This window comes from Streptosporangium sp. NPDC000095, assembly GCF_042899335.1.
Classification (GTDB): Bacteria; Actinomycetota; Actinomycetes; order Streptosporangiales; family Streptosporangiaceae; genus Streptosporangium.
This window is the reverse complement of the sequence record NZ_JBIAZS010000006.1, coordinates 404,277-454,921: the sequence shown is the minus strand read 5'-3', so window position 1 is coordinate 454,921 and position 50,645 is coordinate 404,277. Positions and strand designations below refer to the sequence as shown.

General features: G+C 71.0%; 37 protein-coding genes and 1 pseudogene (1 of these 38 only partly in view). 12 read left to right on the top strand and 26 right to left on the bottom strand.

Annotation, left to right across the window (positions count from 1 at the left end):
• Window positions 1-712 precede the first annotated feature (712 nt).
• Window positions 713-3,871 (top strand): OmpL47-type beta-barrel domain-containing protein, encoded by a 3,159-nt coding sequence (locus tag ACFY3V_RS17285; protein WP_389774231.1) that lies wholly within the window; start codon window positions 713-715, stop codon window positions 3,869-3,871.
• A 155-nt stretch (window positions 3,872-4,026) separates the two neighbouring features.
• The gene (locus tag ACFY3V_RS17280) at window positions 4,027-5,085 is read left to right on the top strand and encodes a WxL protein peptidoglycan domain-containing protein (RefSeq protein ID WP_350946483.1); all 1,059 of its coding nucleotides are present in this window, start codon (window positions 4,027-4,029) and stop codon (window positions 5,083-5,085) included.
• 69 nt (window positions 5,086-5,154) lie between these two features.
• On the opposite strand, the gene ACFY3V_RS17275 is transcribed toward ACFY3V_RS17280, so the two are convergent.
• Entirely contained in the window at window positions 5,155-6,405 is a 1,251-nt protein-coding gene (locus ACFY3V_RS17275; protein ID WP_389774227.1) for an adenosylhomocysteinase, read from the bottom strand.
• Window positions 6,406-6,491: 86 nt separating this feature from the next.
• Complete coding sequence (gene ahcY / locus ACFY3V_RS17270) at window positions 6,492-7,919, bottom strand: adenosylhomocysteinase (RefSeq protein WP_362896408.1); 1,428 nt, start codon at window positions 7,917-7,919, stop codon at window positions 6,492-6,494.
• Between the two features lie 219 nt (window positions 7,920-8,138).
• On the opposite strand from ahcY, the gene ACFY3V_RS17265 reads away from it, so the two are divergent.
• On the top strand, window positions 8,139-8,480 hold the full coding sequence (locus tag ACFY3V_RS17265; RefSeq protein ID WP_350946480.1) for a MerR family transcriptional regulator: 342 nt from the start codon (window positions 8,139-8,141) through the stop codon (window positions 8,478-8,480).
• Between the two features lie 67 nt (window positions 8,481-8,547).
• On the opposite strand, the gene ACFY3V_RS17260 is transcribed toward ACFY3V_RS17265, so the two are convergent.
• The 5 genes from ACFY3V_RS17260 to ACFY3V_RS17240 are packed head-to-tail and all read right to left on the bottom strand — an operon-like array spanning window position 8,548 to window position 12,578.
• Complete coding sequence (locus ACFY3V_RS17260; protein WP_362896429.1) at window positions 8,548-9,477, bottom strand: cation diffusion facilitator family transporter; 930 nt, start codon at window positions 9,475-9,477, stop codon at window positions 8,548-8,550.
• Window positions 9,478-9,525: 48 nt separating this feature from the next.
• Entirely contained in the window at window positions 9,526-10,632 is a 1,107-nt protein-coding gene (locus ACFY3V_RS17255; protein ID WP_389774222.1) for an SIS domain-containing protein, read from the bottom strand.
• Window positions 10,629-10,802 carry a Trm112 family protein gene (locus ACFY3V_RS17250; protein WP_350946478.1) on the bottom strand — a complete coding sequence of 58 codons (174 nt, stop codon included), beginning with the start codon at window positions 10,800-10,802 and terminating at the stop codon, window positions 10,629-10,631. The genes ACFY3V_RS17255 and ACFY3V_RS17250 overlap by 4 nt, the downstream gene beginning before the upstream one ends.
• A 4-nt stretch (window positions 10,803-10,806) precedes the next feature.
• A complete protein-coding gene (locus ACFY3V_RS17245; protein WP_389774218.1) occupies window positions 10,807-12,162 on the bottom strand; it encodes a phosphomannomutase/phosphoglucomutase in 1,356 nt (451 codons plus the stop codon).
• A gap of 47 nt (window positions 12,163-12,209) precedes the next feature.
• The gene (locus ACFY3V_RS17240; protein WP_350946476.1) at window positions 12,210-12,578 is read right to left on the bottom strand and encodes a DUF3499 domain-containing protein; all 369 of its coding nucleotides are present in this window, start codon (window positions 12,576-12,578) and stop codon (window positions 12,210-12,212) included.
• A 408-nt stretch (window positions 12,579-12,986) separates the two neighbouring features.
• Here ACFY3V_RS17240 and ACFY3V_RS17235 point away from each other — a divergent pair, with 408 nt between their 5' ends.
• Window positions 12,987-13,442: a metallopeptidase family protein gene (locus tag ACFY3V_RS17235; protein ID WP_350946475.1), complete on the top strand. Its 456-nt coding sequence runs from the start codon at window positions 12,987-12,989 to the stop codon at window positions 13,440-13,442.
• Window positions 13,443-13,598: 156 nt separating this feature from the next.
• Here the strand turns inward: ACFY3V_RS17235 and ACFY3V_RS17230 are convergent, their stop codons facing one another.
• The 4 genes from ACFY3V_RS17230 to ACFY3V_RS17215 form a co-directional block, all read right to left on the bottom strand.
• Entirely contained in the window at window positions 13,599-15,014 is a 1,416-nt protein-coding gene (locus ACFY3V_RS17230) for a DUF5719 family protein (protein ID WP_350946474.1), read from the bottom strand.
• Entirely contained in the window at window positions 15,011-17,893 is a 2,883-nt protein-coding gene (locus ACFY3V_RS17225) for a glycosyltransferase (protein ID WP_389774213.1), read from the bottom strand. The genes ACFY3V_RS17230 and ACFY3V_RS17225 overlap by 4 nt, the downstream gene beginning before the upstream one ends.
• A 338-nt stretch (window positions 17,894-18,231) precedes the next feature.
• Window positions 18,232-18,492, bottom strand: a complete 261-nt coding sequence (locus tag ACFY3V_RS17220) for a WhiB family transcriptional regulator (RefSeq protein WP_037969494.1) — start codon at window positions 18,490-18,492, stop codon at window positions 18,232-18,234.
• A gap of 228 nt (window positions 18,493-18,720) precedes the next feature.
• A complete protein-coding gene (locus tag ACFY3V_RS17215) occupies window positions 18,721-21,177 on the bottom strand; it encodes a hypothetical protein (protein WP_389774209.1) in 2,457 nt (818 codons plus the stop codon).
• Window positions 21,178-21,428: 251 nt separating this feature from the next.
• Between ACFY3V_RS17215 and cofD the strand changes: the two genes are divergently transcribed.
• Together cofD and ACFY3V_RS17205 are read left to right on the top strand one after the other, a co-directional pair.
• Complete coding sequence (cofD, locus tag ACFY3V_RS17210) at window positions 21,429-22,451, top strand: 2-phospho-L-lactate transferase (RefSeq protein ID WP_362896396.1); 1,023 nt, start codon at window positions 21,429-21,431, stop codon at window positions 22,449-22,451.
• The gene (locus tag ACFY3V_RS17205) at window positions 22,451-23,770 is read left to right on the top strand and encodes a coenzyme F420-0:L-glutamate ligase (protein WP_362896394.1); all 1,320 of its coding nucleotides are present in this window, start codon (window positions 22,451-22,453) and stop codon (window positions 23,768-23,770) included. The genes cofD and ACFY3V_RS17205 overlap by 1 nt, the downstream gene beginning before the upstream one ends.
• Before the next feature lie 228 nt (window positions 23,771-23,998).
• Here ACFY3V_RS17205 and ACFY3V_RS17200 read toward each other — a convergent pair whose 3' ends face one another.
• The 6 genes from ACFY3V_RS17200 to ACFY3V_RS17175 form a co-directional block, all read right to left on the bottom strand.
• Window positions 23,999-26,608, bottom strand: a complete 2,610-nt coding sequence (locus tag ACFY3V_RS17200; RefSeq protein ID WP_389774205.1) for a bifunctional FO biosynthesis protein CofGH — start codon at window positions 26,606-26,608, stop codon at window positions 23,999-24,001.
• A gap of 504 nt (window positions 26,609-27,112) precedes the next feature.
• Window positions 27,113-28,009 carry a DNA-3-methyladenine glycosylase 2 family protein gene (locus tag ACFY3V_RS17195; protein WP_350946468.1) on the bottom strand — a complete coding sequence of 299 codons (897 nt, stop codon included), beginning with the start codon at window positions 28,007-28,009 and terminating at the stop codon, window positions 27,113-27,115.
• A 23-nt stretch (window positions 28,010-28,032) separates the two neighbouring features.
• The gene (locus tag ACFY3V_RS17190; protein WP_362896388.1) at window positions 28,033-29,127 is read right to left on the bottom strand and encodes an NDP-sugar synthase; all 1,095 of its coding nucleotides are present in this window, start codon (window positions 29,125-29,127) and stop codon (window positions 28,033-28,035) included.
• Window positions 29,128-29,144: 17 nt separating this feature from the next.
• Complete coding sequence (locus tag ACFY3V_RS17185; protein ID WP_362896386.1) at window positions 29,145-30,266, bottom strand: glycosyltransferase family 1 protein; 1,122 nt, start codon at window positions 30,264-30,266, stop codon at window positions 29,145-29,147.
• Window positions 30,267-30,358: 92 nt separating this feature from the next.
• Window positions 30,359-31,276 (bottom strand): lysylphosphatidylglycerol synthase transmembrane domain-containing protein, encoded by a 918-nt coding sequence (locus ACFY3V_RS17180; protein WP_350946466.1) that lies wholly within the window; start codon window positions 31,274-31,276, stop codon window positions 30,359-30,361.
• A 109-nt stretch (window positions 31,277-31,385) separates the two neighbouring features.
• Window positions 31,386-32,225 carry a class I SAM-dependent methyltransferase gene (locus ACFY3V_RS17175; RefSeq protein WP_362896384.1) on the bottom strand — a complete coding sequence of 280 codons (840 nt, stop codon included), beginning with the start codon at window positions 32,223-32,225 and terminating at the stop codon, window positions 31,386-31,388.
• A gap of 123 nt (window positions 32,226-32,348) precedes the next feature.
• Between ACFY3V_RS17175 and ACFY3V_RS17170 the strand changes: the two are divergent.
• Window positions 32,349-33,173: pseudogene (locus ACFY3V_RS17170) on the top strand (lysylphosphatidylglycerol synthase domain-containing protein); the annotation flags it as partial.
• Window positions 33,174-33,256: 83 nt separating this feature from the next.
• Here ACFY3V_RS17170 and ACFY3V_RS17165 read toward each other — a convergent pair.
• The 4 genes from ACFY3V_RS17165 to ACFY3V_RS17150 form a co-directional block, all read right to left on the bottom strand.
• Complete coding sequence (locus ACFY3V_RS17165; protein WP_389774199.1) at window positions 33,257-34,486, bottom strand: glycosyltransferase family 4 protein; 1,230 nt, start codon at window positions 34,484-34,486, stop codon at window positions 33,257-33,259.
• Window positions 34,487-35,380, bottom strand: coding sequence for a glycosyltransferase family 2 protein (locus tag ACFY3V_RS17160; RefSeq protein WP_350946463.1), 894 nt, complete (start codon window positions 35,378-35,380; stop codon window positions 34,487-34,489).
• Between the two features lie 99 nt (window positions 35,381-35,479).
• A complete protein-coding gene (locus ACFY3V_RS17155) occupies window positions 35,480-36,391 on the bottom strand; it encodes a permease-like cell division protein FtsX (protein ID WP_362896380.1) in 912 nt (303 codons plus the stop codon).
• A 248-nt stretch (window positions 36,392-36,639) separates the two neighbouring features.
• Window positions 36,640-38,901, bottom strand: coding sequence for a hypothetical protein (locus tag ACFY3V_RS17150; protein ID WP_389774194.1), 2,262 nt, complete (start codon window positions 38,899-38,901; stop codon window positions 36,640-36,642).
• A gap of 201 nt (window positions 38,902-39,102) precedes the next feature.
• On the opposite strand from ACFY3V_RS17150, the gene ACFY3V_RS17145 reads away from it, so the two are divergent.
• The 5 genes from ACFY3V_RS17145 (at window position 39,103) to ACFY3V_RS17125 (ending at window position 46,639) form a co-directional block, all read left to right on the top strand.
• Window positions 39,103-40,560 (top strand): hypothetical protein, encoded by a 1,458-nt coding sequence (locus ACFY3V_RS17145; RefSeq protein ID WP_362896376.1) that lies wholly within the window; start codon window positions 39,103-39,105, stop codon window positions 40,558-40,560.
• A 156-nt stretch (window positions 40,561-40,716) separates the two neighbouring features.
• Window positions 40,717-42,333: an LCP family protein gene (locus tag ACFY3V_RS17140; protein WP_362896374.1), complete on the top strand. Its 1,617-nt coding sequence runs from the start codon at window positions 40,717-40,719 to the stop codon at window positions 42,331-42,333.
• Window positions 42,334-42,580: 247 nt separating this feature from the next.
• Window positions 42,581-44,704, top strand: coding sequence for an acyltransferase family protein (locus ACFY3V_RS17135; protein WP_389774189.1), 2,124 nt, complete (start codon window positions 42,581-42,583; stop codon window positions 44,702-44,704).
• A gap of 124 nt (window positions 44,705-44,828) precedes the next feature.
• Window positions 44,829-45,917: a glycosyltransferase gene (locus ACFY3V_RS17130; protein WP_389774186.1), complete on the top strand. Its 1,089-nt coding sequence runs from the start codon at window positions 44,829-44,831 to the stop codon at window positions 45,915-45,917.
• The gene (locus ACFY3V_RS17125) at window positions 45,902-46,639 is read left to right on the top strand and encodes an acetoacetate decarboxylase family protein (protein WP_389774183.1); all 738 of its coding nucleotides are present in this window, start codon (window positions 45,902-45,904) and stop codon (window positions 46,637-46,639) included. Before ACFY3V_RS17130 ends, ACFY3V_RS17125 begins: the two co-directional genes overlap by 16 nt.
• A 239-nt stretch (window positions 46,640-46,878) precedes the next feature.
• On the opposite strand, the gene ACFY3V_RS17120 is transcribed toward ACFY3V_RS17125, so the two are convergent.
• From ACFY3V_RS17120 to ACFY3V_RS17100, 5 genes are all read right to left on the bottom strand, one after another.
• The gene (locus tag ACFY3V_RS17120) at window positions 46,879-47,754 is read right to left on the bottom strand and encodes a sugar kinase (protein WP_362896368.1); all 876 of its coding nucleotides are present in this window, start codon (window positions 47,752-47,754) and stop codon (window positions 46,879-46,881) included.
• A gap of 13 nt (window positions 47,755-47,767) precedes the next feature.
• Entirely contained in the window at window positions 47,768-48,649 is an 882-nt protein-coding gene (locus ACFY3V_RS17115) for a glycosyltransferase family 2 protein (protein ID WP_389774262.1), read from the bottom strand.
• Between the two features lie 195 nt (window positions 48,650-48,844).
• A complete protein-coding gene (locus tag ACFY3V_RS17110) occupies window positions 48,845-49,612 on the bottom strand; it encodes a CDP-alcohol phosphatidyltransferase family protein (RefSeq protein WP_362896366.1) in 768 nt (255 codons plus the stop codon).
• Window positions 49,590-50,630, bottom strand: a complete 1,041-nt coding sequence (locus ACFY3V_RS17105; protein ID WP_350946452.1) for an iron-containing alcohol dehydrogenase family protein — start codon at window positions 50,628-50,630, stop codon at window positions 49,590-49,592. The genes ACFY3V_RS17110 and ACFY3V_RS17105 overlap by 23 nt, the downstream gene beginning before the upstream one ends.
• A 5-nt stretch (window positions 50,631-50,635) precedes the next feature.
• Window positions 50,636-50,645: the end of a phosphocholine cytidylyltransferase family protein gene (locus ACFY3V_RS17100; RefSeq protein ID WP_362896364.1), read on the bottom strand. It continues 725 nt past the right edge of the window; 10 of the gene's 735 nt are visible here — the last part of the coding sequence; its start codon lies off the right edge, out of view; it ends in the stop codon at window positions 50,636-50,638.

Genomic DNA, 50,645 nt, shown 5'->3' with positions numbered 1-50,645 from the left:
AGGTCAACGCCGACCTCGCCCTGCGCACCCCCGTCGACGTCACCGCCGGCGAGTACAACTCCACCCTCACGCTCTCGCTGTTCAACCAGTCCTGAGCCAACGGGTAGACGTTTCCGCCCGCCGCGGCAAGATCACGTCCACTGTCGTGACGAGTCATGAGAGGGGAATCCGGCACCTGCTCCCACACCCGCCGGCACACCATCACATGACGACCGACGACGACCGACGCGATACCCGCCGCCCTTCCTTCCGGCGGGTACGACACCGCTGGACGGGCGTGTCACGACTCGGCGCCGGTGGAACCCCCCGGTTCCACCGGCGCCACCGCCTTCCCTGACACCTGACCGTCCGCACCCCGGGTGCGCTCCACAGTCACCAGCCGGGGTCACCGGCCAGGGGCACCGTTCGATCCCCCATGTCCACGGAGGTTCGTGCGGCACCATCGACACGGCCTTAGGGCGCTATATACCGAAAAATCCTTAGAAACCATACCGTTATCTAAAAGTCCAAATTCGGGCTATATGACCGCTTGACGAAAAACGGAACGTTGCAAAAGACTGCCTTCGACTTGCGTGCGCCCCGCCAGGCCGACCCCCTACCTGGCAGCACGCCAGATGGAGGATCAGTGAGAGGCGCTGCCTACAGCAGACGAGTTCGACGTTCCCTCGTCTTACTCGCACTACCCATAGCGATCACTGTCAGCTCGCTCCCGGTGCTCGCCGATCCGGGCCCGCCGGTGAGCGACGTCGCTCCTGATCGGCTGCCCGCCACCGAGCAGAACGGCGTCGCCCTGATCAGGATCGTCGTGCCCGACCAGTCCGATGTGGACCGGCTGACCGACATGGGGGTGGACCTGGCCGAATACAAGAAGCCTCTGGACGACGGCATCGAGGTGCACGCCGTCCTCAGCCCCGAGGAGGCCGACAGCCTCAGGGACCAGGGCTTCGATCTTCGCGGCGTCATCTCCGACGAGAGCGACTTCGCCGCCAACAAGGTCGAGCGGTCCAAGGCTCTCGCCAAGAGCACCGCGGCCGAGGCCGCGGAGGACACTCTCACGGTCCTGCGCGCGGAGTGGTTCACCAGTGTGGACAACCAGCGCTTCCTGTCGGTCGAGGTGAAGTCGAGCGCGACCGACGCGCAGACCGTCCTCACCACCACCTGGGACAGCGGCAAGAACACCGCCCCCGACTCGGGCGGCACGGCGACGATGTCCCGCTTCACCGACGCCGGCCAGTACATGTACCACCGGTTCACCTCGCCGCTCGCGATCGACAAGGAGCCGTCCCAGGTCACGGTCACCAGCAACCGCGGCGGTTCGGTGACGGCGAAGGTGACCAAGTGGCTGGGGGCCGCGCGCAAGGCACCGAAGCCGCACTACGTCTCCGACTTCGTCGACCGCTACATGGACCCGACCGAGATCACCGATCGGATCGTCGGTCTCGCCGCCGAGTTCCCGAAGATCTCGGAGATCGTCGATCTGCCGTACAAGACGAACGGCTACCGCCGGTCCGCCCAGGCGCAGTTCGGCACGGCCACGGCCTCCATCGTCTACCTGAACTCCAAGAGCTACGGCAGCGAGGGCGGCAACGACATCACCGCGGCGCTCGTCAACCCGAACACCGCGAACTCCCCGCTCTCGGTCACGGTCAACGGCAAGGACATCGTGGTCAACCTGGCCACGGACGCCTCCGGCACGATCACCAGCACCGCCAAGCAGGTGGTGGACGCCGTCAACGCCAACTCGGCGGCATCCGCTCTGGTGACGGCGAACACCTACCGCGGCAACGCGGGCGCGGGCGTGGTCGCCGCCGCGGCGGCCGTACGGCTCACCGACTTCCTCACGGCGCCGACGAGCGTGTCACGCGACCCGTTCCAGATGAAGGTCCTTCGCATCGGCAAGCAGCGGGACCGTTCCAAGACCGGCGTGTTCCTCTACTGCCAGGAGCACGCTCGTGAGTGGGTCACCCCGATCACCTGTCTGGAGGCCGCCGAGCGACTGCTGCGCAACTACGCGCAGGACAGAGAGACCAAGAAGCTCGTGGACGACCTCGACATCTTCGTGCTGCCGACCACCAACCCCGACGGTTCGCACTACTCGATGTACGACTACAACATGCAGCGCAGGAACATGACCAACCACTGCGCCGACAACGCGTCCGACCCCGCGCGCCGCAACTCCTGGGGGGTGGACCTGAACCGCAACTTCTCGGTCGGCGCCTTCTCCGACGGATACAACGGCGCCTCGGCGACCTGCACCAGCGACACCTATGCCGGCCCCGCCAAGCTCTCGGAGCCGGAGGCCCGCAACGAGGTGTGGCTCACCAACGAGTACCCGAACATCAAGTTCGCGATGAACACGCACTCCTACGGCGGCTACTTCATGTGGCCTCCCGGTGCCTACAAGACCGCAGGACGCGAGGTGCTGCCGCGGGTCGACTTCGGTACCGAGAACTACTTCTGGTCCGCTTCCGACCACATCCTGTCCGCGGTGCAGACCCACCGCGGCACGGCGATCTGGCCGGGCCGCACCGGTCCCGTCACCGACGTCCTCTACTCGGCGGCCGGCAACAGCGCCGACGAGCACTGGTACAACCGGGGCATCATCGGCTGGGACTTCGAGGTCGGCGCGGACATCTACGACCCGGCCACCCAGCGCTTCACCGCGGTCGGTTTCCAGCCGCCCTTCAGCGAGGGGCACCAGGAGGCGATGGAGTTCGCCAACGGTCAGATCGCCATCCTGGAGGTCGCCCGTGCCTTCGCCGAGGACCAGAAGCGCCCCACCTCCAGCCTGAAGATCACCGATAGGACCGAAGGCTCCACCACGTTCACCTTCGAGGTGAACGAGCCAGCCAACGTGTACTACACGCTGGACGGCACGCGGCCGACGTTCGACTCGCTCAAACTGCGGGCGGCGGGCATGCGTGAGGCGGCCCAGAAGATCACGGTCGACAAGACCACCGAGGTGTCCTGGTTCTCCGTCGACATCGCCGGCAACGTCGAGAGGAACTACAAGCCGGAAGGCAACGGCGCGAACTACGGCAAGCAGACCGTGAAGGTCACCAACAAGGCGCCGGTGACGACCGCGACGGTCGCCCCGGCCCAGCCGGCCGGGGGCTGGTTCACCGGTCTGGTGTCGGTGACGCTGTCCGCGACCCCCGGGAAGGACGGGAAGCAGGTCGACCGTACCGAGTACCAGCTCGACGGCGGCGCCTGGACCACGTACACCGCGCCGGTCGCCATCACCGGCGACGGCTCGCACACGCTGGCCTACCGCTCCGTCGACAAGGGGGGCAACGTCGAGGCGACCATGACGCTCACCGTCAAGATCGACGCGACGGCGCCGACGACGACCTCGACGGTCGGCTCGCAGGACAACGGCGGCGTGCCGGTCACCCTCTCCGCGACGGACGAGACGTCCGGCGTGGAGAAGATCGAGTACTCCCTGGACGGCGGCGCCTGGACGACGTACACCGGGACGGTCATCGTCTCGGGGCAGGGGCAGCACGAGGTGCGGTACCGCGCCGTCGACAAGGCCGGGAACGTCGAGGAGATCAAGGCCGTCGAGGTGCCGGTCGCCCCGACGCTCCCGCTCACCGTGACGGCGGAGTCCCGTTGCGTGGGTACGACGGCGCACCTGGCGGTCACGGCCGTCAACAACGGAACCGCACCCGCCACCATCACCCTGTCGACCCCCTACGGCTCCAGGACCGTCGCCGACGTCGCCCCGGGCAAGCAGGCCTACCAGTCCTTCAACACCCGGACCGGGCAACTCGCCGCCGGTACCGTGACCGTCACGGGCGCCGCGACCATCAACGGCCAGCCGGCCACCTCCACCTACGACACCACCTACAACACGCTCAGCTGCGGCTGACCCGATCCCGACGCCGACCAGTGAACGCCATCTTGTTCAACCGGTCCTGAACCAATCGCGGGGCAGAACGCCACCCCCCGCTGTGCGTGTCCGGGACGTGTGCGAACCTAACCCACACGTCCCGGATGTTCACCATGAAACAGGAGATACCACCGTTGTTCACGAGCAGTTCGCGGAGGGCACTCGCCCTCTTCTCCGCCCTCTGCGCTGTCGGCGCGACCACCTTGACGGGATACGCCCTCCCGGCCGCCGCCGCGGGCCCGGGGGACATCACCTGGTCGGTCGCGCCGGCCGACGCCAAGGGCCCCGACGGCCGCAGCGCCATCGACATCGAGCTCGCCGGTGGGCAGGAGGTGACCGAGCACATCGCGGTCACCAATCGCTCCACCAAGGAGGTCGCCTTCGCGATCGACGCCAACGACGGCTACCTGACCGCCAAGGGACTGTTCGACATGCGGCCCTCGGACGCCACGCCGACCGACGGCGGGGCATGGATCAAGATTCCCGAGCGGGTGACGATTCCCGCCGGTGGCACCGCCGTCGTGCCGGTCAAGGTCTCGGTGCCGAAGAACGCGACGCCGGGTGATCACCCCGCGGGGGTCACGGCGTCCGTGGACACGATCTCCGGCCAGGTCAGGGTCCAGAACCGGGTGGGGGTCCGGATGAACCTCCGGGTGACCGGCGACTACGTGGCCAAGGTCGCCGTGACCGGCCTGCGGGCCGAGTACAAGGGATCGTGGAACCCGTTCTCCTCGGGGTCCATCGACATGACCTACACCGTCACCAACGAAGGCAATGTCCGGGTGGCCGCGGACACGAATGTCCAGACGTCCGGATTCGTCGGCGAAAGCGGATGGAAGGACACCTCCGACGCCAAGACCAGGGAGGTCATGCCGGGCGGCAGGCGCGAGTTCACCGTACAGGTGACCGGCGTCTGGCCGCTGGGACCGATCACCTCGCAGGTCGTGGCGACCCCCACGGTCGTGGGTGAGTCGATCCAGGGCGTCGCCGCCCAGCAGACCACGGTCGACACCTCGCTCTGGGCGTTGCCGTGGCCGCAGCTCGTCTTCCTCGTCCTCCTCGTTCTCGCCTTCCTCGTCGCCCGGACGCTGCTTTCCCGGCGCCGCAAGCGCCGCGAGCAGCAGGCCGCGATCCTGCGCGAGGCGAGCGAACTGATCGCCCAGTACGGCAACAAGCCGGAGAAGTCATCGTGACGAGGGGTTTTCTCCCCGGCCCGAGGCCGCGTGCGCGGCGTATCCCGTCTGTGACCGAGGGAAAGGAGGTCAGGAACCGAGCCGCCACGAGTGGAGGTATTCCTCCTGGTCAACGGTGAGATCGTCCATCTCGATCCCGGCCGCGGCCAGCTTGAGCCGCGCCACCTCCACGTCGACCTCTCCCGGCACGTCGTAGACCCCCGGCTCCAGCCGCGCCCGCTCGCGGACCAGCCACGCCACCGAGAGCACCTGCGCGGAGAAGGACATGTCCATGACGGCGGCGGGATGCCCTTCGGCGGCGGTGAGGTTCACCAGGCGGCCTTCGGCGAGCAACAGGAGCCTGCGGCCGTCGGCGAGCACGTACTCGTCGGTGTTGGGGCGGACCCCCCGGTGGACGGCGTGCGCCAGGTCGTCCAGGGCGCGGACGTCGATCTCGACGTCGAAGTGCCCGGCGTTGGCCAGGATCGCCCCGTCCTTCATCTCCGCCAGGTGCTCACCCCTGATCACGTCGCGGTTGCCGGTGACCGTGACGAACACGTCCCCGGCCCGGGCCGCGGCCGCCATCGACCGTACGTCGTAGCCCTGCAGTAAGGCGTCCAGCGCCTTGACCGGGTCGATCTCGGTCACCACGACCCGCGCCCCCAGGCCCCTCGCCCGCTCGGCGACGCCCCGGCCGCAGTAGCCGAATCCGGCGACCACCACGGTCTTGCCCGCGAGCAGGGTGTTCGTGGCGCGCATGATCCCGTCGATGGTCGACTGACCGGTGCCGTAGCGGTTGTCGAACATCCGCTTGGTCCGCGTGTCGTTGACCGCCACCACGGGAAACCTGAGCGCCTTCTCCGCGGCCATCCGCCGGAGCCTGATGATCCCGGTGGTGGTCTCCTCACACCCCCCGGAGACCGTCTCCAGCAGCTCGGTCCGCTCGGTGTGCAGGATGTTGACGAGGTCACAGCCGTCGTCCAGGACGATGTCCGGCACGATGTCGAGCGCCTGGTGGATGTGGCGGTAGTAGGCGTCCATGGTCACCCCGGCCCGCGCGTGCACGACGACGCCGTAGTCACGGAGCGCCTCGGCGACGTCGTCCTGGGTGGACAGGGGGTTCGACGCGGCCAGCGCGATCTCGGCCCCGCCCGCCTTGAGGGTGCCCATGAGCACGGCGGTCTCGGCGGTGACGTGCAGGCACGCGGCGATCCGCAGCCCCTCGAAGGGCCGCTCCGCGGCGAACCGCTCGCCAAGGGCGGTGAGCACGGGCATCGCCCGCGCCGCCCACCCGATCCTCAGCTCCCCCGCGGCCCCCAGGGCGCGCTCAGCGCTGTCCACATCTCTCCCCATATCTACCCGAACCCCGAAATCGCCGGAAGGCCCCCGCGAAGCAGCGGGGGCCCGGCGAAACTCGACCGTGGGTGTCAGTAACGGTAGTGGTCGGACTTGTAGGGGCCCTCGACGTCCACGCCGATGTATTCGGCCTGGGCCTTGGTGAGCGTGGTGAGCTTCACGCCCAGGGCGTCGAGGTGGAGGCGCGCGACCTTCTCGTCCAGGTGCTTGGGCAGCACGTAGACGCCGACCGGGTAGTCGTCCGTCTTGGTGAACAGCTCGATCTGCGCGATCACCTGGTTGGTGAAGGAGTTGGACATGACGAACGAGGGGTGGCCGGTGGCGCAGCCCAGGTTCATCAGACGGCCCTCGGCGAGCACGATGATCTGCTTGCCGTCGGGGAAACGCCAGGTGTGGACCTGCGGCTTGACCTCGGTCTTCTCGATGCCGGGGATCCGGGCCAGGCCGGTCATGTCGATCTCGTTGTCGAAGTGACCGATGTTGGACACGATCGCGTTGTGCTTCATCCGGGCCATGTGGTCGGCCGTGATGATGTCGAAGTTACCGGTCGTCGTGACGAAGATGTCGGCGATGCCGACGACCTCCTCCAGGGTGGTGACCTGGAAGCCGTCCATCGCGGCCTGCAGCGCGCAGATCGGGTCGATCTCGGTGATGATGACGCGGGCGCCCTGGCCCTTGAGCGCGTCGGCGCAGCCCTTGCCGACGTCGCCGTATCCGGCGACGACCGCCACCTTGCCGCCGATCAGCACGTCGGTGGCGCGGTTGAGGCCGTCGATCACCGAGTGGCGGCAGCCGTACTTGTTGTCGAACTTGGACTTGGTCACCGAGTCGTTGACGTTGATCGCCGGGAAGAGCAGCGTGCCGTTCCTGAACATCTCGTACAGGCGGTGCACACCGGTGGTGGTCTCCTCGGTGACGCCCTTGATGCGCGAGGCGACCTTGGTCCAGCGCTTCTCGTCGGTGACCGTGCGGCGGAGCAGGTCGAGGATGACGCTCCACTCCTCGGGGTCGTTCTCGTCGGCGCTGGGGACGGCACCGGCCTTCTCGTACTCGGCCCCCCTGTGGACGAGCAGGGTGGCGTCGCCACCGTCGTCGAGGATCATGTTGGGGCCGTCGTCACCGGGCCACGTCAGAGCCTGCTCGGTGCACCACCAGTACTCCTCCAGGGTCTCGCCCTTCCAGGCGAAGACCGGGACGCCCCGCGGGTTCTCCACGGTGCCCTCGGGGCCGACGACCACGGCGGCGGCGGCGTGGTCCTGGGTGGAGAAGATGTTGCAGCTCACCCAGCGGACCTCGGCGCCGAGCGCGACCAGGGTCTCGATGAGCACGGCGGTCTGGATGGTCATGTGCAGCGAGCCCATGATCTTCGCACCGGCCAGCGGCTGGGCCGCGGCGTATTCCTTGCGGATGGCCATCAGGCCCGGCATCTCGTGCTCGGCGAGCTGGATCTCCCGGCGGCCGAAGGCCGCGAGAGAAAGGTCGGCGACCTTGAAGTCCATGTGGTTACCCCTCTGGTTGATGGGCGGCGTTCGCCTCACACCCTCGCCCGTCGCGCTCGTCTCGCGATCGTGCTTCGCTCTGGGGCCGGGCCCGCCGTTCCATCGGAACAGTCGATGTCTGGGAGTTTAGGCGGCCGGAACGGCTCCGCGCACCCTCTGAGCGGGTAACCTGACACAAGAATGTAAGCTTTTCTGGGAAATCACCGGAAAGAGGGCACCATGCGGATCACCGAGGCCGCCAGAAAGCTGGGCATGTCCCCCCGGATGCTCCGCTACCGCGAGGCACTCGGACTGCTGCCCCCGATCAGGGACCGGGGCGCGCACCGGCGGTTCGGCCCGGAGGAGCTCTCGGCCGTCGCCCAGAGCGTCGAGCTGGAGAAGCGGTTCGACGTCTCCCCCGCCGAGCTCGCCTTCGCACTGCGCACACTGAGCGAACCCGCGGTCGCACAGGCCGTACGGGACCTGGGGCTGCGGATCGGCCGCCTGCAGGCACCTCGCAGAGCACTGGACTTCGAGAAGGAGAAGGCGCTGCGCCTGCTCCAGCGCCGCACCCAGCGGTGACACCGCGAATCCCGGACGACTCCCACGGGTCCGGAGCCTGTCACGGCCCCGGACCGTCCGGTGGGACTCAGACGCGGTCGGCGACGCCGGCCCTGTCGAGATCGGGCTCCAGATAGATGACGCGCGCCTCGGGAACGGCGGCGCGGATGCGCTGCTCGGCCTCGTCGATGCCGCGGGCCACCTCGGCGGCCGTGTCGTCGTGGTCCACCGCGATCTTGGCGGCGACCAGGATCTCCTCGGGCCCCAGGTGGAGCGTGCGCATGTGGATGACCCGGGTCACCTCGGGCGCGCTCTCCAGGGCGTCCGCGATGCGGGTCTCGACCTCGGGCCCCGCGCTCTCGCCGATCAGCAGCGACTTGGTCTCGATCGCCAGGATCACCGCGATCACCGCGAGCAGGGCGCCGATCATCATGGTGCCGATGCCGTCCCAGACGGGGTTGCCGGTCACCACGGCCATCGTCACGCCGAAGAGCGCGAAGATCAGGCCGAGCAGCGCGCCCAGGTCCTCCAGCACGATGACCGGCAGCTCGGGCGACTTGGAGCGGCGGATGAACTGCACCCACGACTGCTTTCCACGGACGTGGTTGGACTCGATGATCGCCGTCCTGAACGAGAACCCCTCGGCGATGATCGCGAAGATCAGCACGCCGAAGGCCCACTGGGGCGACGTGAGCTCCTCGGGGGCGTGGATCTTGTGCCAGCCCTCGTAGAGCGAGAACACCGCGCCGATGGTGAACAGCACCACCGCCACCACGAACGCGTAGAAGTAACGCTCCCTACCGTATCCGAAGGGATGCTGGGGCGTACGCGCCCGCTGCGCGCGCTTGCCGCCCAGGAGCAGCAGCGCCTGGTTGCCCGAGTCGGCCACCGAGTGAACCGACTCGGCGATCATCGATGACGAGCCCGTGAAGAGAAACGCCACGAATTTGGCCACGGCGATCGCCAGGTTGGCCGCCAACGCCGCGATGATTGCCTTAGTACCGCCGCCCGCGCTCACGGCAGCCTCCACTCAGCTGGTTGGTAGGGAAAGACAAGACAAGGGATCCTATTGCGAAACCCTGGCCTTGAGTCCTGTGATGGCCGACACAGTTGCCGGGTCGATCCCGTACCCGAGCGCGAGGTACGTACTCGCGAAATCTCCAAGCGCGATCAGTGTCGCGAGCCGCTCCAGCGGATGCGTCCCCTCCGCGGCGATCTGCGTGACCGGGACGCCGCGATCCTCCGCCAGCCGCACCGACGCCTCCCGCTGCCGTACGACCCGGGGGTGCTCCTCCACGTCGCGGAGCACGAACAGCCGGAGCGATCTGCCGCTCTCGTCGGCGAAGATGTCCCGCTGGGCGAGCGGGCCGTCGAGGACGGCCACCTGGTCGTGACCGGCCCCGGGCAGTTCGCCGTACATCGCCGGGTACTTACCGTTCGTATTGAGCGCACCGGCCCACCGGCGGGCCGCGACGGCGGCCAGCGGGGAGGATCCCCAGATCATCGGCACGGTCTCGGCGAACTCCATCGCGAGCGACTTGCCGGGATTGATGAACGACTCGCTCGCCGGGCGGCAGCGGTGGGCGAGGTCCTCAAGGCGCGTGGCCACCTCCTCGAACACCTCCTCCCCGGCTTCGGCCAGGCCGAGCCGGGCGGCGGCGACGATCAGCGGGACCGACGTCGCCCACACCGCGGCGCGCGCCTGCCCGCCGCCCGCGACGGGCACGAACGGCGCTCCCGCCTGCCTGGCGATCGCGTGCAGCGGCGAGTCGGGCCCGCCGACGGCGAGCAGGCGGCAGCCTCTGCGTACGGCCTCGGCGGCGACCGCGAGCGTCTCCTCGGTCCTGCCGGAACGCGACACCGCGATCACCAGGTCGGTCGCGCCGATCCAGCCGGGCAGCCGGTAGGACCTGACGGTCACGATCGGCAGCGGGGCGCCGTGGCCGCACACCACGTCGAGGATGTCACCGGCGATGCCCGAGGAGCCCATACCGGCGACCACGACCGCCCGGGGCCTGCCGTCCTCGGCGAGCGAGGACAGGCCCGACTCCAGGGCGGCCCTGCGGGAGGTGCGGACCTGCGCGGCCGAGTCGGCCACCGCCCGTAACATGCCCGCCGGGTCGCCCTCGATCAGCCATTTCTGGTCGTCGAGCCGATCGGGCTCCCAGTTCACGACTTCCGGGCCTCGTCGACCAGCAGGACCGGGATGTCGTCCCGTACCGGATAGACCAGGCCGCACGAGGCGGAGGTGCAGGACAGCTCGTCCACCTTGGGATCGGCCCTCAGGGGGGACTTGCAGTTGGGGCAGGCAAGGATCTCCAGCAGCCAGTCGTCGATCTTCACTCGTTCAGCTCCTCACGACAGCAAGGACCTCGTCCCTGATCGCTGCCATCTGAATCTCGTCGGCCGCCTCGGCGTTCAGCCTGAGCAGCGGCTCTGTGTTGGAAGGACGGAGGTTGAACCACCATCCGGGGCCGGAGACGGTCAGGCCGTCCAGCTCGTCGAAGGTGACGCCTGCACGGGCGGCGAAGATCTCGCGGACCCGCTTCGTCGCCGCATCCTGGTCGGCGACCGTGCTGTTGATCTCCTCGGAGGCCGCGTACCGAGTGTATTCGGCGAGGATCTCCGAGAGAGGCTTCTCCTGCTCGCCCAGCGCGGCCAGCACGTGCAGCGCGGCCAGCATGCCGGAGTCGGCGAACCAGAAGTCCCTGAAGTAGTAGTGGGCGGAGTGCTCGCCGCCGAAGACCGCGCCGGTCGCGGCCATCTCGGCCTTGATGAACGAGTGACCCACGCGGGTGCGGACCGGACGGCCGCCGTGCTCGGCGACGATCTCCGGAACACCCCTGGAGGTGATCAGGTTGTGGATGATCGCGGCCCCGGGGTGCCTGCCCAGCTCGCGGACCGCGACCAGCGCGGTGATCGTCGACGGGGAGACGGACTCGCCGCGCTCGTCGACGACCCAGCAGCGGTCGGCGTCCCCGTCGAAGGCGAGCCCGATGTCGGCGCCCACGTCGAGCACGGCCTTCTGCAGGTCGCGCAGGTTGTCGGGCTCGATGGGGTTCGCCTCGTGGTTGGGGAAGGTGCCGTCGAGCTCGAAGTAGAGGGACGTCAGCTCGACGGGCAGCCCCTCGAACACCGTCGGGACCGTGTGCCCGCCCATCCCGTTGCCCGCGTCGACCACCACCCGCAGCGGCCGGATGCCCGACAGGTCGACCAGGGTGCGCAGGTGGTCGGCGTAGCCGCGCAGCAGATCGCGCTCGGAGACCTTCCCGCCCCCCTCGCCGCCGAGGGTGCCCGAGGCCAGGATCGCGGCGGCCCGCTCGCGGATCTCGACGAGCCCGGTGGCGCCACCGATCGGCACGGCGCCCGCCCTGCACATCTTCATGCCGTTGTAGCGGGCCGGGTTGTGGCTCGCGGTGAACATCACCCCGGGCAGGCCGAGGCTGCCACTCGCGTAGTAGAGCAGGTCCGTGGAGCCCAGGCCCGCGTTGATCACATCGGCCCCCCGCGAGGTCGCCCCCCGGGTGAAGGCCGCGGCCAGCGGCACCGACGACCCGCGCATGTCGTACGCCACCACGGCGGTCTTCGCCCCGGTCACCTCCACGAAGGCCGCGCCGACCGCCTCCGCGGTCTCCTCGTCGAGCTCGTCCGGCACGACGCCACGGACGTCGTACGCCTTGAAGATCTTGGCGAGGTCGCCCACTCCAGCTCCACCCCTTGCGTCGTGTCTCGTGCCCCAGCCTAGTAGGGTCAGCGGTCGCGCTGGGGCTGTGCGGAGCGAAGCACTCGCAGGTGACCTCGGCGGCCGACCTCGACCCCCTGGCCGACCGGCTCGGTGCCGCCGCTAGGCGTGGGCCTGGCCGCCTCGCGGACCGCGTTCGCGAGGGCCTCCAGGTCGTCCGTGCTCGGCGGCGCGCCATCGGTCGGCAGGCGCACCACCTCCCAGCCTCGGGGGGCGGTGAGCCGCTCGGCGTGCTCGGCACACAGGTCGTAACAGTGCGGCTCGGCGTACGTCGCCAAGGGTCCGAGAACAGCGGTCGAATCGGCGTAGACGTACGTGAGCGTGAAAACGGCAGGCTGACTGCACGCGGTGCGGGAACAGCGGCGGACGGGGCTCACGGTGGGACCGTATCCGGTAAGCGTCCGAGGCGCCACTATCTGAGCGCTCTTAACGAGCGTGTCGCCACAATTCGGACACGTGTCCCGGGTTCCACCTGCCTGTACGGCTTACAACCGTTCGCCGATTCCCGGTGTTTCTCCGGGAGGACCAACGAGCCGCCGCGGGCGGCGTTCCCCCGGCGGGGTTCTCGTCTCACCGCCGTGCGCCTGACGCGAACGACAGGATCTCCCGCACGTCCCCTCCCTCCCGCGCCCTCCCCCTGCCGCTCCGCCACATCACTCCTGTCGTCCGCGTGCCTCTCCTCGGCATCCCCCGTCACCCGCGCCCCCACCGTCACCCCTTCCGTCCACCCGCACTCCGGTCACGGCACCTCCCGCCCTTGTCCGCGTCACGTCTAAGCTGGGGCCGTGAGCCCGGCACCCGGCAGACCCCGCCCTCCCCGCAGGCGCGACAGGCATGGTCGCGGCCTGCGCGGCCCGCTGGCGCCCTCGCACGTGCCGATCGCCAAGGCCCGCAGCGAGCGGTTCGACGATCTCGTCCTGGACGCCGTCGACCGGCTCAAGCCCCGGTGGGCCAAGCAGTTGTCCGCCGTGGAGTTCGCGGTCGAGGAGGTCCCGCCGATCAGCGAGCTGGGCGACGGTCCCGGACTGCTGAACGGCGACCCCATCCCCTTCGGACGCTCGGAGCCCGCCGCGGGGAGCCGCCCGGCCGTTGTGATCATCTACCGTCGCCCGCTGGAGAGCAGGGCGCGCGACCGCGACCACCTGGGCGCGATGGTGCACGAGACGGTGGTCGAGCAGGTCGCGGGCCTGTTCGGGCTCTCCCCGGAGTCGGTCGATCCCGGCTTCGACGATCACGACTGACCCGCCGCGCCGGAGAGGGCCGTCCCCGCCGCGTCCCGAGGCGGCCACGACCGACCCGGCACGACACGGGAGACCACGACGGTCCCGTGGCCTTCCCGCGCAGGACCCCGTTCAGGACAGGACGGTTCAGGACAGGACGGTTCAGGGCAGGACGGTTCAGGGCAGGACGGTCGCGGCGGACTCGGCGATCGGCGGGACCAGCGCCCACAGGCGGGCGGGGGCGAGCGGCTGCACGGTCAGCGCGGGCCCGCCCTTGAGCCGTTCCTCCAGGACACGCCCCCCGTAGACCGGTCCCGACCCGGGCAGCGGTTGCACGACCACCGCGAAGGGCCCTTTCACCTTGGTGAGCGCGACCTGCTTGGTCCGCTCGGCGGGGATCTCCACCTGGAACGGCTCGCCCGGCTCGCCCTCGCGCGGGACCACCTGCACGCTCACCAGGCCCGCCGTGTCCGGCGCGGTCAGCAGCAGCCGGGAGCTCACCTTGCCGCCCGTACGGTTGTCGGCGACGACGCTGCCCAGGTCGATGGGGGCCGCCCCCGCCGTGAAGGCCACATCGGTCTTCGAACCGGTGCCGGTGGCGACGAGCCCGGCGACGATCGGGGTGTCCGAGGTGAGCACCAGCGCGGACGGCTGGCCGCCGATCCCGCCGGACAGGTCGAGGCTCGTCACGGAACCCGCGGGCACCTCGACGAGTTCGCGGCCCTGGAGCGCGTACGTCCCTTCGGGGGTGAGCGCCTTGACCTCCACCAGGGTGTCGAACTCCTCGGCGGAGGCGACGATCAGCTCGCGTTTCCCGCCGCCGCCGGGAATGCCCGGCACGACGACGCGGGTGGCGGGGGGCGCGGAGGCGGGCAGCCAGTCCACGCCCCGCCCGTCGTTCATGATCGCCCGTGCCGCGGCGGTGACCCGCCCCGCGCTGGTACGGACCTGGATCGCCACGACGAGCGCCGAGGGGGCGATGTCCACGACCTTGATCGAGCGGCTCTGGCCCGGCTTGAGGGTGAACACGCCGCCCGAGTCGTCGAACACCGGCCCCTCGCCCGTGTAGACCATGATCTCCGCGATGGCCGGGGCGAGATCGGCGTTGGTCAGGTACAGCGTGACGTCCGCCGCGGCCGGCCCCGGCCCGACCAGCCAGGTGCTCGCCGTCGGCTCCGTGCAGCGTGTCCCCGCCAGTCCTCGCTGCTCGCCCGACTTCTCCCTGCGGGTCTGCGAGATCTCCAGACCGGCGGCCATGCTCCCGGTGGCCGCGACGACGAGGGGCGGCGACGAGGCCGGCACCTCGTCGTGCCAGAGACGTCCGGGGACGTCGACGGTGGCGAGGCTCTTGTCGCCCGTGACGAGCGTCGCGGAGCCCGGCTCCCGGCTGCCCGGCGGGACGACCACCCCGACGGAGGTGTCTCCGGGCGCCGGGCAGACGGCCGTCACCGAGGCGACGGGCACCTTCTCGAACCCCGGGGCGGTGACGACGACGGCCTGCGGCTGGGTGGCGTAGGCCACCCCGTACAGGGCGAGGAGGGCCACCAGGACCAGCACCAGCAGGCTGAACCGGTTCTCGATCAGGGATTTCACCGGGCGGCCAGCTCTCTGCGAGGTTCGGGCAGGTTCTGAGGGAGCGCGGGCTCGTCGGACTCGGTACGCGCCCCGGGTGCGGCCAGGACCAGGACGACCAGCACCAGCACGGCCTGGGCCCAGAGCCAGCGGCCGTGCCAGGGGTCTCCCGGCGGGGGCACCGGAAGGGCGATCGGCTGGGTGAGCCGCCACACGCCGACCGAGCGGGACAGGCTCATCCTCGCCAGCGAGGGCTGCGAGTCGAGCGCGTGGCTGATCTCCGGATCGACGGGCGCGGTCACCACGACGAACCGCACGCCGTGGGCCGCGAGGACCCGGGCGTCGTCACCGCCCCTGCCGGACACCAGCCCCGCCGCGGCGAGCCGGACCAGCTCCCTGGGCCCTTCGGGGACGGGGATGTCGGCCTCGCCGACCACCGGGGTGCGCCCGCGCAGCACGGTGAAGAGCAGACCGCCTGTCGAGGAGCGCAGCAGCAGGGTCCGCTCGCCGCCCGAGGAGTTGTTCGCGGCGAGGGCCGGCATGACGTCGCGTACGGTCCCTCGGAGCGGGCCGTCCACGCCCTTCACGATCCACATGCCCGCCGCGAGCAGCGGCGTGGAGAACGCGACCAGCACGACACCGAGCGCGGCGAGCCTGCGCACTCCCCCCGCGGCCCGGAACTCCACGATCCTGTCGGCGGTGAGCGCAGCCACCACGAGCATGCCGGTGGCGGCGAAGGCGAGCGGCACCCCCGGCCACGCGGGGGCCTCGACGTCGCCGTTGATCGAGGTGACGGTGGTCCTGCTGACCAGGATCGCCACCAGCACCCCGAAGAGCGCGACGCCCCAGCCGACCGCGATCACCATCCGGTTGCGGCGCATCAGCAGCGCGAGCAGGCAGGCGGCGAGGAGACCGCCGGTCACCCAGAGCGGCGGCATGCCGGGACCGCCGGGGCTGAGCAACAGCAGCGACCCGGCGGGCAGCGCGGGGTCGACCAGCTCCGGCTGGTGCAGCCCGGCCTCCAGCAGCAGCTGCCCGGGATCGGCGACCACCTGGAGGAGCCAGGGGAACAGCAGGGCCACGGGGACGGCGAACGCCACGAGCATCGAGACCGCGACGCCCCTGCGCGGGAAGGCGAGCGCCGCCAGCGCGCCGAGGATCGCGGTCAGCGGGTAGACCAGCGGGGCGAAGGCCGTGCCGACGGCGAGGAGAAGTCCCAGGCCCCAGGCGGCGCGGCGGGCGCGACGGCGCTCCGCGGTGAGGACGGCGGTGGCGAGCGCCGCGTAGACGGGCAGCAGCACGAAGACCACCGCGGTGCCGAGCCGTCCCGCGGCGACCGCGCCGGTGGCGACAGGCAGGAGGGCGTACGAGGAGGCGAGCCAGACCCTGGTCCAGCGGCCGGGGATCATCGACCGGGTGGCCGCGTACGCGGAGATCCCCGCCAGCGGCACGCAGCCGAGCAGCAGCAGCGACACCGCGAGCCACGTCTTGCCGAACAGCAGCGTGGAGAGCACGGCCAGCACCGCCACGTACGGCGGGGCCCACGCGTCGGTGCCCAGTCCCACCTGGTGGTAGCTCGCGCGGTAGAGGTCCCACAGGTCGGAGGCCCCGCCGATCACCGGGACGAGCGCGCCGCCGCCCAGCCTGGCCCCGCCGGTCACCGCGCGCTCGGCGACCAGCGTCACCAGGACGAGCGCCAGGAAGAGCAGGACGCCGGGGTTTCCGAAGACGCGCTGCATCACCCCGGCGTCGGTGAGCAGCTCCTCGCCGTCCTCCTGCGCGTGCGGCGAGGCCGCCATGGCGTGGTGGCGTCCCGCGGACTCCACGAACCCGCCCCCGGCCAGGTAGCTCCGTGCCCTGTCGGCGAGCCGGCGGTAACCGGCGCCCGGCTGGGTGAGGAGCCGGCTCACCGCCGCGTACCCCTGCCTGCGGCCCTTCGCCCGCGCCCGCCTTGCCTTGATCATCCGGATGGGGTGACCGAACACCGAGCCGAACGCGAGAAACTCGTCCAGCGCGTTGGCGGGCTGCTTGGCCACCAGGAACAGCACCGTACGGAAGATCGACCCGAAGGCGTTGCGCACCAGTGCCCACAGCAGCGGGCGCAGGGGCAGGTTCGCCATGACGACGAAGAGCGCGTTGCGGCGGTCCAGGCGGCGGGGGTGGTCCCCGCTCGCGGTGATGCGGCGTCGCCGCCGGGTGGCCGCCTCCGCGTGCCAGGCGACCGCCCCCGTGACGTTCCGCACGCGGTGTCCGGCGTTCCTGACGCGCCAGCACAGGTCGAGGTCGTCGCGGAACAGCGGCAGGGCGGGATCGAGCCCGCCGACCTCCTCCCAGACGTCCCTGCGGACCAGCATGCCCGCGGTGGACACCGAGAGCACGTCCCTGGTCCCGTCGTACTGCCCCTGGTCGAACTCGCGGGCCTCCAACCCGGTGTCCCTGCGGCCGGTACGGTCGACGGTGACGCCGACCTCGAGCAGGAGCCGCCGGTCGAGCCAGTCGCGGAGCTTGGGCCCGAGCACCGCCGCCTTGGGGTCCTCGTCCGCGGCCTCCAGCAGGAGTCGCAGGGCGTGGACGTCCGGGGCGCAGTCGTCGTGCAGCAGCCAGATCCACTCCTGTCCGCCACCGGGACCGAGCCGGTCGAGGACCTCGGCGACGGCCTCGCCGAAACCGGTCGAGCGCGGCAGGGTGAGCACCGCCCTGGAGCCGAGGGCCGCGGTGAGCAGCGCGGCGCTGCCGTCCCTGCTGCCGTTGTCGACCCCGACGACCCGGTCCACCGGGCGGGTCTGTTTGAGCAGGGCTTCCAGGGTCTCCCCCAGCCAGCGGGAACCGTCGTGGGAGACGACGATCGCGGTGACGGTGTGGTGGGGGCGCTGGGGGTGCGGGGGGTCGGTGATGGACATATGTCCCGTGTTCAGGAGTGGCGGGAATCGGCGCGCTAACGATACGGCACCCTCTGTCGGACTATGTCTTACACCTGGTCGCGGGCATGAAAAAAGGGTCACGTGACCGACGGTCACGTGACCCCGTGGACATATTCGTCAAACGCCTCCGAGAGGCGTCATGCACTTCCGCCAGACCGATCAAGCCTCTTCGCCACCGCTTCGGCGCCTCGGTCTCGATCGGTTTTCATGGTGTTCATGGTGTTTGTCGTGTTCATAGTGTTCGTCGGTGCCCGGACGTCCAGAGCGTCCGGACGCCAGAGCGCTCAAGCCTTCCGGCCACCCGGTCTCCGGACGGCTCAGACCGCCTCACGCTTGATGCGGCGGCGTTCACGCTCCGACAACCCACCCCAGATTCCAAACCGCTCGTCGTGTTCGAGTGCGTACTCAAGACACTCGGCACGCACCTCGCAGGAGCGGCAAACCTTCTTGGCCTCGCGGGTGGACCCTCCCTTCTCCGGGAAGAACGCCTCCGGGTCGGTCTGCGCGCACAAGGCGCGCTCCTGCCAGCCAAGCTGCTCTTCAGCGATGCTCTCCTGTGCGATGACCAGGTCGGCCACTGCACACCTCCCTGCCGCAAGCCCGCAAAATTGGAGCCCCCCTATGAACGCCTCCCCCTTACCCACCCAGAGGAAGGCGTAACAACACGTGTGTAATTACACGCGTGTGCTCGGTGTGGCGTCAAGCGGCATGCTGGTATCCGGGGAAAGACCTGCTCTCCCCGGTTGTGGGTCGTGTGCCTGCCACGACGGCAATTGCACCAGGTGATCGCTTCGACCGCCAGGGGCTCAGTGCTCTCGGCGGTCGGAACCGTACCAGGACATGTTCTGATCCTGACCGGGGCCCACCCTCTCTCTATCCGCGGTTTCCTCATCCGTGACCTGACCTGGGCGTTGTTCGGGCTTGTAGATCGCCGTGGGGTCTATCGGCTGCGAGTCCCACGTCCTGGCCGCGGGCGAGGGACCGCTCAGCGGGTCTCCCTGGTAGGCGCTCGGGTCGAACCGGACCGTCGTCTCCGACTGGGGGTCCCACTGGTGGGACCCGTACGGCGCCTGGGAGTCCTGCGGAGCCTGAGGGGTCTGTGAGGGCTGGGGACTCTGCGGGGGGCGCGGGGCCTCAGGGGTCTGCGGGTGCCCGAACGGGCCCTCGTACCCCGGGGAACCGTACTCGGGAACGCGCAGCTGCGGCTCGGTGCCGCCCTGCTGGGCCTGCTGCTGGTAGCTCTCCGCCTGCTGGTACGCCTGGGCCATCTGCTGGGACCTGAGGTCCACCGGGTCGGGCGCCGGGTATGCCTGGCTCTGCTCACCCTGGCGGCCGAACTCGGCGCCGGAGTAACCGGTGAACGGCTGGCCGTAGTTCTCCGGCGGCTGCGGGAAGGACTGCGGCGGGCCGTCGAACGGCGGGCGCTGCCGGCTGTCCGCAGGCCGGCCCTGGTTCCCCTCGGCCTGCTGCTCGGGCTGGTGCCCGTAGCCGGGCGACTGCGGCTCCGGCTGCGGGTAGGACTGCGACTCCCGGTGCCCGCCGAAGCCCGGGACCTCGGACCGCTGGTAGCCCTGCGAGTCGGCGTGCGGGTATCCCTGCGGATCGGGCTGCGAGTAGCTCGGCTGCTCGGGTTGCGGGTAGCCCGGCTGCCGCGGCTCCTGATCGTACGCGGGAGAAACCGGCGAGACCGGGGACGTCGGAGGCTCGTCCTGGCGGCCGAAGAGCGGGTCGGACTGTCCGGAAGGAGCGGTCTGCCCATAGTCGGACCGCAGCGGGTCCGACTGATGACCGTACGCGGACGAGTCGGCCTGCCTGCCGAAGTCCTGCGTCCCCTGACCGTACGACGAGGACGGCGAGGGCTCTGAGTACTGGGAGTAGCTCGGCAGCCGAGGGCTGGAGTGCCGCCCGGATCCCGACGGCTGCGCCTCCTGGCCGTACGCGGGGGGAACCGGCGAGGCCGGGGACTCCGGGAACGCCGGGGACGCCGGGGATTCAGCCTGCCTGCCGAAGTCCTGCGACTCCTGACCGTACGACGAGGAGTCGGGGAACTGCGGGTAGCTCGGCAGACGGGGTTCCGTCTGGGCGTGCGGCTCAACCGGGGCGGCGTAGATCGGCGGGTCGTAGGCCGCGGCCGGGGGGTCGTACGGCTTGGCCGGGGTCGAGGGCTGGACGTCCGCCGCGACGTACGGGTTCGGGGTGTAGCTCTCCACAGGCGAGGCGGGCTGCGGGTGGTTCTGCTCCTGCTGCGCGTACCCCTGCGGCTCCTGCTGCGCGTACCCCTGCGGCTCCTGCTGCTGGGACGGCTGAGCGTAGGGGCCGGGCTGGGCGGCGTAGGACTGGTTCTCGGCGGGCGGCGGGTAGGGGGCCTGGGAGTATCCCTCACCGGCCTGCGGCGCGGGGGACGCCTCCGGCCGGCCGTATCCCTCCTGGGCTCCGGTGGAACTGTGCGCGGGCGCCGGCGGGAGCGCGGGGCGCTCGTACGGGGGCTGCGGAGCCGGGACGGGCGGGGCCTCCTGCGGGTATCCCTGGCCGCCCTGCGGCCCCTGGCCCTGCGGATGGCCCTGCCCCCCCTGCGGCCCCTGGCCCTGCGGGGGCATCTGCCCCTGGGGACCGTGGGGAGGGGGGCCGCCCTGGGCCTGGGGGTACCCGCCCTGCGGAACGCCCTGTCCCGGAACGCCCTGTCCCGGAACGCCCTGGGGGCCCTGAGGGCCCTGAGGGCCCGGGAAGGGCGCCTGCTGCCCGGGGACGGGCGGCCGGCCGTAGGCGTACCCCTCCTGCGGGTCCGGGGAGTGGCCGAAGCCGCCACCGGCGCGGAAGGGGTCCTCGCGCGGGCCCGGCGGGATCGCCTTCGGCAGCACGTACAGCAGCGCGACCACGGTCAACGCGAGGGCGGGCAGGTTGACGAGGAAGAACTCGACCTTCCCCAGAAAGCCTTCCACGCCCCCGAACAGCCCGCCGAACAGGCCGATCAGGCCGAACAGCGCGGAGAGCCCGAGCGTGCCGGCCACGACGAGGGCCATCACCTTCAGCCGCTCGATCACCGGGCCGAAGTTGGTCGCCAGCAACACGGCGCCCACGAGCAACGCGGACGCGACCGGCGAGGTGAACTGCCCCGTGAAGGCCGACGAGCGCTCGGCGAAGGAGGACGACGGCCCACCCCCGAAAAGCAGGCGTTCGATGCCGACGAGAACGCTCGCGGACCCGAAGGCGACCATGAGCCACGCGGCCGGTTCCCGGAGCCGACCTGCCTCGACATTGATCACAACTACCCCCAGAGGGTCTTTAGGTAAACCCGGGTCAGTTTTGCACATGGCTGACTTTGCTGCCGGTGGTCCCGGGAAGCCCACCAACCCCACAAGTACTTTGTTGACACCCTATAAGCCCACATTTCGGGCGTCCTACCAGGCGATCCGGCAGGGCGGGCACCCCGCATAACGATCATGAAAAGAGTAGTGTGAATCGCCCGCCGGTACCCCGACAACGGGTCAGGTGACCTAGTGGAACACTGGACGGCATGCGCATCGTCTCCCTCGCCGGCGGAATCGGCGGCGCCCGTTTCCTGCGCGGCCTGCTCACCGCGGCCCCCGATTCCGAGATCACCGTCATCGGCAACACCGGTGACGACATCAGCCTCTACGGCCTGCGGGTCTGCCCCGACCTCGACACCGTGATGTACACGCTGGGCGGCGGCATCGACGAGGAGCAGGGGTGGGGACGGCGGTCCGAGTCGCACGTCGTCAAGGAGGAACTCGCCGCCTACGGCGTCGAGCCGCAGTGGTTCGGCCTCGGCGACCGTGACTTCGCCACCCACATCGTGCGCACCCAGATGCTCGACGCCGGATACCCCCTGTCCGCGGTCACCGAGGCGCTGTGCGCGCGCTGGCAGCCGGGCGTACGCCTGATCCCGATGAGCGACGACAGGACCGAGACCCACGTCGTCGTCTCCGACGAGCGGGGCCGTCGCGCCATCCACTTCCAGGAGTGGTGGGTGCGGCTGCGCGCCTCGGTCCCCGCCGAGCAGATCATCCTGGTCGGCGCGGACGACGCCTCCCCCGCCCCCGGAGTGCTGGAGTCCATCGCCGCCGCGGACGCGGTCGTCCTCCCGCCGTCCAACCCGGTCGTCAGCATCGGCACGATCCTGCAGATCAAGGGCATCCGCGAGGCCCTTGAGGGCAAGACCGTCGTCGGCGTCTCGCCCATCGTCGGCGGCGCCCCCGTCCGGGGCATGGCCGACGCCTGCCTGACCGCGATCGGCGTGGAGACCACCGCGCAGGCCGTCCTCGAACTGTACGGATCACCGCTGGTGGACGGCTGGCTGGTCGCGGAGGAGGACGCCGGGGTCGCCCTCGACGGCGTCGACGTCGAGGCCCGCCCGCTGATCATGCACGACGTCGAGTCCGCCGCGGCCATCGCCCGTGCCGCCCTGGACATGGCCGTACGGCTCGCGGGCCGGCGCGCCGCTCCTCCGGCGCCCTACGAGGGTTCTCCCGCCGCGAACGGATCCGGCGCGTCCGCGACCCCCGAGGAAGGTGTGTGATGAGCCGGTTCAGGCGCGGGCAGGAGGAGTCCTCGGACGTCAAGGTGGAGGTCTTCGCGGTTCCCGGCATGCCCGAGGTGCGCGAGGGCGACGACGTCGGCGAGCTGATCGCCACGGCCCTGCCCGACCTGCGCGACGGCGACATCCTCGTGGTCACCTCGAAGATCTCCAGCAAGGCCGAGGGCCGGGTGCTGCACGACGCGACCCGTGCCGAGGCCGTCGAGGCGGAGACGCGGCGGGTGGTCGCCCGCAGGGGTGAGACCGTGATCGCCGAGACGGCGCACGGGTTCGTGATGGCCGCCGCCGGGGTCGACGCCTCCAACACCCGTCCCGGCACGGTCGTCCTGCTGCCCACCGACCCGGACGCCTCCGCCTCGGCCGTCAGGGCGCGCGTCAGGGAGCTGCTCGGTGTGTCGGTCGGCGTGGTCATCTCCGACACCTTCGGCCGCCCGTGGCGTAACGGCCAGACCGACCTCGCCGTCGGCCTTGCGGGGGTGACGCCCGCGCTCGACTACCGGGGCATGTCCGACGACCACGGCAACCCGCTCGAGGTCACCCTGACCGCCGTCGCCGACGAGTTCGCGGCGGCCGGGGACCTGGTCAAGGGGAAGGTCTCGCAGACCCCGGTGGCGGTGATCAGAGGTCTGGCGGAGTACACCACGGAGGAGGACGGTCCGGGAGTCGGCGAGCTGCTCCGCCCGTCCGCCGAGGACATGTTCCGGTACGGTTCGCGCGACGTGGTCTTCGCCCGCAGGACCGTCCGCGAGTTCTCCGCCGACCCCGTGGACGGCGCCAAGGTCCGCAGGGCGGTCGAGGCCGCGATCGCCGCACCCGCCCCGCACCACACGACCCCGTGGCGGTTCGTCCTGCTGGAGTCGGCGGAGACCCGCGAGAAGCTGCTCGACGCGATGCGGGAGGCCTGGATCACCGACCTGCGCGGTGACGGATTCTCCGAGGAGTCGATCGCCAAGCGGGTGAGGCGGGGCGACGTGTTGCGCGCGGCCCCCTATCTGGCGGTGCCCTGCCTGGTGATGGACGGCTCGCACACCTACGGCGACGCCCGGCGCGATGCGGCCGAGCGGGAGATGTTCGTGGTCGCGACCGGCGCGGGGGTGCAGAACTTCCTGGTCCAGCTCGCGGTGGAGGGCCTGGGATCCGCCTGGGTGTCGTCCACCATGTTCTGCCGCGACGTGGTCAGGCAGGTCCTCGACCTGCCCCTGGACTGGGACCCGATGGGCGCCGTCGCCATCGGCCATCCCGCCGCCCCGCCGAGGGACCGCGCCCCCAGGCTCGCGTCCGACTTCGTCGTCGTCCGCTGACGGGGAGCCACCGGGTCGGCCGTTCGGGCGGACCCGGCGACGCGACCGCCGCCGGCGACAGACGTACGCGTGCCTGACGCCGGCGGCACGTCGGCGGCGCTCGACGTCGGCTGCCGCGCGGTGTCCGCCGGATGACGACAAACCGGGACCTATCCCTACATATGCCTACAGAGGGAGTGCCGATTGCGCCGACGAACCTTCCGCGAAGACGGCCAGATGTAGAACTTGTCAAGACTTCGCCGAAGGCTCCAGGGAGAGCAGCGGAAGCGCGTTGGGGCGGACGCTGCGGCAGACACCGTCACTCGCCCTCGCCGCGGCCACCCGCTCGGCGTCCGGCACACCGTAGGAGGTGGTCCGCTGCCGGAGCGGCCTCCCGGTCGGGGCGACCATCGCCTCGATCTCACCGATGGTCTTGAAGGAGCCGTTCTCCGACCCGGCCATCCTGCTGATCGTCTCCTCCATCAGCGTGCCGCCGAGATCGTTGACCCCGCCGAGCAGCACCTCACGGCAGAGCTCGTCCTGGAGCTTCACCCACGAGCACTGGACATTGGCGATCGCGCCGTGCAGCAGGACGCGCGCCAGCGCGTGCACGGCCCGGTTCTCCCGCGCCGTCGGCCCCGGACGGGCGATCCCCGCCAGGTAGATGGGCGCGCTGTGGTGGACGAACGGCAACGGCACGAACTCGGTGAACCCGCCGGTCTCCTCCTGGATACGGCGGATCAGCCGGATGTGCCGCACCCAGTGCCCGTGGTTGTCGACGTGGCCGTACATCATCGTGGAGGTCGTCGGAATGCCGACCCGGTGCGCGGTGGAGATGACCTCGACCCACTCCCTGGTGGGAAGCTTGCCCTTGGTCAGCACCCAGCGGACGTCGTCGTCGAGGATCTCCGCCGCGGTGCCCGGGAGCGAGTCGACGCCCGCCTCCTTCGCGGCGACCAGCCAGTCCTCGACGGACAGGTTGGTACGGCTGGCACCGTTGATCACCTCCATCGGCGAGAACGCGTGGACGTGCATCTCCGGCACCCTGGCCTTGACCGCCCTCGCGATGTCGAAGTACGCGGTGCCGGGCATGTCGGGGTGGATGCCGCCCTGCATGCACACCTCGGTCGCCCCGGCCTGCCAGCCCTCCCAGGCGCGGTCGGCGACCTGCTCCAGGGAGAGGGTGTAGGCGTCGGCGTCGGTACGGCGCTGCGCGAAGGCGCAGAAGCGGCAGCCGGTGTAGCAGACGTTGGTGAAGTTGATGTTCCGGTTCACCACGTAGGTGACCTCGTCGCCGACGGCCTCCCGGCGCAGGCCGTCGGCGATCCGGCAGAGCTCGTCCAGCGCGGCGTCGTCGGCGCCCACCCCGTTCTGGTCTCCCGCGAGGTCCAGCAGGACGAGCGCCTGGGCGTCGCTCAGGCCCGCCGGGTCGCTCTCGGCCCGGTTCAGGGCCTCCCGCACATCGCCCCGCACGGCCGAGGTGGCCGCGGGCAGACGCTCCCTGAGCGCCTCCCAGTCGCCGTACACGCTGTCGAAGTCGTCGCGGCGGTCGGCGCCGCGCCCCTCGGTGTCGACCGCCGTGTGCAGGTCGACGCGGCCCAGGGAGACGAAACCGCCGTCGGGCTCCTGCCAGGGGCGGCCGGTCAGGACCGCGTCCTCGCGGGCGAGCCCGGTCTCGGGGTCCGCCAGGGCTGCGACGTGCGCGTTGAGCCTCGGGTCGAGCCAGGGCTCCCCGGCCAGCACGAACTCGGGGTAGATGGTGAGCCGCTCGCGCAGCGCGAACCCGGCCGCGGCCGTACGGGCGGCGAGGTCGTCGATCTGCGGCCAGGGCCGCTCGGGGTTGACGTGGTCGGGCGTGAGCGGCGAGACGCCGCCCCAGTCGTCGATACCCGCCCTGATCATCAGCTCGTACTCGGAGTCGACGAGGTTCGGCGGGGCCTGCACCCTCATCTTCGGTCCGAGCACGAGCCGGGTCACCGCGATCGTCGCGGCCAGCTCCTGCAGGTCGGCGTCCGGCATGCCGCGCATCGCGGTGTCCGGCTTGGCACGGAAGTTCTGGACGATGATCTCCTGGATGCCGCCGTACTCACGCGCCACCCTGCGCAGCGCGAACAGCGACTCGGCGCGGTCGGCGACCGTCTCCCCGATGCCGATGAGGATGCCGCTGGTGAACGGCACGTTCGTCCGCCCGGCGTCCTCGAGCACGCGCAGCCGCACGGCGGGATCCTTGTCGGGCGAGCCGTGGTGCGCCTGCCCCTTCTCCTCGAAGAGCCGCCGTGAGGTCGTCTCCAGCATCATGCCCATGGAGGGCGCGACCGGCTTGAGCCGCTGCAGGTCCCGCCAGGTCATGACGCCCGGGTTCAGGTGCGGCAGCAGCCCGGTCTCCTCGAGCACCCGCACGGCCATCGCGCGGACGTAGGACAGCGTGTCGTCGTAGCCGTGCGCGTCCAGCCACTCGCGGGCCTGGTGCCAGCGGTCCTCGGGCCGGTCGCCCAGGGTGAACAGCGCCTCCTTGCACCCCATCGCCGCACCCTGCCTCGCGATCTCCAGCACCTCGTCGGGGCTCAGGAACATGCTTTCCAGCTTGTGCGGGGCGGTGGCGAACGTGCAGTAACCGCAGCGGTCGCGGCACAGGCGTGTCAGGGGGATGAAGACCTTGCGGCTGTAGGTGATGATCCCTTGCCGGCCGACCGCCTCAAGGCCGGCGTCCCGCACCCTCCCCGCGTGGTCGAGGAGGGTCTCCAGATGTTCGTCCCGCGCGTGCAGCAGGACGGTGGCTTCGCTGATGTCGAGAGCTTTGCCGTCGCGGGCCCTGGCCAGAGCCCGGCGCATCGCGTTGTCGGTGGGGTTAGCGCTCATGACCGCACAGTACGACGCGAGACGAGAACGCGGGGCGGCGGGTACCCGCTCACGGCCCCCGGACTCCCAGTACAGGCCCCGGGCCCGATGCCCGCCCCACTCGAATGCCCGGACGCCGGACGCCGGCGCAGGCCCCGTCCGGGCGCCAGGACACCGCCCGCACCGGACGACGGCGAAGGCCGGACACTTCAGTGCTTCTAAAGCATGCCGTCAAGCAAGTCTCGATAGACGTAAATACTTGCAGATGCATAAATTAGAGACGTCAACCGGAACCCCGCCCCCGCGGGAAACCCGCCCCGATCCTCCGTGGGACCCCCTCGGACCTCACCCGACAGGAGCCGACAATGCTCTGGTTTCTCCTCGCCCTCGCCGCCGTCGCCGCCCTCGCCCCGCTGATCGGAGCCGACACGCGCGACAGCCTCGACTGGCAACGCGGCGAACCCTTCCCCGACGAGGGAACCCGCAGAACGACCGGTGATCGCGCACCGGCATCCGAGGGAGCGCTCAGAACGACCGGTAGTCGCGCACGGGCATCCTCGGCCCGCGAGCGGGTGGCCGCACACCGCCCAACCCCAGCAGCCGGCTGACCCGGTGCCGGTGCCCCCGGTAGGGAGCGAGCAGCCGCAACATCCGCGCGTCGTCCACCCGCTCACCGCTGAGCGACCAGCCGACCAGCGCGGGCAGGTGGAAGTCGCCCACCGAGATCGCGTCCGCGTCACCGTGCGAGCGCTGGCGTACCTCGGCGGACGTCCACACCCCGATCCCGGGCAGCGCCCTCAGCAGCCGATCCGCGTCGGCGCTGCCCCCGACCGCCTCCAGTCGCCCCGCGTACCGGGCGGCGTTCGCGATCGTCCGGGCCCGCACCGCCTCCGCCCCCGCGCGGTGCCAGTCCCACGAAGGAATCGACCACCACACCTCGGGTGGCGGGAAGACCCTCATCCCCTCGGGCGCGGGACCCGGCGCGGGCTCGCCGTAGCGGCCCAGCAGCCACCGCCACGCCCGCCGCGCCTCGGTGGACACCACCTTCTGCTCCAGCACGGCCGGGACCAGCGCCTCGAGCACCCGTGAGGTCCTGCCGATCCTCAGCCCCGGATGGCGTCTCGCCGCGTCACGCAGCACCTCGTGCCCGGGAACGAACCCCGAGACGTCGTCACCGTCGCCCAGCAGCGCGGGGAGCGTCTCCAGCATCCACTCCGCCCCGGGCCCCCACGCCGAGGCCGCCACCCGGCCGCCCGTGAGGGCCACCCGTAGCGTCCCCGGCCCGTCGGGCGTGCGCGAGGTCCGCCAGAAGGCCCCGCCGGGCACCGACCTCAGGGTGGGGTCGCCGCTTCCGCGCCGGTGCGGGTCGAGTGAGAGCGCCAGGTCGACCGGCCAGGGCGGGCACCACTCGCGTTCCCTCACGAAGGTCCACGCGCCCCGGACGCTCAGATGTCGCTGGAGAAACGGATCGCGAACTCGGGAAGCACGACGCCGGGCCAGACCCGGCTGCCCGCGAGCAGTTCGTTCCCCGAGCCGACCACGGCGCCGTCGCCGAGGACGACGTCCCTCAGGACCGCTCCAGAGTTGACGCGCGCGCCGATGCCGACCACCGAGTCGACCACGACCGCGCCCGAGTGAACGACGCAGTCGTCCCCGAGCACACTGCCGCTGATCTGCGCTCCCGACTCCACGATCGCGCGGGCGCCGATCACGGAACCGCCGGAGACCTTCGCCTCCGGCGAGATCATGGCGCCGGGCAGGGCGAGGAAGTCACCGGTGGGTCCCGGCAGGGCGGGCGAGGCGAGACGGCCGAGCACCAGGTCGCGGGAGCCCTTCACGAAGGCCGCGGGCGTGCCCACGTCGAGCCAGTAGGAGGCGTCGGCGTAGCCGAGCACCAGGGCGCCGTCCTCGATCAGGCCGGGGAAGGTCTCACGCTCGACCGAGACGACCTCGCCCTCGGGGATCGTGTCGATCACCGAGCGGGTGAAGACGTAACATCCGGCGTTGATCCGGTTCGTCACCGGGTTGGGGGTCTTCTCCAGGAAGGCGGTCACCCGCCCTTCCTCGTCGGTGGGCACGCACCCGAAGCGTGAGGGATCCTCCACCTCGGTCAGGTGCAGGGTGACGGCGGCCCTCCTCGCCACGTGCGTCGCGATCTGGTCGCCGATGTCGTGACCGGACAGGATGTCACCGTTGAGCACGAGCACCGGGTCGTCGGGACCGCAGGTGAGCGCCTCGGCCGCGTTGCGGATGGCTCCGCCGGTGCCGAGCGGGACCTCCTCCGTCATGTATTCGAGCGCGAGGCCGAACGCCTCGCCGCCTCCGAACGCCTCGGAGAACATCTCCGCCCGGTAGGAGGTCGCGAACACGATGCGCCGCACCCCGAAAGCCCTCGCCCTGGCGAGTTGGTGGGCGAGGAAGGGCACCCCTGCCGTGGGCAACAGGGGTTTCGGTGTGCCGAGCGTCATCGGACGCAGGCGTGTCCCTCGTCCACCGACAAGGAGAATCGCCTCTAGATCGGGCAAGGGGGTCTCCATCATGCCGAGAGGTTAACCCACTACTCGATCGCGCGCTGATAGGAGAGCAGGTGCGCCTCCGCCGAGGCCTCCCAGGTGAACTCCTTGGCGCGGGCGATCCCGGCGACGGACAGCGCCTCCCTGCGCTCGGGCGAGGAGAGCAGCGTGCGCAGCGCCTCGGCGATGCTCTCGGCGTCCGGCTCGGTGTAGGCGACCGCGTCGCCCCCCACCTCGGGCAACGAGGTGCGGTGGGTGGTGAGCACCGGCGCGCCGCAGGCCATCGCCTCGAGCACCGGCAGCCCGAAACCCTCGCCCCGAGAGGGGAAGGCCGCGACCACCGCACCGCCGAGAAAGCCGCACAGGTCGGAGAACGACAGGAAGCCCGGACGCAGCACCCGCACGGTCGAGGGGACCTTCTCCACCGCGGCGTCCACCTCGGCGTCGCGGATGCCCCCTGCGAGCACCAGGGCGGGCGGGTCGGGGATGTTCTCGACGGCCCGCACGAAGCCGCGGATCAGGTTCGGCACGTTCTTACGCGGCTCCAGCGGGCCGAGGAAGGCGACGTACGGGGTGCCGTGCAGGCCGAGCCGGTCGGAGGCGTGGGTGATCTCCCGCTCGGACGGCGGGTGGAACAGCGCGGGATCGACGCCGTGGTAGGCGACGTCGATGCGGGTCGGGTCGGCGGAGAGGATCCTGATCAGCTCGTCCCTGGTCGCCTTGGAAGGCACGATCACCCGGGCGGCGTGCCGGACCGCCGTGCGGGTCGCGGCCCGGAAGAACGCCGCCTTGACCGCGTCGTGCTGCAGGGGCTCGGTGAAGCAGGTGAGGTCGTGCACGGTCGCCACGGTGGGCAGGCCGGGACTCAGCGGGATCGAGTAGTAAGGGGCGTGGATGACCTGGGCGCCGACCTGCCGGGCCAGAAACGGCAGACCCGTCTGCTCCCATGTCAGGCGGGCGGCCCGGTTGGTGATCCCGTGAGGCCCGGGCACAATCCGCGCGGAGGGTGCCAACCCGGCGTATCGGGCGGCGTCGGCGCGCTGGCAGACGACCGCGAGATCAGCGCCCGCTCTGTCCAGTGCGGCGACGAGCCCATCGACATACCTGATCAGCGCACCGCGATCGGCCGGAACCGCGGCCGCGTCGACGAGCACTCTCGGCGTCAAGAAGGATCGCCCCCCTCATGATCCACAGCGGGACGACCGTCCCCTTCCTCTTGTTTACTCTATTGCCAGAGTCGCTGAAACCGTGGGGGAAATCACACTGCTTTTCCCGAAGCGCGGTCCTTTCGGGATCCCTCGGCGCGGCGCGCGGTCAGGCCGGCGAGACCCGCGCAGAGAAGGTCTCCGAGGATGATCACGATCCGGGAGCAGAGCGCCACCGTGATCGCCGACCCCCGGTCCAGGACCGGCGCCAGCACGGCCACCATCGCCACCTCGCGCACCCCCGCCCCCGCCGGGACGACGAACGTCATGATCCCCAGACACCACGAGAGCGCGAACGCGCCGATCGAAAACAGGACCGCGGAAAGGCCGGAGGACCCGAGGTCATGGACGATCGCCGCCAGGTGCAGCCCGTAGGCGATCCAGCCGAGCAGCGCCCAGCCCAGCGCGGTGAGCATGCCCCCGCGGGTGAGCGGGCGCTCCAGCGGCTCGCGCCCCAGCTTCCGCAGCCCGAACCCGAGGACCGCGTTCACCACCCTCGGCTCGAAGGCCACCGCGAGCACCGGGATGAGCAGGAACGCCCACGCGTACGGCGCCGCGGCCCCCGGCATCGCCGCCAGCAGGGTCACCCCCGAGACCACGAGCCCGCTGCCGAGCTGCACCGGCAGCGTCAGGAAGAACGCCGCCGCGCTCCGCGACCTGGGCACTCCCAGCTCCTTGCCCATCTCCATCTGGGCGATCACCGGCCACAGCGAGCCGGGAATGTACTTGCCCAGCTGGCCCACGAAGAAGACCTTCGCCCCCGCGCGCAGGGGCAACGGCGAGCCCAGGTCGGCCAGCAGCGCCCGCCACGTCATCATCCCCCCGCACAGCGCGGCGAGCACCGCGACGAGCGACAGCGCGAGGGACGTCCACGACAGCCGGGCGAACCCCGCGCGGATCTCCTCCCACTGGTCCACCACCACCCACGCGCCGAACCCGAGCGCGACGAGCAGGAACGCGACACGGGCCACCCGCCTCAGGGTGGACCTGCCGGATCCGGCACCCGCGGTCACGAGAGCCCCGCCGAGGTCACCGCGGCGGCACGCCCCGGGAAGGAGATGCGGCGGGCCCGCGAGGAGCTCACAGGGGGCGTACCGGCTCGGGCGGCCGGCGCAGGGAGGCCCCGGCCGGGCGGCGGTCGCCCCTGGTCGCCACCCACAGGTAGGTGGGCACCACCGGCAGCAGCGCCCGCAGCACCGGGCGGGGCAGCCGCGACAGCACCCCGCCCGCGACCCGTCCCACCACGCCGGGGAAGAGCTCGTTCCCGGCGAACGCGGCCGGGGTGACGAGCACGGGGAAGGTGTAGTCCCACACCCGCAGGCCGCGCACCATCTTCCGCAGGCCCCTTCTGGTGCGGTAGCGCTCGTAGTAGCTGTCGGCCCGGCCGAAGAGCCGCACGTAGCGGTCGGCGAGCGCGGGCGGCAGGTAGGACAGGAACGGCAGCTTGTAGTGCGGCTCCATCACCCCGAGCCGGTTGCCCAGCCCCAGGTAGAGGACGCCGTCCTCGGAGAGCACCCGGCGCATCTCGGCCATGATCGCGTCAGGGTCGACCACGTGCTCGTAGATGTGGTTGAAGACCAGCACGTCGATCGAGCCGTCGGGGAAGGGCAGCGCGGTGCCGTCCGCGCACACGAACTCGACCCGCTCGCCGAACCTCTGGGACGCCCTGCGCAGGCCCGGAACATCGATGTCGACGCCGAACGTGTGGCTCGCGCCCGCCGAGGCCAGCTCGTCGGCGATGAAGCCCGCCGAACAGCCGATGTCGGCGACCGTCAGGCCGGCGAGGACGTCGGTGTCCCTGCCGAGGAAGTGCCCGAGCACAGCGACGATCTTCGCGGCCTTCCTGCGGCGCTTCTCCTCGTCCAGCATCGCCGCCTGGAACTCGGAGTACTCAAGCTGGGCGACCCGCTCGGCGCTCATCACTCGCTCACCGCTCCTCTTCTTCCCCTCCACGCGACTCCGCGACTTCGCACGACGCCGCCCAAGAGTACCGGTGACCCGCGACCCTACCGTCGGGTAAGCAGGCCGTCGTACCCTTGGCGGATGCTCAGCCGACTGCGGTCAAGCCGCCTCCTCCGGGTGCTGCTCGCGCTGGTCGCGGTGGGCTTCCTCGGGTACGGCCTGGTCAGGAACCGCGAGGAGACGACGGCCGCGATCTCCCAGCTGTCGTGGTGGTCCCTCGGCGGCTCCTACCTCTCGGTGATGGCCGGGATCGGCTTCATGGTGCTGGCCTGGCGGACGGTGCTGGCCGGGATGGGCTCGCCGCTCCCCCTCGGAAGCACCGCGAGGGTGTTCTTCGTCGGCCAGCTCGGCAAGTACGTGCCGGGCAGCGTCTGGGCGTACGCCGCGATGATGGAGCTCGGCCGCGACCACGACGTCCCGCCCCGGCGCATGTTCGGCTCCGTCTCCCTCGCCCTGCTGATCTCCCTGGGCTGCGCGCTCCTCGTCGCGGCGGTCACCCTGCGCGAGACCATGACCCAGGCGTGGTATCTGCTGGCACTGATCCCGGTGATCGCCGTCTGCCTGCACCCGGCCGTGCTCACGTTCGGGCTCAACCTGGCCCTGCGGATCGCCCGCCAGGAGCCCCTCGGCCAGGGCCGGCTGCTCAGCGGCGGGGCGGTGCTCCTCGCGGTCGCCCTCACGGTCACCGGCTGGGTGGTGTACGGCGCCCACCTGCTGCTCCCCATGGCCGACCTGGGCGCCTGGGGCGACTCCCTCTATCCGGTGGCGGTCGGCGCCTACGCGCTCGCCTGGGCGACGGGCATCGTCACGGTGATCGTCCCCGCCGGGATCGGCGTCCGCGAGGGGGCGCTGGTGCTCGCCCTGGCACCGGTGCTCGACTCCCCCAGGGCGCTGGTGGCCGCGGTGGTGTCGAGGGTGATGTTCACCCTCGCCGACCTGAGCTGGGCCGGGATCGGCTTCCTGTGGGGACGTCTCTCCCGTCCCGGGGGTCAGCGCGAGGAACCCGGGCCCGCCTCCGAGACCGGACCGGGCTCCGGATCCGGCTCGGGGACCGGGACCGCGTCCGGGCTCGGGTCAGGACCGGCCTCCGGGCCGGGAGTCGGGGCCGCCTCCGAGACCGCGTCCGGAGCGGCGTCCGAGACCAGCGCCTCGACGTAGGAGGCCCAGTAAGGCTCGGGGTCGACGGCCTTGACCCCCGCGCGGAGCCGCTCGGGCTCACCAGGCCGGTAGAACGCGGTCAGCGCGGCACGCAGGCCCTCCACCGAGCCCGGTTCGACCAGCAGCCCGTCCACCCCGTCGGTGACGTGGTCGCCGAGCGTGCCCACCCTGCTGGCGATGACCGGCACCCCGTGCTCGTGGCCGAGCCACACCTGCTGGCTCGCCGTCCCGCTCCGGTAGGGCAGGACGAGCGCGTCCACGTCCGCGAACAGCCCCGGCAGGTCGGCCGAGGCCACGTATCCCGGCCGCAGCTCCACCCGCCCGTCCAGCCCCAGCTCGGCGGCGAGCGCCCGGGTCGTCTCCTCAAGGCCGCCCCAGAACTCCCCGGCGACCCGCAGCGACACCCCGTCGGGCAGCGCGCGGATCAGCAGGTCAAGCCCCTTGTACGGCCTGACGAGCCCGAAGAACAGCAGCCTGTCGTGCACGCCCTCGGCCGGCCTGTGTCCGCTGTGCCCGCCGTGCCGGTCGGCCCCCGACGGGAGGTGCGGCGCCATCTCGGCCACCCGCACCGGCGTGGCCGCCAGCTCGCGGGCCTTGCCCGCCTGCCCCTCCGAGTGGACGAGCACCGTGTCCACCCGGCGCAGCAGCGCCTTCATCAGCGGCGTGTCGTACGGCTTGCGCTCGTGCGGCAGGACGTTGTGGCAGAGCGCCACGACCCGGGTCCTGCGGCCCAGGCCGTACAGGATGCCCAGGTAGGGCGGGACCTGCACCGGGCTGAGGACGACGAGGACGACGAGGTCGGCGCTCCTGAGCCGCCGCCCGGCGCGGACCCAGCCGTCCGGACGACGCCAGTCGAGGTCGCGCAGGACGTTCGGGAACGGCTCGCCGTCGGGCGTGTCGACGGTCTGCCGCCCCGGATACAGGAAGGAGGGGTACTGCGCCCGCCACGACTCGATCACCACGTCGTGCCCCGCGGCCCGCAGCCGGTGTGCCAGCTCGGTGGTGTGCGCGGCCCCGCCGCCCTTGTAGGGGTACGTCGGCCCGATGACGGCGATCCGCATCTACTCGCTCCTGGAGCGCACGATGAGGTCGGCCAGCAGCGCCAGCGAGCCGATGAGCAGGCCGGACAGGAAGATCACGATGGTGTTGCTGGTCAGGTAGAACCCGTAGCGGACGATGTCGACGACGCCCTTGACCAGGCCGATGCCGACCAGCCAGAGTGCGGGCGGCATGAGGACCTTGAGCGGGTTGAAGTACATCACCATCCGCAGCACCTGCAGGATGTAGCGGTAGGCGTCGGAGACGAAGCTGAACTTGGACTTGCCGGCCCGCTTGCTGTAGCCGATCGGCAGGTAGTAGACGTCGTGCTGGTTCGACAGGAACGACAGCGTGATCGTCGTGACGCAGGAGAAGCCGGGGGGCAGCAGCCGCAGATAGGGCTTGGCGACCGACTTGCGGAACGCCCGCAGCCCGCTGTTGAGGTCGGGGATCTTCTGCCCGGCCAGCCGCTCGGCCACCTTGCGGATGAACCACTTGGCCGGGACCCGCAGAAACTTGTGCGAGCCCTCCTCGCTGGTCCGCGCGCCCACGACCTGGTCGATCGTCGGGTCCTTCTCCAGGATCTGGACGAGCTCGGGGATCCGCTCGTTCGGGTACGTCATGTCGGCGTCGGTCCACACGACGATCTCGCCGCGCGCCTCCTGCGTGCCGATCCTGCGCACCGTGCCGGAGCCGCCGTTGCGGTGGAAGGCCCTGATCCGCATGTTCGGGAACCTGGGCGCGGCCTCCTTCAGCCTGGCCAGGGTCTCGTCGGTGGAGAAGTCGTCGACGGCGACGAGCTCGTAGGTGTATCCGCTGTGGTCCATCGCCTCGCAGATGCGCTCGACCTCGGCGATGACGTGGTCCTGCTCGTTGTAACACGGCAGGACGATGGTCACGTACGGCGTTGCGTCCACGGCTGATCCACTCTCGGGCTCTCGGGCATGCTCTCGACGGGCGAGGATACTCTGCCCGGACAGGCCCCGAGCGCACATCGCCTTCTCAGACGGCTTCCCCTAGCATTCGTCGGCGACTCCCAACCAGAAACATCCTTCGTCCAGGCGCCCGGCCGATCCGACGCCCGCCATTCCCTTGACGGCGCCCACGACCTCCGGAGCGGTCCCCGGATCCGCGAGCCTGACATAGTAACTTTCGGGAAGGGGAGACTTGTCGGACTTGCTCCCCCACACGTACGCAAACGCCCGGCGGGCGTGGGCGACGTCCTCGAAGTAGACGCTCTCGCTCTGCCTGAGGGCGAGGAGTCTGTCTCCGACGGCCTTCCGCTCCTTGGCCGTGACCGGCCCCCGCCCCTTGCAGGCGAAGATCGTCCCCTTGCGTCCGCACAACGAGACGAAGACGTCGGCCTTGTCCTTCCAGAAGAACTTTCCGAAGGTGATGACGTTGGCGACGCCGCGCATCCTGTTCATCGCGGATCGGAACGGCGCGATGTCGCGCCACCGGTGGAGTTCGCCCCTGAACGACTCCGGCATGTCCTCCTGCTGCAAGGCGGAGAGCAGGAGCTTGTTGTCGGCGTTCTCTTTCGTGAAGTTCGCGTACGCCTCCTCCTGGGATTCGAACTCCACCTCCGCCACCTCAGGCATCGCCCGCAGTTTCGCCTCAAGCGCACGTTTCTGCCCCGCCGTGATCGCCCGATTCCGGCACTGCTTGAAAGGGTCCTCTTCATGACAGATGAAAACACTGAATGTGACGCTCTGGGGCCAGTCGTCCGGCGGCGGTGACACCGTCTTGTTGCCGGGCCACGGCCCGCCGGGGGACATGGCCCCCTGGGCGGTGCCCTCCATGAGAGGTGAGCCGACACTTCCCCCCGCCCCCAGCACCACGGCGGCGGCCACCACCCCGGCCAACAGGCCACGACGAACTCCGGCCCATGCCCTGGCGGGCGCCTTTCCGGCTTCGAGAGGCGTCATGCCGGAAGGCACGTGGCCAGAATCTCGCGCTCCGCTGCTCACAGCGCTCCCATCATCCGAACCGGCCAGGTTTGCCGCATTCACGCTGTCGCCCACAGCGATAACTCGATATTCAGCTCAATATCCTGACAGAGATGACCATCTTTTGATCATCATCTTTGGATATTCCAGGTCGTGGCGGACATCCATTCGGAGCAGGACGAGCCCGCGCTCCGGCTCCCCACAGGACGACTCGTCGACTCCGTCGCTCACGTGTCGGTGTTCGCACGCGGGACGGCCATCCAGACGTCGGCGGCGAGGGACCAGGTGCCGTTGGGCGGGGTGACGAGGGAACGGTCGTCCTGGCGGGTGCGGAGGTTCATGATGTGGACGGGGGCGCCGTATTGGGAGAGCTGGCGGGACTCGGCGGCGAGCAGGACCGGGGTGCGGCCGACGGAGCGGACCCGGGCGGCCAGGCGGGCGACGTCGGCGGCCTTGGGAAGGTCGGAGCGATAGATGGTGAGCCTGGCTGCGGGAAGGCCGCAGACGCCCCGGACGACCTGGGTGAAGCGGGCGGCGGTGACGCGCTCGACGACGAGCACCGAGGCGCGGGGCGGGAGGGCCGCGCACATGGCCTCGACCGCGGCGAGCTCGTCGCGGTCGACCGGGCTGAACGCCGTCCCCCCCGAGGTGATCACCGGCGGGACAAGGAAGAGGACCGCGCCGACCGCGACGAGGCCCCTGCGCACGCCCTGGCCGTACCCCGACCTCCGGACCCTGTCACGCGTCCAGCCCAGGCCCCAGACGGCGAGCAGGATCAGGCCGGGGATGACGACGGGGACGAGCCGCCGGGCGGCCCACGGGTGGTCGGGGGTGATGCCCGGCCGGTAGAGCGTGGTGACCGTGGTCCAGCCGATCACGGCGAGCGGCAGCAGCCAGCCGGGCGCCGTCCCCTTGACGAGCCTGCGCGCGAGCACCGCCGCGGCGAGGGTGGCCATGATCGCCACGGGGAGTCCGACGTACCAGATCACCCAGTGCGCCGAGTTCTCGTAGTAGAGCCGGGAACCGTCGAGCGGCAGGCGCTCGACCCGCTGGACCCCCTCGATGAACTGCGCGGTCATCCGGTCGCCCGAGGTGACGGGGGGCCGGATCACGGTCTCCAGCCACGGCCGGGCGGCGAAGGCCGCCGCGACCAGCACCACCAGTCCGGCGGCGATCTCGGGCAGTCTCCCGATCCCGGCCATCCGCCGCAACGGCGCCGCGAGCCACGGGGCGAGCACCGCCGCCACCACGGTGAGCACCACGACCGCGCCGCAGACGGCGAGCAACGGGATCAGCGAGTCCGACAGGTACTTCAGGTACGGCCTGGACAGCAGGTATGCGGCGGCCAGACCCAGTCCGGTCCCCACCGCGAGCCCGCCGAGCAGCGGCATGCCCAGCCGTCCCCCGTCGCGGTTCCCCGCCCGGCTCAGGGCGATGAGCAGCCCGGCGTAGACGAGCACCGGGAGCACGTCGCGCAGCCCGTCGATCCTGATCAGGATGGCCAGCCCGAACACCAGCCCCGCCAGGGCTGCGCCCGTCCGGGCGCCCGTTCGCGCCATGCCCTCGCCGGGGCCGAGACCAGGGCCGGGACCGGGACCGGGGTTGAGGCCGGAGGCGAGGCCGAGGTCGGAGGCGGGGGCGAGGTCGGAGGCGGGGGCGAGGTCGGAGGCGGAGACGGGGGCGGGGGCGGGGGCGGGGGGCATGTGCGGCGGGGCGCCGGCGCCGACGGTGTGGGAGCGGAGCCTCACCTCGGCGTCGTACAGCAGCGCGAGACCGCCGAAGAGCAGGACGAGGGACGGGATCTCGCTGAAGGTCGTCCGCGAGGTGTAGAGGATCGGCAGGCAGACGGCGAAGACCAGCGCGGCGAGAGGTGCCCAGCGAGCCCCGGCGAGCCGGGCGACGACCCCCGCGAGGACGAGCACGGCCGCCGCTCCCAGCACCGGCGGTACCAGCAGCAACCCCGCGATGTCCCCCAGCCAGGCGCCCACCACGTGCAGCATCGGCGCGCCCGGCATGAACTGCGGTACGACCGCGCCGCCGGAGACGTAGAAGCCCACGCTGTCGAAGTGGAGCGCCGGGTCGGTGCCGCCGAAGGCCCAGTCCTGGAAGGGGATCGGCAGCGAGCCGTGCCTGGCCAGCCAGATGCCGTACTGCGCGTAGGTTGCGGGGTCGCGACGGACGATCAGCTGTTCGCCGTGGAGCAGGCCGTTGAAGATCCCGGAGGCGAGGGCGACGGCGACCACCCCGGTCACCTGCCAGGCGGTCGCCTCGACGATCTCCGGCAGGCGGCGCAGGCCGTACCGGCACAGCAGCGCGATGGCCACCAGCCCCAGCGGGACCGCGACGAGCGGCCGGAACCAGCCGAGCAGCAGCAGCGGCAGTCCTGCCAGCAGCCAGCCCGCCAGGACGAGCACGGGCACGACGGAGACCACGGCGAGCACCCTGCCCGCCGAGGGCCTGTGTGTACGGTCCAGCCAGCCGATGGTCATGACCGAACCGAGCGTAGTGCCACCTCCCGCCCGCACCGGGCACGCCGGGCCCGGCCGGACACGCGTCCGGGCGGGCACCGGGTTTCCGGCGAGGCCCGACCGGGGCCGGGCGGGCACCGGAGCGCGGACACGAGGGCCGGTGCGAGCACGGAGCCGAGGGAGAGCCGGTAGCGTACGCGCAGCGTGCGAGGAGGGGGACGAGTGATCGGGTGGGTGCGGGGTGGTCGCGGGGGCGCGGGCGGTCGCGGGTTTCCTGAGCGCCGCGGGCTCCCCGGTCGCCGCCGGCTCACCGACCATCGCTGGTTCCTGGCCGTGCTCGGCGCGGGGATCGCGCTGCGGGTGATCACCATGCTCGGCTACCGGCCCGCGCTCTGGTTCCCCGACTCCTACACGTACGTCGTCACCGCGCTGAAACCCCGGCCCGACCTGGTCCGTCCCGCCGGATACCCGATGTTCATGCGACTGCTCGAACCGTTCCACGAGTTCGCCGTCGTCGTGGCGGCCCAGCACCTGCTGGGGCTGCTCATCGGCGTGCTGGTCTATCTCACCGCGCGGCGGCTGCGGGCGCCGGGCTGGGCCGCGACGCTCGCGGCGGTCCCCTCCCTCCTGGACGCCTACCAGATCCAGCTGGAGCACCTGCTGGTCTCCGACACCCTGTTCGCGGTCCTGGTCGTGTCGGCGGCCTGCCTCGCCGTGCGTGACTCCGTCGGATGGCGTACGGCGTGCGGGATCGGACTGCTGCTCGCGGCGGCGACGCTGACGAGGACCGTCGGGCTGCCGCTGGTGGCGCTCTTCGCCGCCTGGCTGATCTTCAGGGAGCGGGGGCGGGTGCTCGCGGCCGGCGTGATGATCGCCGCCGCGACGGTGCCGATCGTGGGGTACGGGGCCTGGTTCTACGCGACGTACCAGCGGATCGGCATCGTGGGCGCGAACGGCGTCTTCCTGTACGGCAAGACGATGACCTTCGCCGACTGCGACGTGATGCGCCCGCCGCCCGACCTGGCGGTGCTCTGCGATCCCCGCCCGCCGCACCTGCGGCCTCCCGCACAGGAGTACGTGTGGGCGCAGGACTCCCCGCTGGTCAAACTGCCCGGCATCACCTTCACCCGGACGAACGACACGCTGGCCGGGCGGTTCGCGTCACTGGCGATCATGAGCCAGCCGCTGGACTATCTCGGTTCGGTCGCCTCGGAACTGGCCCGCTCGTTCACCGTGGGCCGCCCGGTCTACCCGGATCAGGAGATCTACGACTACTACCGGTTCCCCGCGACACCGCCCGCGCCGCCGGGGCGCTATCCGGCGACGGTGGGCGCCGAGGCCGCGAAGCGCTACGAGCGGGGACCGATCTCCACCCGGATCGTCGAACCGTACGCGGGCTGGATCCGTACCTATCAGGGAGTCGCAGGACTGCCTGGCGCGGCTGTCCTGGTGATTCTCCTGCTGCCGCCCGCGGCGGCGTGTGTCCGGCGCTTCCGCCCGGAGTCCACGGCGTGGGCGCTGCCCTGGTCGGTGGCGGTGGTGCTGCTGGTGCTGCCGCCGGCGGTGGCGGAGTTCGACTACCGGTACGTCCTGCCGGCCGTGCCTGCCGCCTGCCTGGCAGCGGCACTTGCCGTACGTAAACCTAATTTCAGTAACATTCCTACTAATGTCCGTATTTGAGTATGCTGGCCGCCGGATCCAAACATGGCGGTTGTCAGGGGGCGGTCTTGGCCAAGTTCGCATCATCATGTCTCCTGGCGCGCATCTCGTGATCTACCCTTTGGGCTCGATGACCGAGCATGAGCACCGGACGACGCCGCCGAGCGGAAGGATCGCATGAGCGACCACCGGCAGGCGGCCGTCAGAGACCGCCGGAGCGAACCGACCTCCCCCGGCCACCGCGGACCGCGGCGCTCAAGAGGGGACGCCCCGCCCCAGGGCCCGCCGGGAGACCTCCCGCCGCCTCCGCAGGAGAAAGCACCGAAGGGCCGGGGCCGCAAGCAGCGGCGGCTCAGTATCGGCGCCTGGGCCGGCATCGCGGCGACCGGAGTGCTGGTGCTCAGCACCCTCGGCGGCTACAAGGTCTACCGCGACACCCTCGGCGAGTTCCAGACCGTCGACCTCAGCGGCAAACTCGGCCAGAACCGGCCGGCTGCCGTGAAGGGCGCCCTCAACGTGCTGATCGTGGGCTCCGACACCCGCGAGGGCGACAACCTGAAGTACGGCCAGAAGATGGCCGACGCGGGCAAGCGCACCGACACGATCATCCTCATGCACGTCTCCCCCGACCGCGACAAGGCGACCTTCATCAGCTTCCCCCGCGACTCGGTCGTCGAGATGCCCCCCTGCAAGTCGGAGACCGGCGCGCCGGTCGCGGCCCGCACCGAAATGATCAATGCCGCCTACAACGAGGGCGGCATCACCTGCACGATCACCACGATCGAGGCGCTCACCGACATCCGCATCGACCACTTCGTCGAGGTCGACTTCACCGGCTTCAAGAACATCGTGAACGCTCTCGGCGGCGTCAGGATCTGCCTGACCAAGCCGGTCGACGACAAGAAGTCCAAGCTCACCCTCCCCGCGGGCTGGCACCTCCTCGCGGGCGAGAAGGCGCTGGGCTACGTCCGGCTGCGCAACTACGGCGACGGCAGCGACATCGGCCGCATCAAGCGCCAGCAGGTCTTCCTCAGCCAGGTGGTGAAGAAGGCGACCAGCAGCGAGCTGCTGACCGACCCCGCCAAGATGCTGAACTTCATCACCACCGCCGCCAAGTCCGTCCGGATGGACGAGGAACTGGCCAAGGACACCAACACCCTGCTCCAGATCGGGCAGAGCGCCCAGAAGCTGACCGCGAGCGGCGTCAAGCTGATCACCGTCCCGTGGGGCCCCCACCCCGACGACCCGAACCGGGTCGCCTGGGTGCAGCCGTACGCGAACCAGCTGTTCGCCGCGATCAAGAACGACACCGAGGTCACCCCGCCCCCCGACCCCAAGGCCAAGCCGGCCGTCAAGCGCGAGCAGGTCAGGCTCCAGGTCTTCAACGGCACGGACACGCCGAACAGGGCGAGGGAGGTCGCCGCCGAGCTGGCCGACCAGGGGTTCGTGGTCACCCATGTCGGCAACGCCCGCCCGGCGACCGCCAACGTGCCCACCACCACGGTGCGCTACGCCAAGAAGGACGCCGCCGACGGCGCCTCGTACGGCGACGCGGTGGCCGCCAGGCTCTCCGGCGACAAACGGACCCCTGTCGCGGGCAAGATCAAGCCGGTCACCACCGAGAAGTACGTCCCGGCCGTGGCGCCCCCGCCCACCCCGGAGGGCAAGGCTCCGACCGGGCCGGTCATCCAGCTCGTCATCGGCGCCGACTGGCCGGGCGTCCGCGCCCTCCCGAAGATCCCCGACGCCCTCACGGACAAGGTCGTCGACAGCAAGACCAACCCCTGCAGCTGAGACGCCTCCCCTCACCCCCGGCCGCCCCGCGGACACGGCCGGGCCCGTGACCCCGTGGACAGTCACGATTACCCGAGAACCGTCCGAATCAAAGTGCATGCGTGCGACAGAGGGCGCACAGTCGGTTTAGGGTTGGTCAAGGCGGCGAGGCGAACACCTGCCCGCGTCCCCGACCCTTCCCCTGGGCGCCCCGCCGATCTGCCCGACACTTCCCCCGGTCTCCGACAGATAGCTGAGCCTCCCCCTCGTGAGCGACATCCGACCCTTCCAGGTGCCTGCCCCCCAGGACGACGGCGGTTCCGACCCCGGCTCCGATGGGGCCAACGGCGGGCAGGGCAGGAGGTCCGCTCCGTGGCCCACGCCCGGCCAGGCGCAGGCGTCCGGTGGATCCCAGCCCTCGTGGCCGGAGCCACCGGGACCGGTCACCTCCGGCGGGGCGTCCCGGCGCGACGCCGGGGACGGCCGCGAGGAGAGCCCCGGCGAGGTCACCGAGTGGGGGGGCTACCCGGCGTATCGCGAGCCCCACCCCGGCGGGACCCGTGCCGGCGGACCCTCCGCCGGCGAATCCCACCCCGGCGGACCCCACTTCGGCGAGACCCACCCCGGCGAGCCTCGTCCCGGCGGATCCCCCTTCGGTGAACCCCGGCCCGGCGGATCCCCGTTCGGCGAGTCCTACTTCGGCGAGCGTCCCGGCGGCCCCTCGTTCGGCGGGGCCCACGGCTCCCACGACCCGCTCGACCTGTCGAAGCCCCTCGCGCCCGAGCCGGTCGTCCAGGACCCCTCGTGGGACCGCGAGGAGCCCGGCTGGGCACAGGACGGCCCGTCGTGGACGCGGGAGTCACCGTGGGCACAGGAGACGCCGTCGTGGGCGGAGGGGCCCACCCCTCCGCAGGGCGCCCCCCGTGCGCCGTCCCCCCGGCCCGACTGGGCCCCGCCACCCATGACACCGCGCGTCCCCGCGCCGGCCTCCCCACCGCCAGGAGCCGCGCACCCTCAGGATCCCGGCTGGACGCCCGCTCCGGGGCGGCCCCGGTTCCCCGAGGAATCCGAGCTTCCCGGACGTCCCAGGCTCCCCGGGGAGCCCCAGGCTCCCGTGCGGTTCCCGGACGCGGAGACCCCGAGACCTCGGCAGGAGCCGCGACCGTCCGGTGAACGCCCCTTCTCGTACTGGGAGAACACCGCCAGGGACGGCGGCCCCTCGTACTGGGAGAACACCACGAGGGACGGCGGTCCCTCGTTCTGGAACCAGGGACCGCGGGCCGAGCAGGAGCTGCGGGCGGAGCGTGAGCGCGAGACGGTCGCCGAGGAGGAGCCCCCGGCCCCTCCGGTCAAGAAGAAGCGCGAGCCGTACCTCGACAACGTGAAGTTCGTCCTGATCGCCCTGGTGGTGATGGGCCACTCGCTCGTCCCCACTCTGAAGGCGCACTCGTCGGAGGCCGCGTACCTGTTCATCTACACGTTCCACATGCCGGCGTTCGTGCTGATCAGCGGTTATCTGGGACGCAACTTCTGGAACTCCAACGCGAAGATCAACAAGCTGGTCGACACCCTGTTGATCCCGTACATCGTCGTGGAGATCGGTTACGCGCTGCTCCGCTACGGGCTTGGCCAGAAGTGGACGCTGACGATCATTGATCCGGCCTGGCTCAACTGGTACTTGGTCGCCCTTGTCCTCTGGCGGATCTCCACGCCCATCTGGACGCGGATGCGACAGCCCCTGCTGGTCGCGGTCGTCATCTACCTGGTCGCGGGCTTCTCGGAGATCTCCGGTGACTTCAGCATCGACCGCTTCTTCGGCCTGCTGCCGTTCTACGTGCTCGGCCTGCTGCTCAAGCCGGAGCACTTCGACCTGCTCAAGCCCCTCTGGGTCAAGATCACCTCAGCGGTCGTCCTCATCGGCGCCGCCGGGGTGGCGATCCTCATCGCGCCCCACGTCCCACGCGCGCCGATCTACTTCCGCTACAGCTTCAAGGCGATGGACATGTCCTGGTGGGTGGGCCTCGGCGTGCGAGGCGCCCTGCTGATCGCGGCACTCGCCATGACGGTGGCGCTGCTCGCGCTGATCCCCCGGGGTGAGACCTGGTTCTCCGACCTCGGCACCCGCACCCTGTACGCCTACCTGCTCCACGGCGTCGTGGTGGTCATCGCCAAGGACCAGGGCTGGCTGAGCTTCCCCTGGCTGTACGGCCCGCTGGGCGTGGCGGCGATCGCGTCGAGCTCGCTCGCCCTCGCCATCGTGCTGTGCCTGCCCGAGACCCGCAAGCTCTTCAAGTGGATGCTCGAACCCCGGCTCGTATGGCTCTACCGCCGGCCGTCCCCTCCCCCCGCCGCTACCACCGCACCAGCCGAGGGCGCACCCGCTGCCAAGTAGAGTTCAGCCTCAGTTCCCCGCTAATTAACGCAACACATCCGGTGATGACGGAACGAACACTCAACATCGGGACATGCGGGTATGCGTCGCGACGATCGCTCATCACCCAGAGGACGCCAGGATCATGCATCGGCAGATCCGGGCGCTCCTCGACGCCGGGCATGAGATCACCTATGTCGCCCCCTTCACCGACTGCAACGTCACCCCGGATCCCGGTATCCGCGCGATCGACGTACCCCGGGCGATCCCCAACCGCCGCAGACGCGCACTGAAGGCCGCGCGGGGGGCTCTCAAGCGCGGGGTGGAGGGCGCGGACCTGCTGGTCGTGCACGACAGGGAGCTGCTGTTCCGCCTGCCCAGGCACCGTCCCGTCACCGTCTGGGACGTGCGCGGGGAGATCGGGGACGGCTGGGGCGCGACCGCCGCGCTCGGCCTCACCCTCCCCGGCCACCTGAGCCGCACCCTGCCCGCGCTCGCGCGCCGGATCGGGGCCTCCCCGGAGCACCGCCTGCACCTGATCCTGGCCGAGGAGTCCCACCGGGAACGGCTCTCCGGCCCCCACCAGGTCGTTCCCGACACCGCCTACGTCTCCCCGCGCCCGCCCGCGCCGCCCGGCAGAAGCCGGGTGGTCCACGTGGGCCACCTCTCCAGGGCCGGAGGCGTGGGCGAGCTGATCGAAGCGGCGAGGCGGCTGCTCCCGCACGGGATCAGGCTCGACCTGATCGGCTCCGCCGACGTCCGCGTCAGGCCGCTGCTGCGGGACGCGCAGCGGGAGGGCCTGCTCGACTGGTACGGCTACGTGCCCAACCGGCACGCGCTGCGGATGGCCGAGGGGGCGATCGCCGGCCTGTCGCTCCCGCACGACGCACCCGGCACCCGGCCCGTACCCGCCAAGATCATCGACTACATGTCCAGGGGAGTCCCCGTCGTCACCACCCCCCTGCCCGCCGCCGCGTCCATGGTCGAGAAGGTCGGGTGCGGCGTCGTCGTACCCTTCGGGGACGCCGAGGCGACGGTACGCGCGGTGCTGGCGCTGCGGGACGACCGGGAAGGGGCGGCCGAGATGGGAGCGCGCGGCCACGCCGAGGCCCTCGCCCGCCACAACTGGCCGGATCACGCGGGCGCCTTCGTCGGGCGGCTTGAGGAATGGGCCGGCAAACCAGTGACGTCCGGCCGGGAGATTGGTGTACTGGAGGCATGGCACGCCATCTGATCCAGGGGCGCGAGGTCACCATGCCGGTCCGCGTCCGCGACGTCATGGTCTGCAGCGCGTCCTACCTGGTCCGGGCGGACGCCGCGCGGGCCGTGATCGCCTACTCGCACCTGGACGTCGCCGAGGTGTTACCCCGCAAGGCCCTGTGCACGCTGGTGTTCGCCGACTACCGCGACGGTGATCTGGGCCGCTACCACGAGTTCGGCGTCGCCTTCCTGGCGAGGCCGCCCGGCGCGGGCCACGTTCCCGGCGGGGGGCTGCGCGCGAACCTGTCCGAGCTGCGCCGCACCGGCGCCGGGGCGTTCGTCCACTGGCTCCCGGTCGACCAGGACTTCACCTTGGAGGCGGGCCGCGCCATCTGGGGCTTCCCCAAGGAGCTGGCCGACATCGACCTGCGGATCTCCTCCCCCTACAAGCGGTGCGTCCTGCGCAAGGACGGCCGCCTGGTGCTGGACCTGCTGATCAAACCCGGCGTCCCGGTGCCGGGCACCGGGATGATGACCGCCCTCGACGCCTACAGCCACCTGGACGGCGTCACCCGCCGCATCCCGTGGTCGCTCTCTCCCCACGGGGTCCGCACCCGCCCCGGGGGCGCTCTCATCCGCCTGGGCAACCACCCGATCGCCAAGGAGCTGAGCGAGCTCGGTCTGCCCAAACGCGCCCTGATGACGAGCACGATCTCCCACCTGGCCATGACCCTCGGCGAGGCCAAGGAGCCCTGAGACCCCTCGCGAGAGGCCCGGCCGGACAAGGCCCGTCCCGGCCCGGCGGATCGCTCGGAGACCCTCGCCCGGCGAGGAATCGGGCACCGGAGCAGGCACCGGGCCTCGAAAAGGCCCTGACCCGCCCGCGCACGGCGAGAAGCCGCGCGGATCGGCGGGTCAGATCCTGTCAAGGACCCCGCGGTCGGTCAGAGGTTGGGTCAGACCCCGCCTGGAGGCGCTCACCCACATCCTCACCGTCAGGTGTCGAGCTCCAGGAGGGGCAGTTCGGCCCTCGTCGGCAGGCCCTGCCAGTCACTCGGCCCCGACGAGGCGAAGGCCGCGAGCAGGCCGCCCCTGCGCAGCCGGTCGGCCGGGTGAAGACCTTCGAGCAGCGCGCTGAGATAGCCCGCGACGAAGGCGTCCCCCGCGCCGTTGGGGTCGACCACGGGCGCGGAGAGGCTCGCGGCGTCGTGGCGTACTCCGTCGACCCGCACGCTCGCCCCTCGGGCACCGCGCGTCACGATGACCTCGCGATCCCCGGTGAGCGCGGGCTTGACCAGGTCGAGCTCGCTCTGCCGCACGAACAGCACGTCGGCGGAGCAGGCCAGCACGCTGAGGATCTCCTCCGCCTCGCGCAGGTCGGGCCAGAGCTGGTCGTGATAGTCGATCGCCACCGAGACCGCGACCCCGGCGGTCCGCGCGGCGCGTACGGCCGCGTGCATGGCGTCGCGCGCGCTCAGCGCGGCGGTGATCCCGCTCACGTGCAGGATGCGCGAGGCCGCGATCCGGTCCACGGGAACGTTCCCCTGGGCCAGCCTGACGCCGGTGCGGTAGTAGGTGACCCTCGCCGCCTGGCCGAGCCTCGACTCCTTCAGCAGGATCCCGGTCGGGGACCCCTCGTCCACCCTGGCGTCGGAGACGTCCACGCCCTCGCCGCGCAGCACGGTGAGGATCCTCGCTCCCAGCTCGTCGCCGCCGACCTTGCCCAGCCAGCCCACCCGGTGGCCGAGCCTGGACAGCCCGACCGCGACGGTGAACTCGGCCCCGGCGACGTCCAGCCTGGCCTCGTGCTCGTGGCGGATCCGGCCGCTGGTGACGACGCCGAACGCCTCGCCGAGGGTGTATACGTCCACTGCTGATCGGAGGTCAGACGATCGGTGGACGGCCGAGGCGGAGCATCCGCCAGGCGGTCTTCCAGCCCATCGGGCGACGCTCTCCCGCGGGCTCGCGGAGCCCTTCCGTGAAGCCCTTGAACCAGGCGCGCAGGGCGGGCCTGGAGCGCTCGCGGACGAGGGTGAGCACCATCCAGTTGAGGAGGTAGAGCCCGGCCAGCGGCCAGGGAAGGTTGCGCCGGGCGAGCCAGACCCGGTTGCGGGCGTTGAGGCGGTAGAAGTCGGTGTGCCGGGTCGGGGGGACCTGCGGGTGGTACATGACCGTCTCGGCGTCGTACTCGATGCGGTATCCCTCGCCGAGGAGCCTCCACGCCAGGTCGGTCTCCTCGTGGGCGTAGAAGAAACGCTCGGGGAGCCCGCCGACCTGGAGGAAGGCCGAACGGCGGATGGCGCACGCGCCGCCCAGGAAGGTGGTGACCGGAGAGGACCGCTCGGGGTCGCCCGCGCGCAGGCGGGGAACGTGACGGCGCTGGCCGATGCCGCCCTCGGGGTCCTTCACCCGGAAGGAGACGACCGCGAGGTCGTGCTCGGTGGAGAAGCGCTCCCGCAGGTGGGAGACGAGCCCGGTGTCGGCGTACCAGCCGTCGTCGTCGAGGAAGAGGACGACGTCGCCGGAACACTCCTCGACGCCTCGGTTACGGCCCGCGGGAATGCCCGCGTTGTGGTTCAGCCGCACGCTCCTGATCGAGGCCGAGGACCCCGCGGGCACGGTGGCCGAGAGTTCGGGGACGTCCGCGCCGTTGCCGACGATGACCACCTCGACGTCACCGTCGACCTGGTTCAGCGCGGACTCGACCGCGCGGTCCAGCTCGGGGACACGGTTGCCCATGGTGAGGATGACGCACGAGATCTTCAACGGGTCATCGTCCTGACGCGTCGAGAGCACGTACGGAGCATACTTTCATGATCACCGAGTCTGCTGGGTCGGGAATTCTGGCAGGGCTGGAGTTTCCTGGTATACCGGGGCACAAGCGTATCGGAACCGCCGACGAACACCCGCCAAACAGCGGTGTGTTCGCACCTACGACGCGCCCGGACGCCATCCGGTTCCTCATGAAAGCCGCCTGGACGCCAGAATGCTGATCAGATGCAGGATCATCTGCAGCACTGCGACGATCACGCAGGCCACCACGAGGATCCTCGTCGCCGCCAGCCCTCCGTTGATCGCGTCCCAGATCGCGGCGACCACGATGAGGAGTGACAGCTCGACCGCCTGCACGATCCGGTGGAACTTCAGCGCCGCGGCCGCCTTGCGCGCCATGCCCAGCCCGCGCGACCGGAAGTGCTCGGCCGAGGCCTCGGTCGCCGCGACCAGCCCGGAGCGGGCGCGTGCCACGTCGACCAGGTCGGTCTCCGCCTTGATCAGGATCGCGCCGAGCGCGGCGGCGAACCCCGTCACGGTGTACCAGTCGGGCAGGACCTCCGACGCCCGGAAGCCCAGCCCGATGAGGATCGCGGCCTCGGCGAAGTAGTGGCCGACCCGGTCGAGGTAGACGCCCGTGATGGAGGTGCGCCCGGTCCAGCGGGCCAGCTCGCCGTCGGAGCAGTCGAGCAGCAGGTAGAGCTGGACCAGCAGGGCCGCGAGGACGGCCGCCCAGAGTCCGGGCAGCGCGAGCACGGCTCCGGCCAGCAGGCCGGTGAAGATCATCAGCCAGGTGGTCTGGTTGGGCGTGATCGGCGTCTTGGCGAGGAACCAGGTGACGTAGATCGACAGCTTGCGCATGTAGAGAGCGCCGGCCCAGTGCTCGCCGCTGTTGCGGTCCATGGTCGTGTGCGGCTGGGCCACCGCACGGAGCTCAGCGACCGACGGCCCGGACATAATCCTCCACCCGATCGCGAATCTCCGGCTCCGACAGGCGCAGGTGCTCAAGAATCGTGTAGCGGCCGGGACGCGTGGCCGGGGCCAGCGCGACCGCCTCGGTGAACTCGGCCGGGGACAGCCCCACATCGGCGGGGGTGACCGGCAGCTCGTGCCCGCGCAGGCAGTCGACGACCTGATTGAGCCTCCGTGAGTCCTCGCGGAGGAAGAAACAGAACGCGGCACCTATCCCGGCGAGCTCGCCGTGGTTGGAGGTGCCGGGAAAAAGCTGATCCACGGCATGCAGGATCTCATGATCTCCGCCACTCGAAGGACGTGAGGAGCCGGCGACCACCATCGACATGCCCGACAGGATAAGCGCCTCGGCCAGCACGGTCAGGAACGCGTCGGACTCGATCGAGTCGGATCTGCCGATCACCGCCTCCGCCGCGGTGCGGGCCATCGCGCAGGCCAGGCCGTCGATCGGCTCCCCGCGCTCGCCCGCGCCGAGCTGCCAGTCCTCGATCGCCGAGAGGTTGCTGACCACGTCACCGACCCCGGACCTGACCAGCGAGGCGGGCGCGTCGTGCACGAAATCGAGATCGACCATGATGGCGAGCGGCATGGGGACGCCGAAGGAGCCCTTGCCTCCGTCGTGCGTGAGCGAGGCCACCGGCGAGCAGATCCCGTCGTGCGACAGGTTGGTGGCCACCGCCACCATCGGGATCCCGGCCAGCGACGCGGCGTACTTGGTCACGTCGATGGTCTTGCCGCCGCCGATGCCCACGACCGCCTCGTACGCCCCCTTGCGCAGGTCGGCGCCGAGCGAGATCGCCGCGTCGACCGATCCGTCGGGCACCCGGAAGACCTGGGCCTGGCCGAGCGAGGGAGTGATCACCGAGGCGATCCTGTCTCCCTGGCCCGCGCCCACGGCCACCGCCACCCGACCGGAGGTCGCCACCCTGCTGTCGGCCAGCAACGTGCCGAGCTGGGCGACGGCGCCCCGGCGCACCTCCATGGACAGGGGCGCCGGGAGCATCCTGGCTAGTATCGG

Coding starts and splice junctions, on each gene's coding strand:
- ACFY3V_RS17165 (WP_389774199.1), bottom strand. CDS start 34,486: ATGCGGATCGCCGTCATCGGGCCGACGTACCCCTACAAGGGCGGCGGG.
- ACFY3V_RS17130 (WP_389774186.1), top strand. CDS start 44,829: ATGCATCGGCAGATCCGGGCGCTCCTCGACGCCGGGCATGAGATCACC.
- ACFY3V_RS17190 (WP_362896388.1), bottom strand. CDS start 29,127: ATGATGGAGACCCCCTTGCCCGATCTAGAGGCGATTCTCCTTGTCGGT.
- ahcY (WP_362896408.1), bottom strand. CDS start 7,919: ATGGACTTCAAGGTCGCCGACCTTTCTCTCGCGGCCTTCGGCCGCCGG.
- ACFY3V_RS17125 (WP_389774183.1), top strand. CDS start 45,902: ATGGCACGCCATCTGATCCAGGGGCGCGAGGTCACCATGCCGGTCCGC.
- ACFY3V_RS17105 (WP_350946452.1), bottom strand. CDS start 50,630: ATGCTCCCGGCGCCCCTGTCCATGGAGGTGCGCCGGGGCGCCGTCGCC.
- ACFY3V_RS17150 (WP_389774194.1), bottom strand. CDS start 38,901: ATGACCATCGGCTGGCTGGACCGTACACACAGGCCCTCGGCGGGCAGG.
- ACFY3V_RS17155 (WP_362896380.1), bottom strand. CDS start 36,391: ATGACGCCTCTCGAAGCCGGAAAGGCGCCCGCCAGGGCATGGGCCGGA.
- ACFY3V_RS17110 (WP_362896366.1), bottom strand. CDS start 49,612: ATGTCCGGGCCGTCGGTCGCTGAGCTCCGTGCGGTGGCCCAGCCGCAC.
- cofD (WP_362896396.1), top strand. CDS start 21,429: ATGCGCATCGTCTCCCTCGCCGGCGGAATCGGCGGCGCCCGTTTCCTG.
- ACFY3V_RS17205 (WP_362896394.1), top strand. CDS start 22,451: ATGAGCCGGTTCAGGCGCGGGCAGGAGGAGTCCTCGGACGTCAAGGTG.
- ACFY3V_RS17200 (WP_389774205.1), bottom strand. CDS start 26,608: ATGAGCGCTAACCCCACCGACAACGCGATGCGCCGGGCTCTGGCCAGG.
- ACFY3V_RS17175 (WP_362896384.1), bottom strand. CDS start 32,225: ATGAGCGCCGAGCGGGTCGCCCAGCTTGAGTACTCCGAGTTCCAGGCG.
- ACFY3V_RS17225 (WP_389774213.1), bottom strand. CDS start 17,893: ATGTCCATCACCGACCCCCCGCACCCCCAGCGCCCCCACCACACCGTC.
- ACFY3V_RS17140 (WP_362896374.1), top strand. CDS start 40,717: ATGAGCGACCACCGGCAGGCGGCCGTCAGAGACCGCCGGAGCGAACCG.
- ACFY3V_RS17265 (WP_350946480.1), top strand. CDS start 8,139: ATGCGGATCACCGAGGCCGCCAGAAAGCTGGGCATGTCCCCCCGGATG.